Origin of the sequence: Marinobacterium mangrovicola (assembly GCF_004339595.1) — a bacterium.
GTDB classification, from domain to species: domain Bacteria; phylum Pseudomonadota; class Gammaproteobacteria; order Pseudomonadales; family Balneatricaceae; genus Marinobacterium_D; species Marinobacterium_D mangrovicola.
In genome coordinates, this window is the sequence record NZ_SMFU01000007.1 from 1,600,106 (window position 1) to 1,657,776 (window position 57,671).

A 57,671-nucleotide genomic window follows, 5' to 3' on the forward strand; every position below is an offset into this window, starting at 1 on the left:
GCGCCTTCAGCAAGGTTTGTAAGGAAGCAGCCGTTCTCGATACTCCTTACCTGTTCCCTTCCGCGCCGGTGGCCTGGCAAGTCCTTGATGGCCAGTTCGGCAAGGATCTCTCACAGCACTGCCTGGACAAAACCGGCCTGCGCACCCTGGCCTACGGTGAAACCGGCTTCCGTAATTTCACCAACTCCAAACGCCCGATCAGTGAGCCTGCAGACCTTGATGGCTTGAAAATTCGAGTCATGACCGTGCCTCTGTTTGTTGAGATGGTTAAATCCATGGGTGGTGAACCGACCCCTATCGCCTGGCCTGAAGTTCCGTCCGCTCTGTCTACCGGCGTCGTCGACGGCCAGGAAAACCCTGTCAGCGTAATCGCCGCTAACAAGTTCTATGAGCTGCAGAAATACATCACGCTCGATAACCATATCTACGGCACCGACTTCCTGGTCATCAACGAAGCGGTATATCAGGGTCTGGACGAGAAAGATCGCGCACTGGTCAAACGTGCTGCCATGATCGCAGGTACCGTCGGCCGCGCTATCCAGCAGGTCAACTCCGCCAAAGGCCTCGGCGAACTGGCTGAAAACGGCATGGAGATCACCTCCCTGACCGCCGAACAGCAGGCCAAATTCCAGGCCGCCGCCCAGCCGGCCGTGGTTGAATGGCTCAAAACCGAAATCGAACCGGAGTGGGTCGATAAAGCCCTGGACGCGGTAAAAGCAGCTTCTGCTGAATAATCGCTCACAACGATACGGGCGCTGAACGGAGGCTTCCGCGCCCGCCTCCCTAAAGCTTATCCCCGGCTAGCCCCTATGAAATCTCTGTTTAAAAAAATTCTGGCGTTTGCCACTGGCGGCTCTCTGGCTGTCGTTTTTGGCGTCGTGCTCGTCAGCAGCCTGTCACGCTACCTGCTTAACTCTCCCATCCAGTGGAGCGAAGAAGTGGCTAAATACGCGATGATCTATGGCACCATGTTTGGCACCGTGCTGTGTTACATGGAAGACATCCATATTAAATTCGGCTTCCTGAAACAGGGCCTCCCCACCCTTGTCACACGCATCCTCAATCTTGTACTGGATCTGATCACCCTGGGTACCGGCGTGGTACTCGCCTGGTCCGGCTATCTGTTCGTAATGAAGCGTGGCGGCATCGATGCCCCTGGCACCGGATTGCCGATGAGCGTCTTTCAGTCCGCAATGGTTGTTGGCGGCGTATGTCTGGTGATTGCAGCACTGTTCCAGATTCCGTCTCATTTCAAAGCGAAGCGTTACGAGGCGGAGGTCTAATATGGTCGGTTTTATCGTACTTATCGCCCTGCTACTCATAGGTAGCCCGATCGCTTTTGCGATTCTTCTGGCTGTGCTGACCCACCTGGCCGACACGCCGTTTCCGATCAGCCTGATCAGCCAGCGTATTTTTGCCGGGCTGGATTCGTTTGCGATTCTGGCAATTCCGCTTTTCGTTCTTGCCGGGGAGCTGATGAACGAAAGCGGCATCACCAGCCGCATCATCACCTTCGCCAAGGCCTGCGTGGGCCACATGCGCGCGGGACTTGCTCAGGTCAATATCTGGGCTTCGGTTATATTTGCCGGCCTCTCTGGTTCCGCGGTTGCCGACACATCAGCACTGGGACGCATCTTTATTCCTGAGATGGAAAAGCGCGGCTACCCCCGCGACTTCGCCGCAGCACTGACGGCCGCATCCTCCGTTATCGGCCCGATGATTCCGCCAAGCATTCCAGTCATCATCTACGCTCTGATCACCACCGGTGTATCTGTGCCGGCACTTTTCCTGGCGGGCGTTGCACCCGGCCTGCTGTTGGCGATTGGACTTTCTATCTACGTGCGCACCTTTGCCGGCCATTACGAAGAACAGCATGAGCCGGTGCCCTGGAAAGACCGTTTTCGCGCCCTGATCGATGCCTGGGTTCCTTTGTTTATGCCGATTTTCATCGTCGGCTCCATTCTGACTGGTATCGTCACTCCGACCGAAGCAGCGGCTCTTGCCGGTGGTTATGCACTACTGGCCGGCATGTTCATTCTGAAAAGCCTGAAGGTGAGTCAGCTGCCACGCATTTTCCTCAATGCGATGCGTGATTCGTCGGTGATCCTGATCATTATCGCCGTGGTGTCCCTGGCCAACTGGATGCTCACCTTCTCCCAGGTACCGCAGAAAGTCAGCGAAATGGTGCTGGCAGAGATCTCCAATCCGCTGGTCTTCCTGCTGATGGTGAATGTTATCCTGCTGGTGGTTGGCCTGTTCCTGGAAGGGATTGCAGCAATGCTGATCCTGTTACCGATCCTGCACCCGATCGCCATGAGCTTCGGCATCGATCCGGTTCACTTCGGCATCGTCGTCATCTTCAACCTGATGATCGGACTGATTACTCCGCCCATGGGGATCTGCCTGTTCGTATCCAACTCCATCGCCAACGTAGGCATCGGCGCTATCTCTCGCCGTATCCTGCCGTTCTTCGCGGTTGAGCTGTTAGTATTGGCGATCATCACTTTTATTCCTCAGACCGTGACATTCCTGCCACGCCTGTTCGGATTCTAAGCCTGGAGAGCGAACATTGAGCAAACTGATCTATGTATTGAACGGGCCAAATCTCAATCTGCTGGGCAAGCGCCAGCCGGAAATCTATGGCTCGGAAACGCTCGCGGATGTGGCTGCGCGAATGCAGGACAAAGCTGACAAGCTGGATATTGAACTTGAGTTTTTCCAGAGCAATCACGAAGGTGCCCTGGTTGATAAGATCCACGAGGCACGAGAAAATGCAGCCGGGATCATCATCAACCCGGCCGCTTACAGCCATACGTCTGTGGCGATTCTGGACGCACTAAACACCTTCGAGAATCCGGTAGTTGAAGTTCACATCTCCAACATCCACAAACGTGAGGCGTTCCGCCATCACTCCTATGTATCAACCCGCGCAGAAGGCGTGATTGCAGGTTTAGGTACGCTCGGTTACGTACTGGCTCTGGATTACTTCGCGGACTAAGCTGCTCAGCCTAAGCTACTAAACAATAAACCCCGTGCCGACACAAAGCCGACACGGGGTTTATTTATCTCGGGCGTCTATCGGTTAATTACAACCGCGTCCCGCCAGTCGCAAACTACAATCACCGCCTAGAGTCACACCTCTGTTTTCGCTCATTCAGGAAGAACAGGTCAGGCAGATCGCAGCAGCCCATTCGGGAGGCTCACTGTGGTAGCGATCAAGATCCTGATGAACAGTCCCCGGCTCTCTCAGCAATCCGACGAGCTCATTGAGAGGCTTGTAATCCCCCGCATGCGCTTCCCGAATCACCTCTTCGGCCATATAGTTACGCAAAATATAACGTGGATTGACCGCTTTCATCTGCGCCTGCCGGATGGGAGTGCTGGCGACCTCTTTGGCTAAACGCTGCTGATAAACCTCCAGCCAATGCGCCAAATGCTCCGAATCTTTGGCAAGGGAGGTCAGCCTGGTGAGCCCTGCTTCATCCCCCTCTTCCAACTCCGATAGCAGGTAAAAGAAGCGTGTCAGATCAAGCCGCTGCGCTGCCGCCAACTTTTTAAGATCTGCAATTAAATCCGCATCTCCCTCCGCCTCTAGCTGCAAACCCAGTCGCGCGCGCATTCTTTTCTGCTCATGGAAACGGAAACGCCCCATAAATTTAGTCAGCGCCTGCTCCAACTCTTTTTGCGGCACCAGCGGGACCAACGCCTGAGCGAAAGCACTCATATTCCAGAGCACGATCTCGGGCTGCTTTCTAAACGCGTAGCGTGCCTCGTGATCATTCTTATTGGCCACATGGTCAGGGTCATAACCATCCAGGAAGGTATAGGGACCATAATCGAATGTCTCTCCAAGAATCGACATATTGTCAGTATTAAGCACCCCATGAACAAAGCCGTAGCACTGCCAAAGCGCTACCAGTTCTGCCGTACGCTCCTGCACCTCCAGAAACATCGCCAGGTAGGGATTATCAGCCTGTTTACAGTCGGGGTAAAAACGATCCAGGCAGTAGTCGGCCAGCTGTTTGAGCTCATCGTACTGGCGGGTATAGAAGAAGTACTCAAAGTGACCAAAACGAATATGACAGGGAGTTACCCGAACCAACAAGGCACAGGGTTCCATACCGTTACGCTGGGTAAACTGCTCGCTGGCAATCAGACACAGCGCGCGGGTTGTAGGAATACCCAGCCCGGCCATCGCCTCCCCCGCCAAATACTCACGAACAGATGAGCGCAATACGGCGCGGCCATCACCGAAACGGGAAAATGCAGTACGCCCCGCCCCCTTAACATGAATATCAAAACGCTCGCCGCTATCGTTAACCACCTCCCCCAACAAGAGGCCACGCCCATCCCCCAAATCCGGATTGTAGAAACCGAACTGATGCCCGGTATACTTCATCGCCAGGGGCTCAGCACCCGGTATCTCTTGCTCACCGTTGAAGAACGGCACCAACTCACGCGGATCCAGGTCGCAGGGATCAAGACCAAGCATCGCGGCAACTTGAGGGTTAAAGCCCGCCAGATGCGCCCCTTTCAGCGGCGAGGGCTCACGACGCTGGTACCAGCGCTCTGGCAGACGAACATAAGTATTGTCAAAATTCAGACGCTCAAGCCCTGCACACCGCGCTTTCATATCCATCAAAAATCTCCCGTTTACACCTCATAATACCCTAGCATTTTGATAGGTTAATTTCAGCACAAAATACTATCTCCTCGGCTCAGGAGACAACCCGTAGAGCGACATGAAGCTAGCCACCACTCATTTGTATTAAAACCGACCACGCGCGATCGTATTTGCAATCTATAGACCAAAGCAGAGGGATTAGCGGCAATATCAGCCAAGGGGGCTTCATATTAGGAAGAACAGCGAAGGAGTCAGGCAAACAGATACATTCGCACAACCGACGAACAGGGTAACAGGAATAGAAATAGCGGAAGCGCGAATTTCAGCAGAAATGATTAGGCAGGGATTTATCCCCCTGACAGAGCCGCTGATATTTTAAGCAGATAACGCAAAAAAGGCTCCCGAAGGAGCCTTTTCTAAGATCAATCTCTTTAAGAAGAGATTAGAAGCTTACGTTGTAACCAACAACGAAGGTGCGAGCAGCGCCAAGACGCTTCTCTACGTCAGCATCAGAGAACTGAGCTTTAACAGAAGCTTTGTTGCTCAGCTTGTGAGAAACGTATACGCCCCACTCGTCAGCATCAACGTCAGCGCTGGAGTTAACGTCTTCTTCAGTGTAATCGTAGTAGGTTACGCCGAAGGTAGTGTTTTCCAGAGCGTATTCAGCACCCAGAGCCCAAGTTTCGGTGTCAGCCTGTGCGAATGCCAGGTTACCAGCCCAAGCGCCGTCGATGTAGTTTTCGGTTTCAGCGTAAGAACCAGTAACGGTGAAGTTACCGAAAGCGTAGCTCAGAGCAACAGCTGCGAATTCCATGTCGTCCATGGTAGAACCCGGGCCGCCCAGTACGTCGCCGTCACCAGCCATTTCCCAGTAAGATACAGCAGCGGTGAAACCGCCAGCAGCGTAGTCAGCACCAACTACGTAACCGTCCAGATCTTCACGGTCGTCCTGGTTGTCGTGCGCGCCGTTACCAGAAGCGCCATCAGCAGCCAGACCAGCGTAAGCGCTGAAGCCACCGAAAGACGGAGTGATGTAAGCTACAGAGCTACCCAGACGGTCCGGGCTCTTGACGAAGTAGTCGGTAGAAACAGACTCGGAGTAAACGTCAAGAATTTCAGTAGATTCAGACGGGTTGGTGAAACGACCGCCGATAACGGTACCGAAACCACCGGTCAGACCAGCGTTGGCTTTACGAACAGTAACGCCAGCACCATCGTTTACAACGCTAGACGGGTTGTATTCGAGTTCGATCTGGTAGAAAGAAGAAACGCCGTCGATGTAGGTTTCGTCGGAGCCTTTAACACCCATACGAGCGTCGTCAACCTGGATCTCAGCGTCCTGGTCTTCAGCGAAGATACCTTCGATTTCGACGTTACCGTACAGAGTAGCGTCAGCCTGTGCTACGACCGGAGCGGTCATCGCGCCAGCTACAGCCAGAGCAATCAGTGACTTTTTCATCAAATTTCCCCTTCAGTAATTCAACTTACTAGTAGTGAATTCTAGTTTTCATCGGCACACCGGAGTGCCACCTACGAAAATACTATAATTCATGATTATTTCAAACCAGTGAATGAACTTTTTTGATCTAAGCCATTCATCTGGTTTTTAACGCTTTTTTCACAGATTTGGACACTTAAGCCTGTTGACCGTATGCCTCTTTGAACATCTGTAAATACTTAAATACCGAAGCCACCTAAAAAGCAACTCCGGCACCTAAATTTTTGGCATTACACCACAGGCCCTGAATCGGTGCAACCCTTTGTTCTGCATGATTCATAGGGTTTTTTCCCCAGAAAACCAAGCCTATTTCGCCAGTTCTTTGAGCCTTTTTTCCAGCCTTTTTTCTGAAACGCTGAAACGGGTACCAAGCTGTTGTGCGAACAGGGACACACGATATTCCTCGATCCACCAACGAAACTCCAGTAGATCGGCACTCAGCTGATCACGGGCACGGGCCTCATCCAGCAGTTTTTCATAGCGCTGGCTCATCTGCTGCAACTGCTCAGACTGCACGATCTGCTGCCTCAGTTCCCGTTGATACTTTTCAAGCCTGATCTCGACGGCCTCCAGGTAACGGGGATACTGTGCCAGCCAGGTGTCCGGGGTATCGGACAGATAACCCGTATGCATCAAAGATGCGACCTGAGCTTTAATATCATTGAGGATTACAACAGCCCTGAGATCGATACGACCGTTCAACGCTTTATCGATACGATGTAGGCGTTGATGGCATTCCAGCGCGAAGGCACAAAGCGTATCGGCATTTTCCGCCAGATTTCCTTTCACCTGCTCACAAGCGGAATTAAAGACAGCCTCCGAGCGAATAACCTCCCCCTCTTCGAGCCCGCTAGCCCTCAAAGCCGCTTTTAAAAGCAATTGGTCTTCAAACTGTTTCTGGTTAAAACGCTTGCCGCTTTGTAACAGTATCTTATCTATCGACGGTAGCTTGCGGCGCACATATTTGGCCGTTTCGGGCATCGCCAGCAGAAACAGCCGCGCCTGGGCACGGATTGTCGAATGGCGGGCATCATCGGCTGAGCTGAATAATTTGAGACTGACACTCGAACCACTGTCCTCGAGCCCCGGATAAGCCTCAATCTTGATCCCGCCTGCCTGGCGGACTCGAACAGACTCTTCCAGCTTGCCGAAGCTCCACCGGGTCAGCCCCTCCTCGCCCCAGGTATTGTCGCTACCCGCCTGCATCGCCGCTTCCGCCTGATCGGCGAAACGCTGATTAAGCCTGTCCCAATCGCGACTCTCGCCTACCTTTTTGCCTTCCGCGTCGGCAAGACTGATATTGACCCTCTGGTGCCGTTCAAGGGAGGCCTGGCGCAACAGTTCAGGCGAGACTTTATGCCCGGTCATTCTGAGTAACTGGTGACTCAGCGCCTCGTAAAGATCGCCCTCACCAAATACCGCTGACTCACAAAATGCCTTTGCATAGTCAGGCACAGGCACAAAGTGCTTGCGCTCCTGTTTCGGCAGGCCTTTGAGTATTGAGGTGACTTTTTCCTCAAGCATGCCCGGCACAAGCCAATCCAGGCGTTTCAACGGTAGTAGCTTCAGCAGCGGGAGCGGGCAGTTCAGGGTGACGCCGTCGCGATCGGACGCAGGATCGAAGAGATACTCCAGAGACAGATCGACGCCTTCCACTTTTATGGCGTCTGGATAAGCATTGGCACTGACATGTTCAGCAGACCGCTGGAGGATATCCTCCTCTGTCATTTTCAATGCATCAGGCCGTTCCTTGGCGATCTTTTTGTACCACTTCTCAAAACTGGCACCGTTGACGATATGATCGCCACCGAGCTCCGCAAAACGCTCGGCATAAAACTGGTAGAGCGACTCTTCGTCGACCAGCAGGTCACGGCGGCGTGATTTCGACTCCAGGGTTTCCACACTATCGAGCAGTGCTCGATTTTGGTGGAAGAAATCGGCTCGGGTCTGAAACTCTCCCTCGACCAGCGCACTGCGCAGAAAGATTTCATGGGCTGCCAGCGGATCGATACGGCCATAATTGACCTTGCGCTTGGGAACGATGATCAAACCAAACAGGGTGACCTGCTCGGTAGCCACAACCTGTGCCCGTTTTTTCTCCCAATGGGGTTCAGACCAGCTGCGTTTAACCAGATGAGAAGCGGGCGCTTCGATCCATTCCGGTTCAATCTTCGCCACCTGGTGGGCGTAAAGCTTGCTGGTTTCGAGCAACTCTGCGGCGATCACCCATTTAGGGCTTTTCTTGAACAGTCCCGAACCCGGGAATATACGAAAGCGCCGATTTCGCGCGCCCAGGTATTCGCCCTTCTCCACCAGATTACCGATATGACTGAGCAACCCCGCCAGCAGTGAGCGATGAATAGGCGCATACTCGGCAGCTTCTGTATTTTCGCGCAGCTTCAGCTCTTTAATACTCAGATGCAGCTGACGATGCACATCACGCCACTCACGCATCCGCATGAACGAGATGAAATTCTTCTGGCACCAGTTGCGCAGCTGATTTTGACTTAGCGCCTCACGCTGCTCTTCATAGAGATTCCAGAGATTGAGCAACGTTATAAAGTCTGAGTGCTCATCGCTGTACTGCTTATGTTTCTCATCCGCCGCCTGGCGCTTATCGTGAGGCCTTTCTCTCGGATCCTGCACACTCAACGCACTGGCGATAATCATCACCTCTTTAAGGGCGTCGTACTGGCCCGCCTCGATCACCATCCGGGCAATACGTGGATCCACGGGCAGCCGCGCCAGCTTTCGGCCTATATCGGTAAGACGCCGCTTAGCATCAACGGCACCCAGTTCTTCGAGGAGTTTAAAACCGTCATTAACAAAGCGTGAGTCCGGCGGATCCACAAAGGGAAAATCGCTGATATCGCCCAGCTTTAGCTGCAGCATCTGCAGGATGACCGCCGCCAGGTTAGTGCGGCGTATTTCCGCATCGGTGAATTCCGGGCGGTTGTTGAAGTCGTCTTCAGAATAGAGACGAATACAGGTACCCGGCGCCACACGACCACAACGACCCGCACGCTGGTTGGCACTGGCCTGGGAGATCGCTTCCACCGGCAGGCGCTGCACTTTGGAGCGATAACTGTAGCGCGAGATTCGCGCCACTCCCGGATCGATCACGTAACGGATACCCGGCACGGTCAGGGAGGTTTCCGCTACGTTAGTGGAGAGCACGATCCGCCGCCCCGCCGAGCGCGCTCCATGAAAGACCCGGTTTTGCTCTTTCAGTGACAACCGGGCGTACAGGGGTATCACCTCGGTATCGCGCAACTGGGCCTTGCGCAGCAGGTCTGCGGTTTCACGGATTTCACGTTCACCGGGGAGAAAAACAAGGATATCGCCCGGGCCCGCTTCCTTTTTCTGGCGGTCGATCTGGGTCAGCTCATCGACGGCAGCGAGAATTCCCTGCTGCAGATCCAGCGCTTTTTCATCCTCGCCCTCCATCTCATGCAGCGGACGATAGAGAGTATCCACCGGATAGGTACGCCCGGAGACTTCTATGACCGGCGCGTTATCGAAATGTTTGGAGAAACGTTCCAGATCGATGGTGGCCGAGGTAATGATCACCTTGAGCGTGGGTCGCCTTGGCAAAATCCGTTTAATGTAGCCAAGCAGAAAATCGATATTGAGGCTGCGCTCATGCGCCTCATCGATAATCAGCACCTCGTACTGCTCGAGATAACGATCGTGTTGAGTCTCCGCCAGCAGAATACCGTCGGTCATCAATTTGACCTGGGTGGACTCAGAGACCTGATCGTGAAAACGCACCTGGAAACCGACCCTTTCACCCAGCTGCGTATTCATCTCTTCCGCGATACGAGCCGCCACGTTGCGCGCAGCCAGTCGACGCGGCTGGGTATGACCGATCATCCCTTCGCAACCCAAACCAAGTTCCAGGCAGATTTTCGGGATCTGGGTGGTTTTGCCTGAACCCGTTTCACCGGCGATAACCACAACCTGATTATCGCGGATCACCTCCAGCAGCTCTTCGCGGCGCGCCGATACCGGCAGATCAGGATAATTAATCTGCGTGGAGAGTGAGCGTTTAAACGCCACCGCGGCTCGCGAAGCCTCCACCGCCTCCGCCAGGTTATTAAGCTGCTCTGCGACGTTCTCTTTGCGCGCCAGCTCGTCAAGCCGACGACGCAGGCGAAAACGATCGGCAATTCGGCATTGAGTAATCAGAGTACGGAGTTCAGCGATAGCGGATGTCAAAACGCGTCGACCTTAGAGTAGAGTAACAAAGGCGGGATTCTAGCCCAGCCGCCCCGCCTGTTGCGAGTCAGGCCGCTGATCCAGCCCCAGCTCATGGATGGCCTCTTCACGCAGGGTACGTCGCATGACCTTGCCGATAGAGTTTCGTGGCAGGTCATGGCGAAACTCGACACTGCGCGGCACCTTGTAGGAGGTCAGCCGTTCACGACAGTATTCTCGCACGCCACGGGTGGTCAGTCGGGGGTTATTGGAAACAACGTAGAGTTTGATAAATTCGCCCTTCTCCTCATCCGGCAGCCCGATCACTGCGCACTCAAGAATATCGGGATGGGCGCTGATCAGATTTTCCAGCTCACTGGGATAGACCTTGAAGCCGGATACATTGATCATCTCCTTGCGCCGATCGATGATATGGATCTCACCAACATCGTCGATCTGACCTATATCACCGGTGGCCAGCCAGCCATCCGCGTGACGCTGTTCGTCAGCATTATCCGATCCCCAATACCCCTGCATCAGCTGCGGGCCGCGTACCTGAATCTCGCCACTTTCACCGCTGGGCAAGGCCGCCCCTTGATCATCGACAACACGCACATCGGTACCGGCCAGGGGAGCACCGGCACTGCCTATCCTCTCCATTCCCGGACGCGCCACACTCACCACTGGCGAACACTCGGTCAGACCATAACCTTCGGTAACCGCACACCCCGTCACCTCCTGCCAGCGCCGGGCGGCGGATTCGGTCAATGCCATACCGCCAGAAATGGTCAACTTTAAAGAACTGAAGTCGAGCTGGCTAAACTCCGGCTTCTGGCACAACGCAATAAAGAGAGGATTGATCCCGGCAAAACAGCTCGGTTTAACCCGTTCAAACGCCTTAGCCAGCCCCTTGGCATCATGCGGATCCGGAATTAGCTCAACGTAATTGCCCTGGGAGAACATCAGCATCACCAGGACAAAGGAGTAAATATGGTACATCGGCAGCGGCTGTAACAGCGTCAACCCGGCACCAGAATCTACCTCCTGAAGCCGCTGCCTGAGCTGTTCGATATTGGCTAATAACGAGGCGTGGGTCAGCATCGCGCCCTTGGCCGGCCCTGTCGTGCCGCCGGTGTATTGCAGCAGCGCGAGCTCCGCTGCGTCGGGCGGAACCCAGTGACGTCCGGTCTCAGGCTTCAACACTTCCGTCAACGGTGTTCCGCCGCGCATTCGACGCCCTCCTCGGCGACGGTAATGCGCACAGGCATTCAGGCCCCAGCGGCGCCAACCGGTATGCAGGTCGCCGATCTGCGTCGTCAGTACGTATTCGATTACAGTCTCGTCGAGCACTCGCGAGGCGGGCCCGGAGAGCGGCTCATATACCAGCAGTGCTCTGGCGCCACTATCCTGAAGCTGGCGCTTCAGTTCCTCTTCGCCATAGAGGGGGTTGGTATTAACCACGACCAAACCAGCACGCAAGGCTCCGAACAGCGCTACGGGATACTGAATACAGTTGGGAAGTTGAATCGCCAGGCGGTCGCCCGGCCTCAGGTCGGTACAGTGCTGCAACCAGGCAGCAAAGCGGCGTGATAGCACATCGACTTCGGTGTACGTGAGACTCTTCCCAAGATGACCAAAGGCGGGACGATCTCCCTGACGCTTGGCCAGCTCGCTGACCAGACCATCCAGGGTCTGACTCATTTTTGAGCCTGCTCAGCGCATCTCCGCCACTCCACCTCACCGTCCATGAAGACTATCATTTCACCGGTATTCAGCGACTCCCAACACTCATTATCGGTGAGCGGCTCCGTGGCGATCACGGTAACCACATCATTGGGTGTGGTTTCAGCGCCAAAATCCACCGTCATATCACTATCTTTGAGCCTTGCCTCACCAAAGGGGGCTCGCCGGGTGATCCAGGACAGCTTGGTCGTGCAGTAGCAAAACAGGTGCGACGATTCGCTGAGCAGCATGTTGTATACACCGAGCCCACGCAGCTTTTCACAGCACTGATGAATCAGCGCGGCAAGCTCGGTCTCATCGCCTGGGGGGCCGTCGGGAAACTCATGGCGAATCTGATCAAGAATCCAGCAAAAGGCGTATTCACTGTCGGTAGTACCCACCGGATGGTAATAACTGAGCGGCCAGTCAAAAATCTCTTTTTCCAGCTGGCCGTTATGGGCATAACACCAGACCCTCCCCCAGAGCTCACGACTGAAGGGATGGGTATTGGCAAGACTGACAGCACCTACGTTCGCCTGGCGAATATGACTGATCACCACCCGGCTTTTAATAGGGTAGGAGACCAGCAGCTCAGCGATACGTGAGTCAGCACTGGGCAGGGGATCATGAAAGGCTCTCAGCCCATGGCCTTCGTAAAAAGCGATTCCCCAACCATCGCTGTGAGGGCCGATGCCGCCGCCCCGGGGTACGAGACCGGCAAAACTGAAACAGATATCGGTGGGTACATTGGCGCTCATGCCAAGCAGTTCACACATGTTCCGCTTGTCTCCTGATCTTCTTCTATTTGCGGGACAGAGTAATACGATCCGGCAGCGAGTCGATCAGATTGTCGTCCGGGTCGAAGTAGTCACCCGACTCAACCTCAGACTCAAACTCCATATCAACGCCGCGGTCGACCTCGGTCTCTACATAGGTCGACTCCAACTTACGGGCCTGGGATTCCCAGGTCAGACGGTTCTCGCCAGGGAGTCGCCGCTCACCGATGAAGGTGGCATCTGGATCTATCGACAGGGTAGTACAGAACACGTTTGCACAGACATGGCCACCACGTTCTATATGCAGAGAGTCGCAGATCAGCTCACCTTCGAGTACACCGCTGACATTGACGGCATGAGCGCGGATACGGCCGCAGATACGCCCCGCCTTACCGATGGAAATATCATCGCTGGAATCGATACTGCCCTCGAACTCGCCATCCACATGCATCTTGCCGGAGATACTCGTTTCTCCATGAAAGCGGTTACCCTGGGCGATGATGGTTACTGCGGAGCGGTTTGATTTAGCGGATACATTGCGCTTAATGATTCCCACGGAACATCCTCAACTTCTGTAAATATCGACTCAAAGTTGCTAAGACCCCACTTCATGAACGGCTCGGGATCTATCGCCGTGTAGAGATAACGCACCTCGTAATGCAGGTGCGGACCGGTGGAACGTCCGCTGTTTCCGCTCAGACCGATTTTCTGGCCCTTGTGTACGAAAGCCTTGGGTTTAACCAACACCTTATCAAGATGTGCGTAGTAGGTTTTAAAACCCAGGTTATGAGTCAGGCGCACCATGTAGCCGTAACCGCTACTTTTGGTAAACCCGGCAAATTCGACAACGCCATCCGCCGTTGCGTAAACCGGTGTCCCGGTCTGAGCCTTGAAATCGATACCGCTGTGCATCACCCGTTTCTTCAGAACCGGGTGGTAGCGCATACCGAATTCATCGTTGATTCTTTCACTCTGAATCGGCACGCCATTGGGCACGCCGTAAAGCATGAACAAACGCTCCTTGGCAGCCGCCTTGGCCACCTCGGCGCGTTCCGCTGGCGACACTTCAGGCTCGCTGTCCAGAATCCCTAGCATTGACTCGAGATTGCCCAGTTCGGTTCCCATCACCTGGTTACGGGCGGCAAGCTGATCGCGCTCAGTGGACAGTTGCGACAGGGCGTCACCCAGCGAATCCAGTTCACTGCGATAGAGCTGCTGGGTTCCCAGCATCAGGTCGTACTGATCCGCCAGCTGCTGGTGGCTGTCCTCGAGATCAAGCAGATCGTCGGTGGTCTTTACCAACAGCAGGTTGGAAACAAAAAAACTCAGCGCAGCCATGAGCAGAAAACCTGCCACCAGATACTTCGCTAACTGATTAAGCGTATACTGCCGTGATCCATGCACGGTCGTCAGCGTAACTACTAACTTTCGCCGCAAAACGTACACCCGCGAGTAGAGAGAAAATCGCGCTAATATAACGCCTTGCTGTCGCGATGTCATAATAGCGTCACTACATGTACGATTTTTGGATCGCTTTCGCAAAGCAACACCGACTTTTCGCAGGGAACGCGGGCGGACATCAAGGCTCTAACCCACAGGTTACTGGACGGGTTTAACAGGCCCTGCTTATTACAGGGAAAGACAATGCTACCACTGCCACTTTACTTCTCTGACGAGTTCCGCCTGATGAGCGTGAACCAACTGCTGCAGGGCGTGTATCGGTCAGCACTGATCGATGAAGCCCGGCTGAGCGGAGAACTGAAATCTCTGGGGCTAACACTGACTGGCGACAGCTCTAACTCTGCAGACGCCAGACAACCCCCTCCCCTGTTTGTTATGCCGTTCGCCTCAGCCCGAGTACACACCTGGGATCAGGCCAACCATCAGTTCAATCTTTATCTGCGCCAGATAGAGCAGATCGGATCCCGACAACCCGACACCGCGGTAAGACAGCTTCAGATCAACCCGCTCAACCTTTATCCAAACTGCTCACTGAGCCCCGACCAGCGCACTCGCGACAGCCTGGTCAAAAAACTCCTGGCGCTATTGCAGCTGGCTGCAGCGGAAAATATCAGCCTGCTTCTGCAGCAACCCACAGAGCAGCAGCTTGAATGCTGGCTGGCCCTGCTTAGCGATCTGATCCAAAACCCCGCCGCTCAGGGCAGTATCGGCATGGGACTGAGCGCCACGTCAAAGCGCCTGCTACCCACCCTTGGCTACCTGGAGAGCATCGGCAACCAGTTTCAGCGCAGGATCGAAGTACAGATTCTCGACCAGCCGTTTAATAACGACCAGCGCAGTTACGCCCGCCACGAAACGCCGATGCTGACCCTCGCCAGCGCGGTCCGACTCAACCTGGCCGCAGCCTGCGCCTTTCTCGAAAGCGCAAACAACCAACACCTGCGCCCCGAGCTGGTCATCAGCGATCGCCGACTGCAGCCGGTGATAAGCCTCATCTGCCAGGATAAAGGCTGGCCCTGCAGCCTCTGCGATCCACCACCGCTGCCGAAGCCAAAATCAGATCTCGGTTTCGGTGACCGCCCCTGTTCACTGCGCGGCATACAGATTATCGAACAGCGCCTTAAACAGACGACCGAAGCCCTGGCCCAGCAACAACCCAAGGCAGTCCCAGTGATTGGTGGCGAATCGCCGACAGGCCAGGCGGAACGGGTGCGCTTCCTCCCCTCCGACATTCATACTCCGGTGGGTAGCCAGATAGAGATTCGTGAAACGGATGCCAAACAGGCCTTCAAGGTCTGCAGCGAAAGCCAGGCCCTCGATGGTCAACTTTCCAGCTACGCGCGACGCACCCTGCTGGAAGCCTTTGCCGCCAGGGTACTCCAGCAGCAGTTTGAACTGGCCAGCCTTTGCGCTCGCGAGACAGGCAAGCCAATAAACGATTGTCTTTACGAAATCGAGGATGCAATCGTACTGCTGGATCAGCACCTGCAACTCGCCAGCAGCCTGCTTTCCCCCCAGGAGGTCCATGCAAGCGGCGATATCGTTTGTGAGCTGGCCCCCCTGCCACTCGGCACGCTGCTGGGCTTTACTCCCTGGAGCCAGCCAATACTTCAGTTTGTTGCTATGACCAGCGCCGCCCTGCTCTCGGGCAACAGTCTGCTGATCAAACCAGCCGCCCAGGCATCGCTCACGGCTCACTGGCTTTTCCACCAGATGCTAGCCTGCGGCGTCCCCCCAGAATATTTCGCACTTCTGCCCGGCTCGCTGGATGAAGTGGGTTCTTATTTGCTGGAAGATTACCGCCTGGATGGGGTCCTGTTCTGCGGCAGTGCCCTGGCAGCTGCGGAGATTCAGCACCAGCTCACCAAACGTGCAGGCGCACCGCTGATTCCGGTAATCAGCGATACCGGCGGCCGCCATGCAGCCATTATCGATAGCGACCAGTCGGTCAATGATCTATTGCCAAGACTGCTGCGCGGTGCGTTCTCCCATGCGGGACAGCATCACGGCTCGCTGCGAATTCTCTACGTCGAATCGAGTCTGGCCGATGAGCTGACAAAGACCCTGAGCCAGGCGATCAATCAGCTGCGCATAGGCTCGCCGGAAAGCCGCGAAACCGATATCGGCCCGCTGGTTAACCGCAAACAGATGGATAGTGCGTACCTGCATATTGAACGTTTTCAGGCGGCCGACCGTTTGCTGGCGCAGGCCGAACTGGGTAGCGAACATGATGAAGGCTATTTTGTGCCCCCAACCCTGCTAAGGCTCTATACGCTGGATGAGCTTCAGGAACAGATAGAAGCACCCATTCTTCATCTGGTCCGGTTTGATCGGGAGGAACTGAATTCGAAACTGGATGAGATCAACCGTTCCGGCACAGGGATGGCGCTTTCGCTGTTCTCAAACGACAGCACACTGATTGAGCAGGTTAAACGTTACAGCCGCGCCAGCGAGTTGAATATCAACCCGCCGACACTCTGCCCCAATAGCATGGAATGCCCAGGTTCAGGGCTGGGATTGTCAGGTACAGCCGCCCGACCCGGCACCGCCGATTACCTTCGCGCACTGGTGCGTTATCAGCGGCTGTCCGAGCCAGGTGAGGCGATCAACCTGAGCTGACCTTGCTGGCTGCCGCTATGCGGAAACAGGGCTGATAATCCTCGAAGTCGATCTTCATACGGCGCTGCTCGATAAACGCGGTCAGCAGCTGATCGAGCGAGGCCATCAACGCCGGCTCGCCATGCAGCTCAAACGGCCCGAACTCTTCAATGGCGCGGATACCCGGTTCCTTAACATTACCAGCGACGATGCCGGACAGGGCGCAGCGCAGCTGGCTCGCCAGTTCGTAATCAGGCTGGTTACGTGACAGATTCAGTGATGCCATGTTGGCGTGGGTTGGCTCAAAGGTCTGTTGCAGATCCAACGGGATATGCAGCTGCCAGTTGTAGTGGAAAGACTCTCCCACCTTACGGCGATGAGCGGTCACCTCAAGCAAGGCTTCTTTCGCCCGGGAAGCCACACCGTGAGGATCGTCGATAATAATTTCGTATTTACTCCGCGCCCGCTCGCCCAAAGTTTCAGCGATAAAGCGATCCACGGTATCGAAGTACTCCTCACTGCCAGCCGGCCCGGTAAAGATCAACGGGAACGGAATGGCGTCATTCTCTTCACGCAGCAGAATACTGAGCATGTAGAGAATCTCTTCTGCCGTGCCTGCACCACCGGGGAAAACGATAATGCCGTGTCCAAGCCGCACAAAGGCCTCAAGCCGCTTTTCGATGTCTGGCATGATCACCAGCTCATTGACGATCGGGTTGGGGGACTCCGCCGCGATAATACCGGGTTCGGTGATACCGATATAACGAGGATCCGCCTTGCGCTGCTTGGCATGGGCAATAGCGGCCCCCTTCATGGGCCCTTTCATCGCGCCCGGACCACAGCCGGTACAGATCTGCAGCCGACGCAGACCGAGCTCATAGCCCACCTTTTTGGTGTACTCATATTCGGGTCGACTGATCGAATGACCGCCCCAACACACCATCACATTAGGTTTCACATGGGGCCTAAACGCATTGGCGTGCCGCAGCGTGTGGAATACGAGATTGGTCGCAACGGTGGACGGCGCCAGATCGTCACAACAGTCTTTGAATTCGTCCTGGACGTAAAGAAGATCGCGAACAACGGCAAACAGATGCTCGCGTATACCCTGAATCAACTCACCATCAACAAAGGCGGACGCGGGCGCGTTGATCAGATCTAGCTGAACCCCCCGATGTTTCTGGCTGATCTGAATATCGAACTTACGATAGCGCTCCAGCACCATACGGGTGCTGTCCATTTCGCTGCCGCAGTTGAGCACCGCGAGTGCACATTGACGCAGCAGCCGGTAGAGGCCGCCCTGAGATTTATCCTGAAGTTTCGCCACCTCGTAAGGGGAAAGCATATCGAGACTTTCCAGCGGGGTGACGCTGGCATTTACAAAAGCTTCGGTCATCATAATCGACCTCCCTGCGCGGATGAAATCGCCTGCGGGATTGCCGCAAGCGACAGGATCAATATGAACCCTTTGCTGCCCTTTGGCTACTAGCACGATAAAAAACAGCCACTTGGGAGTCTTTGTAACAGACAACGATTGTAAACGCCGATCCGTTGAATTAGTTTTGAGAACAGATCCCTCCGCAGAAGGAAGCGCCGATGACTGCGTCCAAGCTGTATATCCTCGACACCAACGTTCTCCTGCACGACCCCAAGTGTCTCTACGAATTCAAGGAACAGGACATCACCATCCCGATGACAGTTCTGGAAGAACTGGACGACATCAAGGATCGCAAGAAAAACGTGGCCGCCGAAGCCCGCCACGCCATACGCGCCATAGACGACATCATCAGCACGGCTAAGGATGCCGGCCAGATCACCAAAGGGGTTCAGATCAAGCTGGAAGGAAAAGACCGGGTCATCAAACTCGGCCGCCTCTCCATCTTCCCGGACCACGAACTAACAACCCGACAGGGTTTTCTTCCGGACGAACGCAACAAAGACAACAAGATCATTAACTGTGCCCTGCATCTACAGGCCACCTTCCCGCATCGACAGGTCATTCTTGTCACCAAAGATATCAATATGCGCCTCAAGGCCCTGGGCGCAGGACTGCAAAGAGTCGAAGACTACCGCACCGATCAGCTGGTTTCCGATATCGATCTGCTGCCGGCGGGCCACCAGCACCTTGAAAAGCCATTTTGGGAAGGTGTCGAGCAGGTCGACAGCTTTCAGGAAAACGGCCACACCTTCCACAGAGTGGACCGCAGCGTACTGCCCGACACCTATCCGAACGAATATATCTACGATGACAGCAAGGACTTTGCTGCGCGCACCGTAGAAGTCACAGACGAGAAGGTCACCCTGCAGGACCTGGGCTATGAGCGCCTGATGCAGCAGAGCTGCTGGGGTATTCAGCCGATCAATATACAGCAGGCGTTTGCCATGAACGCACTGCTGGATCCCGATGTGGACCTGAGCATTCTGCTCGGCGCCGCAGGCTCGGGCAAAACACTGGTAGCGCTGGCCTGTGCGCTGGAAATGGTGATTGAGGATCGGCGTTACAACAAGATCATCGTTACCCGCTCGACCCCGCCGGTCGCCGAAGATATCGGCTTCCTGCCCGGCACCGAAGAGGAGAAGATGACGCCCTGGCTCAGCTCGATCAACGATAACCTGGAAGCGATGCACGAGCATGATGAGCGCCCACAGAGCAGCGTGAAATACGCTATCGAGAAGGCAAACATCCAGTTCAAGTCCTTGAACTTCATTCGCGGACGCAGCATCCAGAACGCCATCGTTCTGATCGATGAATCCCAGAACCTGACGCCCCAGCAGCTGAAAACCATCCTCACCCGCTGCGGCAAGAACACCAAGATGGTCTGCCTGGGTAACCTGGCGCAGATCGACTCCAACTACCTGACGGCACTGACTTCAGGTCTGACCTATATCGTGGAACGCTTCCGCGACTTCAATGGTTCGGCCAGCATCCACTTCGAAGGCATCTTCCGCTCTCGCCTGGCGGAATACGCCGAAGAACAGCTCTAGACCCTCACACACTGAGCCGAAACGTCGTCCCGCGGCGTTTCGGCCTTACAAAATAGACTAACAGACGAAAGTCTTAATCCCGTCAAACCCCGCGCCGTACGCGACCTGCAGACAAGAAACACTGAGTTTCATGGGGTTACCGCATGTTTCACAGGTTTTTTTTGCCATACGAATCCCTATAATGCAGCGCAACAACCGTGAAACTAAAACTATAAGCCTCATACGCCGTATCCGACGCACATAGACAGGCCACAGGATACCGCAGTAGGTAACTTGCTCCAGGGTCCCAAAATAACGGCGACCCACCCTGACTGATCCGCAGGCTAACGCCCAGCCCAACCCGGGCGATCAGATCCGGGGGACGACACCTGATCTTCGAACTCTTGTTCGAGCACGGAGCCAAAAGCCCTTTTCAGGTGCGTAACGAATCCCATTGTTTATTATCAATTGGCGTATTCCTATGACTACAAAATCTGTCGACGTACTGCTTGTCGGTGCAGGTGCCATGAGTACCACCCTCGGGATGTTGCTCAAACAGCTCGATCCCAGCATTAAAATCTGCATGGTCGAACGACTCGACTACGTGGCCCACGAAAGCTCAGACGGCTGGAACAACGCCGGCACAGGACACGCCGCCTACTGCGAGCTGAACTACACGCCGAAAAAAGCCGATGGCAGCATCGATACCACCAAGGCGTTCAAGATCAACTCCGAGTTCGAAACCAGCCTGCAGTTCTGGTCACACCTGGTTGAACAGAGCGTCCTGCCCTCCCCCAAACAGTTCATCAACCCGACACCGCACATCAGCTTTGTCTGGGGTGAAGAGAACGTCGAATTCCTGCGCCAGCGACATGCCACCCTGTCGGCCACTGCCGCGTTCTGCGACATGGAATTCAGCGAAGATCCTGAAGTACTGCGCGAATGGATGCCGCTGGTGATGCAGAACCGTGACCCGGCAGACAAGGTCGCCGCAACCCGTGTTCGTTACGGCACCGACGTTAACTTCGGTGAGCTGGCCCGCTCCATGGCCAAACATCTTGGCACCCAGGCCGATTTCGACCTGCTGCTAAGCCGCATCGTCCACGACCTGGACAAGCAAACCGATGGCAGCTGGAACGTGACCGTCAAGAACACCGAAACCGGTGCCAAAGAGGTGATCAACAGCCAGTTCGTCTTCCTCGGCGCAGGTGGTGGCGCTCTGCCACTGCTGCAAAAATCCGGCATCAAGGAAGGCAAGGGCTACGGCGGCTTCCCGGTCAGCGGCCAGTGGCTGGTCTGCAAGAAACCGGAGATCGTAGAGAAGCACCTCGCCAAGGTATATGGCAAGGCTCCGATCGGCGCACCGCCGATGTCGGTCCCCCACCTGGATACCCGTATCATCGATGGTCAGCGCGCACTGCTGTTCGGACCATTTGCAGGCTTCACCACCAAGTTCCTGAAGCAGGGCTCCCTGCTTGACCTGCCCAAAAGCATCCGCACCGGTAACATCAAGCCGATGCTCTCGGTGGCGATGAAAAACATGGACCTGACCCGCTACCTGATCAGCGAAGTGATGCAGTCACACGGCGCTCGCGTCGAAGCACTGCGCAACTTTTTCCCGGATGCCCGCGACGAAGACTGGACCCTGGCCCACGCCGGCCAGCGTGTGCAGATCATCAAGAAAGATGAAAAGCTCGGCGGCAAACTGGAGTTCGGTACCGAGGTCATCACCGCAGAAGACGGCTCTATGGCCGCCCTGCTCGGCGCATCGCCCGGTGCATCAACCGCAGTCCCCACCATGATCAGCATTGTCGAGCGCTGCTATATACAGCACCGCGGCAAAAGCGATTGGAAAGCGCGTATCAAGAGCATGATCCCCTCCTACGGAGAGTCACTCAACGATAACCCCGAACTGCTGCGCAGCGTTCGTGAGCGCACCCTGGGCACTCTCGAGCTGCTCGATCGCGAAACGGTCACTGCCTGATACACGCTCCTGACCGCACCGCTCCAGCCTTCCGCCGCTCCTCACTGGCGGCGGAAGGCTTCCAGCGTTATGCTTTGCCGCAACGCTTAAAAGAGACCGGATAACACCGTGGTCAGAAATCTCATCATACGCCTGCTGACACTGCTGATTCGCGGCTACCAATACCTGATCAGCCCGTTTCTCGGCAGCAACTGCCGCTTTTACCCAACCTGTTCCAGTTATGCCATCGAAGCGATTCGAAGCCATGGCCCGCTCTACGGCAGCTGGCTGGCACTGAAACGCATCCTGCGCTGTCACCCGCTTTCTGAAGGCGGTATCGACCCGGTTCCGCCCCGCCAGAGCTGTTGCAAACACCCGGAGCACCATTGATACTGCCCTGAAGGTCAGTAACCGGGAGCTCTACCGATGTTCTCACCGATTAGCGTTCTGCTGGCGGTACTCAGCTACATGGCACTGATCTTCGCCCTCGCACAGTGGGTGGAGCATCGCATTTCCGTCGGCCGCAGCCGCTTCAACTCCCCCTGGGTATATGCACTTTCCCAGGCCGTATTTTTCACCTCCTGGACCTTTTTTGGCAGCGTCGGCTTCGCCGTCGAATACGGGCTTCAATTTTTCGGCATCTACATCGGCGCCATGCTCGGCATGGCCCTCTCCGGCTTTACCTTTATGCGCATGGTGCGAGCCAAAGAGGCGTTTCGCATCACCAGCATCGCCGACTTTCTATCAATTCGTTACCGCCATTCGCAAAAAATCGCTTCACTGGTCACACTGATAGCGCTCATCGGCCTAATCCCCTACATCGCCCTGCAACTGAAAGCAATTATCGACAGCCTCAGCGTCATCACCAGCAACGCCCAGAGAGAAACCGACTGGAACCTGGCCGGCACGCTGGTCACCGGACTGATGGTCATTTTCACCATTGTATTCGGTGTGCGTCGCCTGGACCCTACCGAAAGACACCAGGGCATCGTCGCCGCGCTCGTCGCTGAATGCATCGTCAAACTGCTGGCCTTCATCGCCATCGGCCTGTTCGTCGCTTACATCCTGTTCGACGGACCCACCGATATCGCTTACCAACTGCGGGAGCAGAACCTGGATCACCTGCTCAGCCTGACACACAGCCCCAACCCCGGCATCAGCTGGTTCACACTGATACTGCTCGGCTTTGCCGCCATCCACTGCCTGCCACGCCAGTTCCACGTCGCCGTAGTAGAAAACAGCAGCAAACACCACCTGCGCATATTGCCCTGGAGCTTCCCGCTGTATACGGTGCTGATCAGCATGTTCGTAGTCCCGATAGCCGCTGCGGGCCTGCTCCTCGGATTGCCGGGCGACAGCGGCGACCAGTTCATGCTGCTGCTTCCACAGCTGGCAGACAGCCCGACATTTACGCTGATCGCCTTCCTCGGCGGCTATGCTGCAGCCACAGGTATGATTCTGATCACCACCATGGCCTTGGCCACCATGGCTTCGAATCATCTGGTGCTGCCACTTTGCGAGAAGATAAGGACGCTCAGCTCCCTGCGAAGCTATCTGCTGCAGATTCGCTGGGTACTTGTACTCGCGATTCTTTCTCTTGCCTACGCTACCGCGCGGGCACTGAGCGATTCCTACATTCTGGTTTCCATCGGCCTGATCTCTTTCGCCGCCGTGCTGCAGTTTGTACCGGCCATGCTACTGGGCATGTTCTGGCGCCGCGGCAGCAGCCTGGGCGCGTTCTGGGGTCTGATGACCGGCTTTGCCGTGTGGTTCTACACCCTGCTGGTGCCCGCTTTTATCGAAGAGGGGTGGATCAGCAACCAATTAATGCTGCACGGCCCCTTTGGCATCCAGGACCTTCGTCCCGAGCAGCTGCTTGGCCTGGGTGACCTTAGTCCACTCAGCCATAGCGTTTTTTGGTCACTGGGGCTCAATCTGGTGGTATATATCCTGCTAAGCCTCGCACTGAAAGCCAGCAAAAAGGAGCGCCGCCTAGCCCGCGAACTGTTCAATTGCATGCGCGGTAACCCGCTGTTGAACCGCGCGCGCCCCACCGGTCTGGATCCCTATATCAGCTTCGGCCCGAAACTTGAGGAAGCGCGCCAAATCCTCAATCGCTATCTGCCGGACGGCAAGGTCGAAAGCAGCCTCAGCCAGCTAACCGACGACCTTCAGGTGAGCGGAAAACATCAGATCACCGTGATCGAACTGATGGAGTTTCACCGCATGCTGGAACATTTTCTGTCGGGTTCTATTGGTGCGGCGGCAGCCCATGGAGCGATCAGCGACGAGATCCACTACACCGACCGGGAGTCCACCGATCTCAAAGCGCTCTACAGCCATCTGGTCAGCGAGATACGCCCGACAATGGCCCCCGATCAGGAGAACGACAGCGACGGCTATAGCCTGCTCGTTGAGCTCCAGCAACAGGTCGAGGCGTTACAGCGACAAAAAGATCAGCAGCAGGAAAAGTTTGACCAGATGGAGAAACGACTGGAGACCCAGTATGAAAAGAACTTCAACCTGAGAATCAGTGAACAGCGCCTGAAACAGGAGAACGAGGTGCTTAGAGAGCAATTACGGAAAATGGAAACGGATAGCTGACAGGCCGGTGCGCCTATATCCTGGGGATAGCGGGCGCACCGGTTTTACAGACTCAGTCGGTAGATTCCGCCTGATTGGTATGCACCTGCACCTGCGGGTACGGGATAGTGATACCGGCCTCATCGAAACGAAGTTTGACCTGCTCGGTCACATCCCAGAGAACCGCCCAGTAATCGGCAGTCTTGACCCAGGGACGCACGTTGAAGTTAACACTGCTGTCAGCCAGCGCCGCAACAACGACAACGGGCGCAGGATCAGCAAGCACACGCTCATCAGACGTGACGATATCCATCAGAATATCTTTCGCCTTGCGCAGATCGTCGTCATAGCTGATACCAAATACCATATCCACGCGACGGGTATCACGGGCGGAGTAGTTGGTAATGACGCCGGAGTAAATCGAACCGTTAGGAATGATCACCTCGCGGTTATCACCGGTCCGCATAACGGTATTGAAGATGGCAATATGCTCACAGATACCTGCGATACCCGCCACCTCAACGAAGTCACCTTCACGAAACGGACGGAACAGAATCAACAGCACACCGGCGGCAAAGTTTTTCAGCGAGTCCTGCAGCGCCAGACCGACAGCCAAACCAGCAGCACCGACCAGAGCAATCAGTGAGGTGGTATCCACACCCAACTGCCCCAGAGCCGCCACAATAATAAACAGCAACAACAGCACGCTGATAATCGACGAGATAAAGTTGATCAGCATCTCGTCAAGCTTGGCGCGACGCATGAGACGGCCGCTAAGGTTAACCAGACGCTTGGCTATCCAGCGTCCGACAAAGAAAATCGCAAGCGCAAAGGCGATGTTCAACGCCCAGGGCACCACGTAAAGATCCCAGAAGCTTTCCATTTAAAAGATCCTCGATTCCTTATTCATGCCCATGACAGGCACATCTCTATGAGGGATACGGGCGGAGCCCGCTCAACAGGTGAAGAATGAAAGGGCGATGCACCAAAGTCAATCAAACTAAGGAGTTAACACAACCTGAGAAAGCCCCAACTGTGGTAAACTCATCGCTTTTCGACACTCGGTGAACTTCACTCGCCGAAAGTAGTCGAATATTCCCAATTCACCCTGCAACACCGTCGGACAGCTGTATGAAAAAAGTGTTACTCGTCGCTCTACTCTCCGGTCTTTCAAGCTATGCAGCCGCTGAATCTGCGCACATCGCAGACGACGTCTATGTGTTCATGAACAGTGGACCGAGCAACCAGTACCGCATTAACGGACGTGTAAACAGCGGTGAGGCGATCGAAACCCTGGATCGTCGTAATGACTACGTACAGATCCGCACCGAAAGCGGTCGCGTAGGCTGGGTCCCTGAGAACTTTGTCGCCGAGGGTCCCAGCGACCTGATTCGCATGCCGGAGCTCGAGTCCGAGCTAAAAGAATCGAAGCAGCGGATCAGCGCCCAGCAGCAACGAATCGACGTGCTTGAGCAGGCCGCAGAATCCCGCGCCAACGAAAGCGAACAGAGCAAGGCTCGCGTGGTCGAGCTGGAGCGGGAAATTTCCTCGCTGAAAACACAGATCACCAATATGGACCAATCCAACCTGATGCGCTGGCTCACTCACGGCGGTCTGGTTGCACTGGGCGGCGTAATTCTCGGCTTACTGGTTCCCTACCTGCCAAAACGCCGTAAACCGCGTAATGACTGGTTCTAGGCATTAGGTCTGCGACTGGGTGTCAGCCTGATAGCAACAGACAATCGTTACCATTAATGATGACCATTGTTCATCAGGCACTGGCAGGGGTTTAATAGCGTTATCAAATTTTCACAGCTTAGGGAGCTTTTCATGGAACGCATTACTATCTTCGGTCGCCCAGGTTGCGGCTTTTGTGTCCGCGCTAAACAGCTTTGCGAAACCCAGAATCTGGATCATCGTTACATCGATATCCACGCCGAAGGTATCACCAAGGCCGACCTGGAAAAGACCGTCGGCAAGCCAGTTGAAACCGTACCGCAAATTTTTTGTGGTCAGAAACACATAGGCGGTTATACTGAATTTGCGGCATTTATCTCAGAAGCGCAGTCCTCAGCCCAATAATAGCGGGACGCGTCACGCATACCCCGACCAGAGAGGAGATTCTCGATGCTGACAACACTGTTTATTCTTGCAGCAGTCATGATTGCCAGTGCCGGCTGGTACGTTCTTCAGGAGCAGTCCAAACCCGCCCCAATCCGTATCCGCATTGAAGACGATCGTCCTCGCCGTCGTCGCCGCTGATCGAACCAACTTTCCCCTTCAGCTCTGAATCACGGGCCGGTGGCTACACCGGTTCGGTTCAGGCTTTTTATCGCCTGAACACACCCGCTTCAGGCAGGCGATTCTGCGATCCTATCTATTAGCTTGTTTAAGAAAGCTTGTTACCGAAAGAGCGCCGAAGATTGCTCTGAAGATAAGCCTGGCGCGGGAAAGATCAACGCCCGGCTGTGCGGAGAGTGAGCATGAGTAACTAAAACTAATGGCCGCCAGACTCGGAACTGGCCGCTAGCGCCTCTTCCACCGAACTGGGTTTGAACTCCCCAAACCCCTCTTCTTCGGTCCACAGTTCCAGCCCCTGCTCGATACGCACCACACCATCGAAACGCTTCTTCAGGTAGGGAACTGCTTCTTCAAGGGTATCGATATCGCACAGCATCACGCCGCCGCGACCATTACTGGTGGTAAACAGATAGCTTTTCACTGCCCTTCTCCCGCATCAATCCAGTGTGTTCCAGCCAACTCGGACAGAACCTTATCCAGCTCTTCCGCCGGCTTGGGGCGACAGATCAGATAACCCTGAACCTCATCACAACCCAGCTGACGCAGCATATCCAACTGTTCACGGGTTTCCACCCCTTCGGCAACAACATTGAGGCCGAGCGCCTGACTCATGGCGATCATGGCACTGACCAGCTGGCGGTCTCGCTCCGCCTCGTTGATATTGTTGACGAAACTCCGGTCTATCTTGAGCTGATCCAGCGACATGGTACGGATATAACTCAGACTGGAGTAACCGGTGCCGAAGTCATCGATTGAGACCTTAACGCCGCACTCACGCAACTCATGCAGCGCCTGCGCCGTCTCCTCCGCGCTATGCAGGAAACAGGTTTCAGTGAGTTCCACGCACAGCAGCGCGGCGTCCAGCGTGTATTTTTCCAGCAGCTGCTTGACCCGGGCAACCAGCCCTTCGCGCTGAAACTGCCGGGCAGAGAGGTTAACCGCCACGGGCAGCCGGCGCCCCGCAAGCTGCCAACGGCGCGCCTGACCGATCGCTGTTTCCAGCACCCAGTCGCCAATTTCATGAATCAGGCCACTGTCTTCCGCCAGGGGCACAAACTGATCGGGCGGCACCGTACCGAGCTCGGCATTCTGCCAGCGCAGCAACGCTTCGACGCCGACCACCTCACCGGTCTTCAAAGACAGTTTGGGTTGGTAGGCAAGATGCATCTCGCTATTCGGCAACGCCTGCTGCAGGTGAGCTCCTATCAGATAACGCGACTGCCGCCGCTGGTGCATCTCGCTGGAAAAATAGGACCAGCTGTTGCGCCCCAGATCCTTGGAGTTATGCATGGCTGCATCTGCCGCCCGTAACAGCTCTTCCACTGACTCACCATCGGTGGGGTAGATAGCCACACCGATACTGGCGGTAATGCGCAGCTCACTGGAGCCAACCAGGACCGGAGTCGAAATCACCCGCGCCAGATGCTCTACCCGACAGGTCAGACTTTCTTCGCTGACATCACTGAGAATCAGCGAAAACTCATCACCCGCAGGCCTTGCCGCCGTATCACCAGAACCTAGAGTGCCCTCGATGCGTTTCGCCAGGGTGCGAATCACATCATCACCGGCATCATGCCCAAAACGATCATTGACCCGCTTGAACATATCCAGATCCACCGCCAGTACGGCGATGCGTTTAGTATTTTCCTGGGCATAGTGCAGTGCCATACCCAACCGGTCAGAAAACAGCTTACGGTTAGCCAGACGCGTCAGGTCATCGAACTGCGCCATCCGACGTATCTTGTCTTCGGACCTTTTGGTTTCCGTCAGATCGTGGAAGATGGCGGCGTACTGGGTGACCTGCCCCTTATCATCGGAGATCGCCGTAATACTGAGCCACTCCGGGAAAACAGTACCGCTGCGGGTGCGGTTCCAGATCTCGCCCTGCCACTCACCATCGCGCTTAAGCTTGGCCCACATATCCTGATAGAACTGACGATCATGCCGACCTGAACTGAGGATATTGGGGTTACGCCCAATCACCTCATGGGCCTCATAGCCGGTAATGGCACTGAACGCCGGGTTCACACTCTGAATCGCGCCATTACTGTCGGTTACCACAACGCCTTCCATCGATGCGTTAATAACGCGCTCGATCAGGCGCAGGTTATGCTGGGATTGCTGCAGCGCATGGTTGCGATTGGCAAGCAACTCTCGCAGCCGCGCCACATAGTCCCGCTCAACACTGCGCAGGATGTCAGAATACGAGAGCACCCGGGTGACACGGCCCTGAGTGTCGGTTAGCCCCAGGTGCCGAAAACCATGACGACGAAAGATCTTCCGGGCGATAAACAGGCTGATCGACTCATCAATGGTTACCAGCTCACTGAGCGCAAACTCGCAAAGCGGTCGATCCAGCGCGGCGCCGGACGCGAGCAGACCGATAATGTCGGTTTCTGTGATGATATATTGCCGACCACCGGAACGAACTACGGCGGCGCTTTTCTCCTCGGCACGGATACGCTGAATCGCATCCCGCATGTACAACTTGTCGTCGAGAAAGAGTGAGCGGACAGGCGCTATATCCACCACGCTACGGAGAAAGAGATCATGCTCTATGCCCTGGCTGTTAACGATATCGCTCTCGCTGACGATACCCAACAAGCCGCCATTGTCATCTGTGACCACCGCGTGCTGAAGCCGGCGTGTCATCATTTCGACACCCACTTCATCTATGCTGTCGTCGGCCTTGACCAGCAGCAGCTGCCCGGACATCACCTCATCAAGGGACACATTGGCTGGATCAGTCCCACGCACGCAACAGCTCATCGCCTGTCGGCGTGTCAAAATCCCAACAGGCTTGTTACCGTTGCAAACAAGCACGGAGCCTATGCGTCGGTGGGACATGGATTTCAGCGCACTATCGAGTGATTCCTCGGGCGAGCAGCAGACCACATCTGTCTGGCAGATTCTGGATACGGCTCGTTCATGGCTGAATTTTACTTCGGTGTTCATCGATACAGCGAGGTCACTCTGCGGCGTAAAGGGCATACATTAAGGCAGGGATTGTACCAGTTCGATGTACCCGAGATATAGCTATCCAGCTCTCTCCCGAGAAAAACAGCGACACTTTTGATCTTTGTTAAGAGCCGCCAACAGGCGCCCAAAATGCTGTATTATTCCTAGCACTGGAAACCCGCGTCTGGAGCAGACACACCCATGCATCATCCCCTCAGTACGCTAACCTCGCTGGTCGAGCAGATCGCGCGTACCCAAGACCCCACGGCAATGATGTCCACCATCGTGCAGCGACTCAGTGAGCTGCTCAATGTGGAAGTCTGCAGCATCTATCTGTGCACTCCAGAACGCGATTCATTGATCCTCGCGGCGACTCAGGGGCTTTCCCCAACCGCCGTTGGCCATGTGCAACTGGCGGTCAACGAAGGCCTGGTGGGTAACATCGCCGGCAGTCTGAGCGCGGTCAACCTGGCTGACGCGCCATCCGATGACCGTTTCGTCTATATCCCTGAAACCCACGAGATGCCCTACCACCGCTTCCTCGGTGTCCCGCTTCTGCACCTGCGTAAACTGGTAGGCGTGCTCGTCATTCAGGGTCACCAGCGCGAACCGTTCAGCGAAGAAGATGAAGCCTTCCTGATTACTGTCGCCTCACAGCTCGGCAGCACCCTCTACCAGCTGCATCGCGATGGTGAGTGGATGTCCGACGTTCAGGATGCATCCCCCTTCCGCCGCTACCGCGGCGTCAAAGGCGCTCCCGGCGTAGGATGCGGGCGCCTCTGGCTGGTTCATCCGCAGCTCTCCCTGAGCGATATCAAGCCGTCGATGACCAGCAACCCGGCGCAGCAGAAAAGCGACTTTATTGACGCATTGGACTCCGTCAAGGAGGAGCTGGAATCCGGCTCAGGACGCCTCGGTAAACATCTGCCCTCAGATGTGAGCGCCCTGTTCCATGTTTACAAACTGATGCTGCAAAGCCCCGAACTGAGCGATGGCGTCAAAAGCCTGATCAGCGAAGGCGCCTCGGCGGAATGGGCACTTAAGCAGACCATCGACACCATGGCCTCCATGTTCGAGAAGTCGGACGACCCTTACATGAAGGCGCGCAGTGAAGATATCTACAATATCGGTCAGCGCATCCTCAACCAGCTGCTGGAACGAGATCAGCAGGTACTTGAAGCCCCGGATGAGCCGCTGATACTTGGCGGCGAGCTGATCAGCATTGCCGACCTGGCCGCTTTCCCGCAGGAGCGTATTCAAGGCCTGGTCTGCACCTCGGGATCGACACTTTCGCACACCGCCATCGTTGCAAACGCTCTGGGCATTCCAGCCGTCATGGGCGTTGAAGGGGTCGAGCTGGAACAGAACCGCGGCGCCAAGGTGATTGTCGACGGTAACCGCGCCGAATGCATTATCAATCCGCCCCAGGCACTACTGGGTGAATACAAGCGAATGATCGACCAGGAGAACCGCGTAATGCGGGACCTGGAACGCTTGCGCAACATGCCCGCGGAAACGCTGGATAACGTCCAGATACAGCTGCTGACCAACACCGGTCTGCTGGCAGATGCCACTCCAGGCCTGGAGCGCGGCGCCCAGGGCGTCGGCCTGTACCGTTCGGAAATTCCGTTCATGGTACATGACAGCTTCCCTACCGAGCAGGAGCAGTACCGCATCTACCGCAATGTGCTTAAAGCTTATTCGCCTTTGCCGGTATCGATGCGCACCCTGGATATTGGCGGTGACAAACAGCTGCCCTATTTTGAGATCAACGAAAGCAACCCGTATCTTGGCTGGCGCGGCATCCGGTTTACGCTCGATAACACCCAGCTGCTGGTGACTCAGGTGCGAGCCATGCTGCGCGCTCATGCGGAGTGCGGCAACCTGAAAGTTCTGGTGCCGATGATCAGCCGTGTGGATGAGATCATCGCCGTCCGCGAGATACTTGAGAAAGCCTCTGAAGCACTTAAACGCGATGGTATTGAGGTACCGAGACCTCAGGTCGGCATGATGATCGAGGTGCCCTCGGCGATGCTGCTGCTGCCGAAGCTTGCGCCACATATCGATTTTGTTTCCGTGGGCTCCAACGACCTCACCCAGTATCTGCTGGCAGTGGATCGTAACAACCCGCGTGTATCCAACCTGTTCGACAACATGCACCCGGCCATGCTGGTCGCCCTGGAACAGATACTCGACACCTGCCGACGCCTGGGTCTTCCCGCCTCGCTCTGCGGCGAAATGGCATCAGACCCGGTCGCGGTGCTAATGCTGATTGCGATCGGCTATGACACACTAAGCCTGAGCGCCTACAACATCCCGAAGATCAAACTGCTGATCCGCTCCGTGCGCCGCGCGGACCTGCTACCACTGCTGGACAAAGCCCGCGACTGCACCGATGAAAGTCAGATACGCGCACTTTTCGAACCCGTACTGGTAAATCTGGGATGGTCTGCCGATGGTCGCCAGCCGCCGCAGGACTCGAGCGCCGCCTGACACCAGCCCAGCGAAAAAGCGAGCGCTGCCCGCCTGCCGCCCTGGAGCTGGAGGCGGCAAACGAAGAGCGATCAGCCAGAAAAGAAAAAGGGTCGCTACAAGCGACCCTTAAAGATGAAAATATGAAGAAAATTTGTGTGGGCTGTGTATCCGTCAACCCGGCGTCGTAAAAAGTGACGCCTGTAAAGTCCTGACCGCCTGATGACAGCTCTGCTCCGGTACAGATACTATCGATACGGACGTTCAGTTAACCAAAACCGACATGAACCGAAGCTGAACAGTTTCCTTAACAAGATTAAGCTAACTATTATCTTCGGTTCAGCTCAGCCCCTCAGGGGTCGAACGCGAACTAAAGCGTGCTAGAATAGCTACAAAGTTTCCCCCAGCATAAACCCGTTTGCGGAACAGGTTGTTATGAGATTAAACGAGCTTCTGGTTCAGGTGATCGAGCCCTCGCGAGTCCAACGCCACATCATCGTCGATGCGTTGCGCCAGCTGGGTATAGAGCAGATCGAAACTTTCGATTCAGCAGCACCCGCTCTAAGCCGCATGGGAATCATGAAACCGGATATCGTGATGTCTTCCATGCACCTGCCGGATATTACCGGCACCGAGCTGGTGACCCGAATGCGCCAGCAACCGGAGCTTTCCGAGATCACTTTTCTGTTGGTTTCCTCAGAAACACACTACCGATACCTGGAGCCAATCCGCCAGGCCGGCGCCATTGCCATTCTGCCAAAACCGTTCAGCCGCAATGATCTGATGCGTGCACTACAAAGCACCATGCACTACATCGGCGACAAAATGCGGGAAGAGGAAGATGAGTTTTTCGAGGATATGAGTGTACTGGTCGTAGACGACAGCGGCATGTCGCGTAAATTCGTACACCAGATTCTCAAATCTGCCGGCATCGAAAATGTGGTCGAGGCCAAGGACGGCGCCGAAGCGCTGAAATATCTGGAAGAGCGCATGTTTGACCTGATCATTTCAGACTACAACATGCCCAATATCGACGGTCTTGAGCTGGTCGAACATATCCGCAACTACAGCTCCCAGCCGACCGTACCGGTGATGATGATCACCTCAGAACAGAACGAAAACCGCCTGGCGGCGATCCAGAACGCTGGCGTTTCGGCACTCTGCTCCAAACCGCTATCCTACGACATGATGAAGCAGCTGATTCAGCAGCTGGTGGCTGACCGCGACCTTTGACAGCCACCACACACATCAGGGGCTGATCAAGCCCCTTTCCCATCGCCCTTTACTTCGCCGTCACCGTCCAGCAAACACTCTGGGTTAAAGCCCATAATCAACGCCCCCCAATGGCGACCATTCAGATAAAGCGGAATGGAAAGATCATTGAGCACCTCACCGGTATCGCGAACAAACGTCTGCAGCAGGAACGGAGAGGTATGACTGGCACGTCGTTTCTCCGCGCGATTACCGGCAAAAATCCGCATATGACGGCTTTTCAGATTATCAACGGCAAAATCGCCGGTCATCGGGTTGGATACCTTGGTGTGATGGGCCGCAGCGTAACCATTGGTATCCACCGCGATGGCATAGATAAACTCGGGACGCTCCTCAATGAAGCGATCGAACAGCGCCCGCATCACCGGTTCGTAAGCGCCGCTGTATTTAGTCTCAAACTTCTCCGGCTTCTGACCATCATTCAGTCGGCGGTAGTTGCGATCAAACAGATCAAGCCCTTTGCCCTGAAGTGTCTGCAGCGCCTCTTCGGTGCGCTTCGCCCACTCGGCCCCGGTCAGCAACATATCCTCAAAGCCGCCAAAGCCGATAATGAAGCTTGAAAGCAGCTCCTGGGTCTCCTCTGTGGAGAGCTCGAGCTGCCGAGAGTACTCCCTCGATTCACCCATTTCTGACTTGATCGCCGTGGACAGATCGGTAATCTGCGCCACGTGCTCGTGCGATTCCTTGTTGGTGTAAGAGAGCTCATCGATAGCACTGCTGATACCGGCCAGTTGAGCATTGACGACATCAAAATCATTCACCAGTTTCTGGAATTGGGTACTGGTGTCGCCAATAAAGGCTTCAGTCTCTTCAATCCCCCGAAGGATGTCATCCGCACTCTTGCGAGTATCACCGACCAGTTTCGCCATCTGGCCGATATTACTCTCAATCTCAGTGGTCGCCTGACTCACCTTTTGCGACAGGTTGCGCACCTCATCCGCCACCACCGAGAAGCCCCGCCCCGCATCCCCGGCGCGCGCTGCCTCGATGGACGCATTCAGTGCCAGCAGGTTGGTCTGCTCCGAAAACTCCTGCACCATACCCAGGATATGAGTGATGTTCTTTGAGTTCTCCTGCAGCTGCTCCACCGTTCCCTGGAAGCGGGTCACCAGCTCACGCGTCGAAGCCACCTGCTGGGAGACGCGCTGCAGCTCCTCATTGGATGAGCGCACCTCCTCCATATTAGTGCTGTTCTGTTCATTGATATTGAGCGTGGTGCCGGCGATCTCATCAATCGCCTGGGTCGCTTCACTGGAGGACTGAAATACCTGCTGCGCCTGGGATTCCTGGATTTCGGCGGAATCATGCGCCTGAAGAATCACTTTCTGTAACCGGGTGGCGCTCACAGACACATTGACAGAACGACGCCGGGTTTCAGCAATAATCCGCTTCAGGTTGGCAGAGAACTCGTTATAGGCCTGCGCCATTTCCGAGATCTCATCAAAGGTATAAGCAGGCAGTGTGGCCGAGATATCGCCGCCGCGGTCCTTGATCCCATGCAACACACGTGTGATTGCACTGACCGGCCGCAGGAACAGGTGGCGCATAAAAAAGATGGTGCCAACTCCGGCAACCAACGCAAATGCAACGGTCACCAGCGCAAAGAGAGAAAAGTCATCCAGAATCGCGTTTAACGCCGCTGCTTCTGCCCCCAGGGCATTCAGCTCTGAACGCACCTCTCCAACATAGTGCATACCCAGCAGCACCATGGCGAGATGCGGTAGCAGCAGGAACACCACGTTCCCGACGATCTTCTTAGTGAGGGAGTTAAAAAATCTACGCTCTATCGCGGCATACAGACCCATAACCCAGCGCAACCTTTTTATTGTTATAGAGTGTTGTTTATGAATTACTTATTTAAAAACTGTATCGATTAACATACTGCTTACTTCAGACCCAGCTCACAACACGTCTAAAGTCGTAGTCACCATATCAAATAGGGGTAGGTTTCCGTCAGCAGGCGGCGTGATTCACGGTATTCCGGGCAGTGAGCCGACACCAGGCGCCAGAATGCACTGCTGTGATTCATCTCCTTAAGATGACACAGCTCATGAACAAGAATATATCGCTGCAGAGCCGGATCCAGATGCAAAATCCGCCAATTCAGCGTAATCACGCCCCGGGTATCACACTGACCCCATTTGCGCCGGTAGTTCTTGATCCGGACCGCGGAAGGCTTAAGACCAAGCTCCCTGCCCAGCGCCTGACACAGGGGCACAAGCCTTTGCTCGGCCTGTTGCGCCATCCATTGCTGCAACTGCTCACGCACCGCTTCAGATTCCGCCCGACGCACCCTGGCTGACAAACGAACCTCAATACGGTAATCATCAACCTCGACGCTGGACTGTCGCCCACGGGACCACTGCAGTTCGAGCTCCCTGCCGTTTACAAAAAAACGCCCACCCTGGCGGATATCTATGCCACGCTGCTCCAGCGCCTGGGTTTGACGCTGCAGACGCGGCAACACCCAATCGACCTTGCTACGAACCCAGTCATCGATCCAGCACTCATCCGCCAGCGCTGGCACACGCACTTCAACCCGCCCTTTATCGATCATTAACGAGGCGGTTCGGCGTTTACGGCTACGGACGATTCGGTAGTCAAATGGCAGTTCGGTTTCGCTGTTCACGTCAGGCGTTTTTCCTTGGCCCTGCTGCTTTTCAGGGCACGGTAACAGGCCGCTATCGCTGCAAGCAATGCTTTCCTTGCATCCGGCCGGCCTGCATAGCGAACTGCTTCGTCGCACTTGGCCAGCGCACGCAATTCTCCCGCCATCGCTGGAAAGTGTGTCGACATGCGCTGGCTGAACGCCTGGATCGTCTCGTTACTCGCGCGTGGATGGCCGCGTTTTTGAAAATCGGCCAATAAACGCGCTAACGCCCGTTCCAGCGGATCGCGAGAGCGCTTGCGGCCACCCAGCTGAAGCCAGGCCACAACCCCCATCACCAACACAAACGGTATAAAGAACAGCAATCCCAGGCGAGCCAGATTGACCTCTCCGAGCAAACCTTTTAGCAATTCCATCTGCTGACCTTGGTAGTTCAGAACCCAGCGGTGCCAGCTAAAATTAAGCGCATCCAACTGGCGCTGGAAATCTGCCATCCAGCCACTTCCAAACCGGAGGCGCGCCATTGGAGTATCGGACAGAAATGCAGGATCATCGGCAAACAGACGATCGGCCTGCTGACTAACCCTTTCCGGAGCCACCGCAGCCGTGGGATCGACTCGAATCCAGCCCCTGCCCTGCTGCCAATATTCAACCCAGGCGTGAGCATCATACTGGCGCACGGTAAGGTAGGCCTCATCTTCATTCCACTGCCCGCCCTGATAGCCGGCCACAACCCGCGACGGCACGCCGGCGGCGCGCAACAGGAAGGTCAGAGCGCCCGCGAAATGTCCACAGAACCCCTGCCGGGAATCGAAAAGAAACCCATCCACGCGATAACCGGACAGCGCCGGTGGCGATAGCGTGTAGGAAAACTCGCGGTTAAATAGCGTGAAAGCACGGCGCACGAAGGTATCCGCATCACCACCGGTTTCCCGCCACCAGCGCTCGGCGAGCTCCCGGCTGCGCGGGTCGCTGTTTTCGCCGGGCAGTTGCAGGTATGCCTGACGGTCATATTCGGGCAGATCGGGCTGCAGCCGGTAATCCAACAGCGCGCTACTCTTATAGCTTATTCGCCGATCCACCGGCCTGTATCTTAACGGTGCATTACCTTTGGTCAGAAAGCTTCCAGACGGCGCGGCTGAAGGCTGATCCAGGGCAACCAGCCAGGGGTTGTTTGAGGGCTCATAGACAACCTCGTAAGCCAGGGGCTCGGAATCGCCAACCAGATCCACTTCCGCAAGCCGGAACTGCTCCCTGCGTGGCAGCCTTGTCCAGGTACGGCCATCGTAATGCCCATAGACCATGGAGCGCCAATAGCGCTGCTGGGGGGCGGGAACAGGACCCTCAAAAGTGGCTCGGAACGCAAGCTCATTGGAACGCGTCAATTGAGAGATATCACCGGGAGCCATCCGGTCCGAGAGCCCGGAACGGGCAGCGTTCTGATTCAGAGGCACCGACCAGAGCGGCCCTATACGCGGAAAAATGATAAACAACACCAGCATGAGCGGCAGTGCAAAGCCCACCAGCCGGAGCGATCTTTTCAGCGGTCTCAGCCAATCGTTGCGCAACGGATCCTGGTAGATACTATTCAGCGCGGCGACGATCAGTACCGTAGTCATTAACGAATACAGCGCCATCAGGATCGACTGATGGAATAGATACGCAGTGCCGGATACAAACAGCGAGACATAGAGCAGCACCAATGCATCGCGCCGGTGATAGATCTCTATCATCTTCAAAGCCAGGCCAGCGATCAGCAGCGCCACCGTTGCCCGCACCCCGGTTTCCCGGGTAAAGGTGAGCAGTAGCCCGCCGATAACCGCCATCACCAGCACCAGCTTCACACTCCAGTGCGGTAGTGACCAGCGACCACTATGAATCATCAGGCGAGTCGCCGGCGTTATGATGCACAACCCGATCAGCCAGAACGGCATCCAGGAAAGGTGCGGCACCAGGGTGGCGAAAAAGGCGGCCAGTTGCCAGATAACAGCGGCGCGGCTCAGTTGTTTCATATCCGTATCATTCCTGGCTCTCGCGCCCGAACAGTGCCAACGCTTTAAGCACGCGCTGACGATGCGATTCACCGCTTCCCGGTGCCAGAATCAGTCCAGGCAAGCGCAGGCCATAAGGTTGCTCGCGTTGATGAAACTCCAGCGCCCAGAAACAGATGCCGGACAACTTCTCCTCCACACTGCCGTTATGCCAGGTTACCCAGTCCAGCCAGATCTCTTCGCTGGCGGTACCCGCGTACTGCTTGAGGTGCAGACCCTGACCACGGGCATAAACCTTCCAGGCCACCTGATGCAGCGATCCACCCTTCTCATATCGCGCCAGCCCCTGAAAATCCTCTGGCCCACGGGACTTCACACCCGACACCTCGGCACCGCCGTCACCTCCCGCCGGCGGCGGAGACGCACAGGAAACAGGTCGTGGGTAAACCAGGGTTTTCAGTCCGGTATCGATCCAGGTCCAGGCGCGAAACAGCCCCAGGGGGAAACGGGTTTCCACCAGCAGCGGCCCGGGATCTAACCAGCCTCGCTCTGGCGCATCGCAGGCCAGCTCCACCTGAGTCATCCGCTCTTCCGTTAGATCAAGCATCTGCGAGACACCACCGTCCCAGCAAAGACACAGCTGCTCATAATCGCGCTTGGGCGCCGCCGTCAGTTGCAACGTAAACCCGGCTTTGTCGCCACGAAAACAGGGGCGACCTGCGAGCGCGCTCACCTGCAGTCCGGCCAGATTACCGTAGGTGTGAATGATCGAGATGACAAAGATACTGACCAGCAGAAACGTCAGCGCATAGGCCAGGTTATTCTCGTAGTTGATTCCGAGCAGAAGCAGCAGCACAAGCACAACACAAAAACCGGCACCCGCCCCGGTGGGCAGAATATAGATACGGTTTTGTGTCAGCGTGACCGTACGACGGCGCGGAAACCTCGACAAGCTCCAAGCACGTAGACGCCGGGCAAGAGAAACAGCGGGTTTACGATCACCCCAGAACATCGACCTGCGCCAGCAGTTCATTAACCAGACGTGCACCGGCGTGACTGCCGACCTCTTCAGCGGGACGGATACGATGACCAATCACCGGCTCCAGCACCTGCTGAATATCCTCGGGTACCAGATGGGTTCGTCCATCCAGCCAGGCCCAGGTTCTGGCACTGCGCAGCAGAGCCAGGCCACCCCGCGGCGAGACGCCGTAACTGAACAATTCAGAGTCACGGGTAAACTGAATCAGCCTCTGCAGATAGTCGATGACACTGCTCGATGCATGCACCTGGCTGCAGCGCTCCTGAATATCCAGCAGATCATTTGGCGTCAGACTGCGCGGCAGGTCATCCAGCATTGCGCGTGTATCACCACCCAACAACAGCTGCCGTTCCACCTCCGGCGCTGGATATCCAAGCGAGATACGCATCAGGAAGCGGTCAAGCTGGGATTCTGGCAGCGGAAAGGTACCAAACTGAGTCACAGGGTTCTGGGTAGCGATGACAAAGAAGGGTTTGGGCAGTCGGTAACTGTGGCCGTCAGCCGTAACCTGCCCTTCCTCCATCGCTTCCAGTAGCGCACTTTGGGTTTTGGGCGTGGTCCGGTTGATCTCGTCCGCCAGCAGTAGCTGACAGAAAACCGGACCGGCATGGAAACGAAACTCCCCGTTAGCGGGCTCAAAAACCGAAACACCGATAATGTCGGCGGGCAGCATATCGGAGGTAAACTGTACCCGCTGATCCTCGAGCCCAAGCACCCTGGCCAGACCGTGCGCCAGCGTGGTTTTACCCATGCCCGGCAGGTCTTCAATCAGAAGGTGTCCTTGCGATAGAAGACAGGTCAACGCCAGCCTTATCTGCTGCTGCTTGCCCAGAAGAACTTTTTCCAGCGAGCGGGATGCATCTTCAACACCCCTTAACAACGAGTCGGTCAATCAACCTCCCTGTAATTCCAATTAACCTGTCAATTAACACAGTGCGCCCAAGCTTGTCGTAATCCTTGCCCTCAGGCAACTTTTGATGAGCACTCGAGTATCCGCGCTGCCAATTCATTGGCACTGCGCCAGGCACCTTCAACATCGCCACCGCTAAGCCAGTCGCCGCAGGCACCGATACCGAGATGCTCATCCCAGAGAGACAGCTCCTGACCGCTGCTTACCGCCGCCCTGGCGTAGGCCCAACGGTGGACACGACTGAAAACCGGCTGAATTCTTTCACCACCCAGCTCAGCAAAAGCCTCGGTCAGTTGCTCTGCCACCCAGGAAGGCTCTTCATCGCGGTGCTCAAGGCTCCACTGCTGAGAGGCCTGGATGACCCAGTTTTCCCCTTCACGCCCCGGCTTACTGCTGTCTCTCACCACCCGCTGCAGCAGCGGATGCTCACCCTCAACCCAATCGACGCCTTCGAGGCGCGACGGACGCGTCGGTAACGACAACAGCAGGCTCCAGACCGGATGCATCTCCACCTTTTCGGCACGCTGCCTGAATCGCTGCACGGCATCCAACAGCGGCGCTGCCTGAGGAGCCGGCGTGGTCACAACCACCGCGTCAAAATAACCCAAGGGCTCGCCTTCGCTATCACGCAGCAGTACACCATCCCGATCCGGCCAGACCACGCCAACACGAACCTCTGTGCGCAGTTCCACCGAGCCGGTGAGATTACGTGTCAGAGAACTGGAACGCGGATAACCTACCCAGCCCTGATGAATACCCTGCGAGCGCAATGCAAAATCAGCGATCACGGGAGCCCACTCTTTGGCACCCTGCGCCTGCAGCCAGGACTCAAACGCCGAACTGCCCGGCTCGATCAGGGCCGTGCCCAAATCGGCACTACCCTGCCCTAAACGTGTCGAGGCCAAACGCCCTCCGGTACCACGACTCTTCTCAAACACTACGACTTCTACACCTGCGCCACTCAGAAGCTCTCCGAGTCTCATACCGGCAATACCGCTGCCGATGATCGCTACTCTTTCTACTGTCATTTGTACTCCCTGTTGTCACTCTGAACCCGCAAAATCACCAGCGAGCTCCTTTACTTATTGTTTTTCAGCCAGCGCCTTTTCGATATCGGCCTGCAAGCGCCCGCTATCCGGTGAGGTCATACTGGAATAGGTATCGATAATCTTGCCATCGCGGCCGATAAGGTATTTGTAAAAATTCCACTTCGGTGATGTCCCGCTGACCGCCACCAGATTCTTCCAGAAAGGGTCAGCGTCCGCACCTTTAACCCGACTCTTGGAGAACATCGGAAATTCAACACCATAGGTTGTACGACAGAAGTCCTGAATCTGATCTTCGGTGCCTGGCTCCTGGCCGCCAAAATCGTTGGAGGGGAAACCAAGCACAGCAAACCCCTGATCCTTGTACTCAGCATACAGGGCTTCGAGCCCATCGTACTGTTTGGTAAAGGCGCATCGACTCGCTGTATTGACCACCAACAAAACCTGGCCGGAATATTCGCTGGAAAGATTCACCTCGGTATCATCCGCCAGCTTGCGCTGATCAAAATCCAGCAGATCCATAGCCTCTTGCGCCTGACCGGCTACCGCAAAGCCCAGCAGCAGCGATAGCCAACCCCATCGTTTCAACATGCTCAACCCCTCCTCAGGAACCCCAGTTTCGAAAGATCGGTTTTGGCAGACGAACAGAATGCCCTCAAAGCCACCTTGGGACCTGCTCACAGCTACTTGTACCCACTTACTCTTAACATACCTTATTACGACATTTTGTCCCCCTACCGGTTTCAATCAAATTGCAGCCGCCAGGTAAGCGATTTCAGGCGCGATACGGTTGCGTTATCCCGGACCTCTCCGTTAGCATGTGCGGTTCGATTAACCCCGATCCCGGGAGCACTGCATAACCCTCAGTCATCCCCGCGTTCAATGTCCCTGCCAGCAGCAAGTAGACGCTGGCGGAGAGGCATCGCTCCAGAAGGTTGTCTGTGCGGTAACGCACCTCTGAACGACAGGAGAAAACAGATGCAGATTGCAGCGAACGCCGTTGTATCCATCCACTACACGCTGACCAACGCCGCTGGCGACAAACTGGACAGCTCTGAAGGGCAGGAGCCGCTGGCTTACCTGCACGGCGCCAGCAATATCATTCCGGGCCTGGAAAACGCCCTGGTCGGCAAAGCCGTCGGCGACAAGCTGAGCGTTACCGTTGAGCCGGAAGAAGGCTACGGCGAAGTGCGCGAAGAGCTGGTTCAGGAAGTAGACCGCTCCAACTTCGAAGGCATCGACGTGGTTGAGCCGGGCATGCAGTTCATGGCTCAGACTCCCTGGGGTCAGCAGCCGGTAACCGTTGTTAAGGTTGAAGGCGACAATGTCACTCTGGATGGCAACCACCCGCTGGCGGGCCAGACCCTGAGCTTCGACGTAGAAGTTGTTGAAGTACGTGAAGCTACCGAGGAAGAACTCTCCCACGGTCACGTGCACGGCGAAGGCGGTCACGAGCACTAATCGCCTCGCACTAAAGTGAAAAGCCCGCTCTCTGCAGCGGGTTTTTTTATGCCTGAGGCCCCCTACCCAGCCCGCAAACGAACCAACGCGACCACCAAATCATCCCCTTTGAACGCGTTCCACGACACTTTCAATCAATCGTTTGATCGGATACTAAGCTTCACTGAACTGAAACCCGAATCCACTCGACTCGGTAATAATACTGGGCTACTTTAAATAAACACCTGTAAATCAAGCGGGTACTGCCCCCCCCCCACACATACAACAAGAAGAAGTCAGGAAGCCAACTCAAAACAACACACAACGAGAGAACTTGCCCGGCGGCACTCAGCCAAAAAGCCGGGACATGAACCTCAGTGAGTGACCCACCCCAACAAATGATTCGCCAGACTGATTGATTGCCACGAAGGAGAGCAGCTCTCATGAAGACCCCAAGCAAGCGCCGTAATGCAACATTGGCCCGCGCGCTCACGCTGACACTGCTTAGCGCATCCGCGTTTGTGCAGGCCGCCGATAAACCGAACGTACTCGCCATCATGGTTGATGACGTAGCCCAAACCAGCATCGCCGCCTACAGCCACGGCATGCAATACCCCACTCCGAACATCGACCGCATCGCCGATGAAGGCGCACTGTTTACCGACCACTACGCACAACCCAGCTGTACCGCCGGTCGCGCCGCCTTCCTGATGGGTCAGATGCCGATCCGCACGGGCCTGACCACCGTTGGCCAGCCGGGGAACCCGCTGGGTATTCAGAAGGAAGACCCCACCCTGGCGGAAGTTCTCAAGGAAGAGGGCTACATGACCGCTCAGTTCGGTAAAAACCACCTGGGCGATCTGGATCAGCATTTGCCAACCGTGCACGGCTTTGATGAGTTCTTCGGCAATCTCTACCATCTGAACGTGTCGGAAGAGCCGGAACAGGCGGACTACCCAACGGATCCAGAGTTCGTTAAGCAATTCGGCCCCCGCGGCGTTATCGAGTCTTTTGCCACCGAAGATGGCGGCCAGACCGTCAAGGATACCGGTCCGCTCACTACCGAGCGCATGAAAACCTTCGATGAAGAGGTTCTGGCTCGCTCACTGGACTTCATGGAGCGCGCCGTTGAAGCCGACAAGCCGTTCTTTATCTGGCACGCGCCCAGCCGTATGCACGTTTATACCCACCTGAAAGAGGAAAGCCGCAACCTGGCAACGCCGATCAGCTCCGCCGAAGACCTTTTCGGTAGCGGCCTGATGGAGCATGACGGCCATGTGGGACAACTGCTCGACAAGCTGGACGATCTCGGCGTTGCCGACAACACCATCGTGATCTACACCACCGACAACGGCCCCGAAAGCAGCAGCTGGCCGCATGCCGGCGTGACCCAGTTCCGCGGTGAGAAGATGACCACCTGGGAAGGCGGTGTACGTGTGCCCTTCCTGGTTCGCTGGCCCGGGCACATCCCGGCTGGCCTGGAGCTGAACGGCATCTCTTCACATGAAGACGTATTGCCGACCATCGCCGCAGCGGCAGGTCGACCCAATGTCTCCGAGGAGCTCAAAGAGAGCCACAAGGTGCTGATCGACGGTTACAACAACCTGGATTACTGGGAAGGCAAGGCTGAAAAATCCGCCCGTAAATCTTTCTTCTACTACTACGAAACCACCCTCGCTGCGGTGCGCGTAGGCCCCTGGAAGCTGCACTTCTCCAGCAAGCCGGGTGGCAAGTACTATGAAGATATGGTCAGTCACACCATGCCGAAGCTGTTCAACCTGCGCAAAGACCCCTACGAGCAGTATGACGGCGATATCGGCTTCCAGCAGGTGATGCGTAAAAGCTGGGTGCTGCAGCCGATTATCGCGCTGCTGAATGAGCACGTAGCGACCTTCGCCGAGTACCCGCCGCGCCAGGAAGCGGCATCACTGGATGTGAACAAAGCGATCGAAGCTGCCAAGGCCGCCGCCGCCACTCGCTAAGATCCTTTAAACACCAGCCACTAAAAAGCCCGCTTCATACGATGCGGGCTTTTTGTTTACAGCGTTGGTTAACGCAATTAACTCTGTCTATCGTCAGAAGTGGCTTCGATGCGATGGATACTCAGATCAGCACCGTTGAATTCCTCTTCCTCACTGAGCCTGAGTCCGACCACAGATTTCACCAGGCCGTAAATTATCGAAGCACCGATCACCGCAACAGCGATACCCGCCAGACTGCCAATCAGCTGGGACATGAGGGACACGCCACCCAGCCCACCCAGGGATTCACTACCGAAAATACCCGCAGCGATACCTCCCCAGATACCGCAAAGACCGTGCAGGGGCCAGACACCCAGCACATCATCGATCTTCCAGCGGTTCTGCAGCAGAGTGAAGACCCAGACGAAGAGACCTCCGGCGACACCACCAATCACCAGCGCCCCGATCGGATGCACCAGATCGGAACCGGCACAAATCGCCACCAGACCGGCCAGCGGTCCGTTATGAATAAAGCCAGGATCGTTCTTGCCGAGGATAGTGGCGACCACAATACCGCCGACCATCGCCATCAGGCTGTTAACTGCTACCAGGCCAGAGATACTGTCCAGTGTCTGTGCCGACATGACGTTAAAGCCGAACCAGCCGATACAGAGTATCCAGGCACCCAGCGCAAGAAACGGGATATTGGACGGTGGAAATGCCACCAGCCGGTCACCACGATAACGGCCACGGCGAATACCGAGCAGCAATACGGCCACCAGCGCGATCCAGCCACCTACCGCATGAACCACGACTGAGCCTGCAAAATCATGGAACGGCGCGCCAAAGCTGACTTCGAGCCAGGCCTGAAAACCGTAGTTGCCGTTCCAGATCATCCCCTCATAAAACGGATACACCAGACCCACCGACAGTGCAGAACAGGTCAGCAGCGGCCAGAAGCGGGCTCGCTCTGCTATACCGCCAGAAACGATCGCCGGAATCGCCGCCGCAAAGGTCATCAGAAAGAAGAACTTAACCAGATCATAGCCGCTGCCCTGGGCCAGCGTTGCCGCATCGGTAAAGAAGGTAACTCCGTAGGCGACCCAGTAGCCGACAAAGAAATAGGCCAACGCCGAAAAGCCGAAGTCGGTCATGATCTTGACCAGCGCATTGACCTGGTTCTTGCGGCGCACCGTGCCTACTTCAAGAAACGCAAAACCCGCATGCATGGCAAACACCATGATCGCGCCTATAAGAATAAAGAGGGTGTTAGCGCCCTGAGTGAGCGCTTCTACCGCGCTGTTGATCGTATCCACAGTCTCTCCTGCCTAATATTTCGCACAATTACGGGGCATTTTATATTTTTAGCACTTTAATAGAGCATTAATTGGGTTATGAATTTGGCATCGTTTCAGTATCGAATTCCACACTTCGTCCACAAGCAGCAAGGCTTCCGGAAAGACAAGGAACGGCACTGTTTTAATGCAAGCTGGATAAGTGCGCACCAATATAAGCAATATTTGAGCCACATATTAGTGCATGACAGGCAATCCAGACCACTGCGCCCGCACCATAAACTAGCTGGTGATATCAGGATTGGGCGCTTAGCCGGAAAAGATCAGAAGTGAAGTGGTGAATCAGTCAAATAGAATCAGGCAAATAGGGTCCCGAGGCGCTCAAACACCCAAAAGCTAGCCAGACAACCTATGGCGTAGGCGGTGGCAACCGGCGCGCGCTCGGGCAAAGTAACGCTTTTGTGCAGCAGCCAGACCAGCGCCATTATCGCAGCAATAAACATGATCTGACCGGACTCCACGCCCAGGTTGAAGAACAGCAACGCCAGCGGGATATCGGTCTGCGGAAGACCGATATCGCCCAACGCACCGGCAAAGCCAAAACCGTGCAGTAGACCAAAAGCGAAGGCGATCACCCAGGGCCAGCGGGTAGCAAGGCTCGTCTGCCCTCGGCGCAGCCGCACCGCTTCCACTGCGACCAGCAAAATGCTGAAAGCGATCATCGTTTCAACAGGTGGCGGCGGCAGAGATACCAGGCCGAACGTGGCCAACACCAGCGTAATTGAATGCGCCAGGGTAAAAGCGGTGATGGTTTTAAGTAGCATCGACCAACCCCGTACGATCAGCATCAGTGCGGCCACAAACATCAGGTGGTCAATACCACCCAGGATATGCTCGACGCCAAGTGTAATGTAGGTTTTCGCGACCTGCAGGCTCGATGGCGTCTGCGGCACCTGTACCTGCGGATCTTTCGGGTTCATCACGAAGCTGTAGTGCACTCCATCTTCCAGGGCAATATTCACCAGCACATCAACCGTGGTATTTCTCAGATTGGGAACCCTGACCACGGAACCCGGCAACCCCTGCTCACCGGCCAGGCGATAGCGGTAAACGGCGAAACCATCGAGCAACGCTTCTTCCCCTGCACGTTTCAGGGTAAATGCCGGATCAAACTCCGGCTGAATATTGAGCGCCATACTCCCCTTGACCGGCACCTTCCAGAGCACATCATAGAGGCCGGTTGATATCTCGTTAATCTGCAAGAAAGCAGGCCTGATTTCATGCGCTCCAGCGGGCGATACCAGCGCGATGCAACAGGCAATGAATGCAAACAGATATCTGAGCCTCATCATGATTGCGGAAACTCATTCAGAATAGCGTCCGGAACATCCTCAGCACTGAAACGCACTTCGTATTTCCCGATCAGCTCATCAAACACCTGCTCCTGCGCTTCCAATACGGCGTAATACTCGTATTGCCGTGCAACGAAATCCCGCACCGACTCGAAGGAAGGCAGATGCTCAGGCTGATTCTGCTCCAGGTAGACCAGGTGCCAACCAAGTCCAGAACGAACAGGGCCGGCCCACTCCCCGACTGGCAGACTTGCCAGAGCCTTGCTGAAACCACCGCCAAAGGCATTCTCGATCGCCGTCTCAGAATCGAGCTCCCATTCAAAAGGTAGCGAAGAAGAGTTCAGACTGGCCGCCACCTCGGCATTCGCGCGCAGGCTGGCGAGTGTCTGCTTGAGCTGCTCCTCAGAGGTATCAGGCGCGAACAGCAACTGCTTGAACGCGTATGCCTGCGGCAGGGTGAAAAAGGCTTCGCGCTCATGGAAGTAGGCGCGCAGACGTTCATCGGTGGGCGGCTGCATCAGCGTAGAAAGATCGTTCGCCACCGCTTCCATTTTCTGTGCCAGGCGCTTCTTCACGATCTGATCGTTGTGATCAAGGTTCATCCGCAGCGCTTCCCGGTAGAAAACTTCCTGCCGCAGATAACGATCGATAATCGCCGCCACATCTTCTGTGTTCGGGTCTCTGCGCCATTGGGCTTTCCAGAGCGTCTTAAGGTGATCGAGCTCAGCCTGATCGATCAGGATCACCTCGCTATCAGTCTCAACCTGCGCCTCTGGCGTTACCCAAGAGTAAGCACCGAAGACCAAACCACCTACTAGCAGAAAGTGAAGCAGCGGTTCCCTGACGATCGCTTTCCATGCGTTTCCTGTCATAACTTCAGTTGACCTCATGCCAGATGGGCGAGCCCCAGGCACGCTCAACGATCTCCCGCTTAACCTCGTCGGGATATTTCACACCTTCACGCAGCTCATCGTAGAGAGTCCAGCGTGCGGTGGGCAGCTGCAGAACACGAACGTAGTAATAGGCCTGCTGTGCGGGATCGAAATCCGGATCGGTCCAGACGCCCATCAGTTCAGGATCACCTTTTTCAGTGTTGAACTCACCGGTTGACAGGTTGATCGGCGCATCAATAGGTTCAACGCTGCCATCCGCCTTGAGTCGATCACCCGAAGCCACGGCGTTATAGACTTTGTCTTTCATCTCGCCGTTTTCATACCAGCCCTTGATGATCTGAATGCGGTCCAGGTTCGGGCCGATCGGGTCTTTAAGCGCCCACACCAGAATCTGCGGTGCTTCTTCTCCGGTGTAATCACTGCCCATCGGCACGCCGTTGGCGTAGCCATCGATCACCAGGGTTTCATAGCTGTCGTAGCTACCGGCAAATCCCTGACCGGCGAAGGCGCGGACCTTCATACGCGGGCCGCTGGTGGCGAAGGTTTCCTTGGCGAGCATGGCATCCCAGATCGCACCACGGGTGTTAGAGGTCGCCCAGACACCGGTCAGTGCCCCGGGGTTGGCGTCGGCGATCAGCATTTCTCCTTCCAGCATGGAGGTGGCACGCACCGCCGCAGTCTGGTCGGCATAGCCGTGGCTACCTACCTTGTAGTTATCCTCTTCGACATTGCTCGGCGTACCGTTATGGTTATCTGTACCGCCAACGAAGCCGTATTTGAACGGGTTCACGCCGATCTCGGCATTATATTTGATGCCTCGTCCCAGGCCGTAGCGGACGAAGTTCTCCTTCACGTAGCCACGGCCGCTGAATCTCTGAATCGAAACCGCATTCTCAAAATCGGCAAACTCGTCATTGGGCCAGAAGTTAGGCACCACCTCGGAGTTACCTTTTACCTGCATCATCTCGATCAGGGGTTCCATGCTGGCGCGAGTCTCGGCGTATTCCTTACCGATCGGCACACCGGTCAGGCTGGCCTCAGCAAACAGCAGCCCCTTGGACTCGTTTGAGTTGTGCGGTATCGCAAACACCTTTTTGCCATCGTCACGATGGGTCTGCATCCAGGCCCAGAGCTGTTCGGGATCCGAACCATCACTGGATGAAAACGGTATATCGGGCAGGTTGGTATCGCGGAACAGGATATTGCGGTGCTGGTTAGACCCACCCGGGGCTGAGGTCCACTCATAGGCATGAATGGTGGTGAACTTACCGGGTTCGTAATGCTTCTGCGTCGCTTCGTAGTTCTGTTTCCAGGTCGACTTGATCGCCTCGATACCCTGGAAAAATTCTGGATGCGGATCGCCCCCTCCCGCCAAAGGCGCCAACACGTATTTGTTGTAAAGGCCCAGTGCCGTTTCCAGATCCGGGGCCTCACGAAAAGCTACAGCGACGTCATCGTCATACCCCGCCACTCCCTCATTCATGAGACTGTAGGACTCACCGAGGAACTCGGAATGATCGGTGACTGCAGCAAAATCCAGCGGACGCTTTATCCTGTGCAGACTGCCGTTAACCATGATCTCCTCACCCTTGGCAAAGCGATAGGCATCATCGGGCGTAAGGCGGTTACCGGCAATGAAAGCATCCATGGACACTCCAGTGTGCACATGGGTTTCACCGAAATAGGCTTCTTTAAGAGGATTTTGAGGAGCATCAGCTTCGGAGGCTGACCAAACGGGGGTAATGACTGAAGCGAGAGCAACAAAAGCGGAGTAACGGGCGATATTTGAAAGTCGCATGGCATCCATCTCCAGAACGAATTAAGCTCATATTAGATGAATACGATAATTTATCCATGAAAAATAAGTGACTTTGTCCTACTCACCATTCCGCAGCTCAAAGCCAAAAAAGGCTTATCTGCATCTGCACACAAGCCTTTTTTTAAACGTCTCGCTTTTGCCTAGCCGTGGCGAATTTCAAACACGCAGTGGATACGCGGATTGCGCTTGAAATCCGGGTCCAGCGTCGCCGGTGTGATATCGCGGATGGCGAACGCATCCAGCGCTTCATAATCAAGACTGAAGCGGCGGTAGTTGTTGGAGAAGATCAGCAGGCCACCAGGGCGCAGCAGCTCCATGGCATCCTTGATCAGACGCACATGATCACGCTGCACATCCAGCACATCCTGCATCCGCTTGGAGTTGGAGAAGGTGGGCGGATCCATAAAGATCAGATCGAAACGCTCCTTACGCGGCCGCGACAGCCACTTGAAGCAGTCCTCCTGAATCAGAACATGCTTGGCAGGATCCGCACTATTCAGGGCCAGGTTCTGCCGCGCCCACTCCACGTAGGTCGACGACATATCAACGCTGGTGGTGCTCTTGGCGCCACCCACCAGGGCGTGAACGCTGGCCGATGCGGTGTAGCAAAACAGGTTCAGCATATCCTTACCCTGGGCCTGCTGCTGAATCATGCGCCGCACCGGGCGATGATCAAGGAACAGCCCGGAATCGAGATAATCATGCAGGTTTACACGCAGCTTGCAGCCATGCTCCTCAACCGTAAAGAAGTGACCGATCTCGTCGTGGCGGTTGTACTGATCCGTACCTGACTGACGCTTACGCTGCTTCAGCACCACCTGATCCGGGGTCAGCTCAAATACCTGCTGCACCACCTTCATCACATCCTGCAGACGCTCAAACGCCTTCACCTTATCAACGCTGGCGGGCGGCGCGTATTCCTGCACCATCACCATGGAATCGTAGCAGTCCACCGCCACCGAATATTCGGGAATATCGGCGTCGTAGGCGCGAAAACAGGTGATCCCCTCTTTCTTGCGCCAGCGCGCCATCTGCTTGAGGTTCTTGCGCAGACGGTTTTCGAACATCTGCGCCTGATCGGACAGCTTGTGGGCTTCAGTCTCGACAGCCTCTTCACGCTGATGCACCTGGAACATCAGAAGCTGGCTCGGGATAGCACCGTTGAACATACGGTACTGCTTGTCCGCGCGCAGTTTCATCACCTTGCACAGCTCAGGATTACCGGTGAAAACACCAACTCGCCAGTTAACAAAGTGTGCCCGCAACAGCTGACCGAACAAGCGATAGAGGAACATCAGCTCAGACTCTTCACCGAGACGCTCACCGTAAGGCGGGTTGGTAATCACCAGACCCGGCTCGACTCCCTGAGGCTGCTTGAGGCCTGCGAGCTCCTGCTGACGGAAGCTGATAAAGCGATCCACACCCGCCTGGCGGGCATTATGCTTCGCCTTGTTGAGCACCTTGTCATCGGCATCAAAACCAAACGCCCGGACAGAGCAGCCTTCAAGACCGGCGGCACGACGCTGCTCGGCCTCGGCGACGAGCTGCTGCCAGAGCGCGGACTGATGACCGGGCCAGTAACTGAAGCCAAACTGCTTGCGCAGCAGGCCAGGCGCGGTATCGGTAGCCATCAACAGCGCTTCGACCAATAAGGTACCGGAACCACACATGGGATCGAGCACAGGCGTGCCCTCGCCCATCTCCGACCAGCCGGCACGGATCAACACCGCTGCTGCCAGGTTCTCCTTCATCGGTGCTTCACCCGCCTGCTGACGGTAACCGCGGCGATGCAGGCTATCACCGGACAAATCCAGCGCCACACTGGCCTTGCCTTTAGCCAGGTGTACGTTCACCCGCAGATCCGGCCCGTTGCGCTCTACCGAGGGACGCTTGCCGGTGGCAGCACGCACCTGGTCGACCACCGCATCCTTGACCTTGAGCGCGCCAAAATGAGTGTTATTAATCGAGTTACTCTTACCGCTGAAGTCCACACAGAAAGTGCCTGAGGGACGCAGGTGCTCAAGCCAGTCGATCTGCTGCACCAGAGTGTAAAGCTGGTCGGCGGTCTCTACCTCAGCCTCGCAGAGCTGCAGCAGAACGCGGTTTGCCAGGCGCGACCAGAGACAAATGCGGTACGCGATATCAAGCTCGCCTTCGGCATATACACCAGCAACCGTTTGCTTGACGCTTTCGGCGCCCAAGGCAGACAGTTCCTGCTCCAGCAACTGTTCAATTCCTTTGGGGCAGGTAACGAAAAATCTCATTTCAGACAGGGCTCCAGCGTAGGCAATTCAGCTTAGATTCAGTTTTTTGGCCAGGTGAAATATTTTCACGGCACGGAACTAAATTTCAGACAGGTTACAAGTTTTTGAATTTAAAGTTATTTTGCAACTGCGTCATAAGTCCCGCTATCAGAAATTTATTACAAATAGGTATTTTAAATTACACCTGAATGTGACGTTCGGGATATGAATGAGTTCGAGGCGACAGCGGTTAGTCGTCTCAAGCGTCAAGCGCGGCGGTATTCCCCGCCGCGCCACTTCGAAGAATAGAACAATGCGAGGCGCAATATGAAAAAACAGAAACGGGATCGTACCTCAACTCTGTTCAACCGCGGTTTTCAGGCCGGTCTCTGTGGCAAGTCCCAGAACGAGTGTCCGGTTCAAGCAACGGAGCTCAGAAGCCACTGGATGAGTGGTTGGCGTGAAGGACGCGAGGCACACTGGAGCGGAATGTCCGGCGTTTCTGCAATACAGGCAAATCCATCATTTCATTAACCGATTAACAGCTAACGACGCTTTATTACCGCCGGTGCGTTAAACCCCACCCTATCGTTCCGGCTCCGATGCTGTTCAGCGCCCTGCGCTGTTCAGCATCGCGATCTCCCGAACAGCATCACGAATCAGCGACGGGCCACGATAGATAAAACCGGTATAGATCTGTACCAGGCTTGCACCCGCTTCGATCTTCTCAGCCGCATCAAACCCTTCGCAGATACCACCGACACCGATGATTGGCAGGGCACCGCCCAACTCTTTAGACAGGGTTCTGATCGCCTGGTTAGAGAATTGACGCACCGGCTCACCACTCAGTCCGCCAGCTTCTTGCGCCAGCGGTGAGCTCTCAACACCGTCACGGGAAAGCGTGGTATTGGTCGCGATAACCGCATCCATCTCGTAAGTTTTCAGCGAGCCGGCCACCAGGCCGAACTCTTCTTCGCTCATATCCGGTGCAATTTTCACCGCGATCGGCACATAGCGACCATGCACACGCGCCAGTCGCGCCTGCTCAGTCTTCAGCGCATCCAGCAGACTATTCAGCGATTCACCGAACTGCAGGGTACGCAACCCCGGCGTATTCGGTGAGGAAACATTCACTGTGATATAGCTGGCACGGTCGTACACCTTACGCAGGCACAACAAATAATCGTCGTTGGCCTTATTGTTCGGCGTGTCCTTGTTCTTGCCGATGTTGATGCCGAGCACGCCCTTGTAGCGACTCCTATCCAGGTTCGCCAGCAACTGATCGACGCCGTCATTGTTGAAGCCCATACGATTGATAATCGCACGCTGCTCCGGCAGACGGAAAAGACGTGGCTTGGGGTTACCCGGCTGCGCTCTCGGCGTGACCGTTCCCACCTCAATAAAGCCAAAACCGAGTGCTGCCAGACCATCAACAGCGGAGCCGTTTTTGTCGAGCCCTGCGGCCAGGCCTACCGGATTAGGAAACCTGATGCCCATGACTTCTACGGGATTGGAGTGATCCGCTGACCGGAGCATACGATCAAGCCCCAGTGACGAGCACAGCGACAAGCTGCCAAGAGCCAGATCATGAGCCTTTTCGGCGTCCAGTTTAAACATCAGTGCGCGAGCCAGGTCGTAGAGCATGGTTCCTCATCAGGCACAAAAAAATGATTGGGCATTATAACGGTCTACCGCCGACTTGACACCTCAACCGTCACTCCTTCATCCACAGAGCAGCCGGGAGAATGTCGCTTGCTAAGCGGTATAGATCAGAGACGGGAAATATCCTGCAGACGACCCTCCGGCGAATAACGGATACGGAAGCTGCCGCGAATCCCCTCACGGGTCACAAAACGGGTGAGCGAAGCGGCGGGGAAACGCACCCTGCGACCATCTCGGGCCCGGGCAACGACATCGCGCACCTCTCCGCGATACATCCGTTCAAACTCTTTGTCACTTATATTCAGATCAACAATCAGTTCATTCATTGCTGTTTTTGGCTCATCAACAGGCACTAATACGGCGTCTGCTCTTTCATACAGTTGCTATGCATTTTACCTTAACTGATAATGAATTAGAGGTGATGAGTCCAAACCTGTCCGGATTAGTTAATGCATCGATTGCTAGCTGCGCTGTTACTGCTGGGAACCGCGACAACCGCATTTGCGGAGGCCGAAGCGACGCTGGACCGGACCGACATCACAGCGCTGGACAACCTGACACTGACACTTGAGGTCGACGACCAGGTTGATAACCGCCCGGACTTCTCTCCGCTGCATCGTGATTTCCGAATTTTAGGCAGTAAACGCACGCTAATCGCCAGCCACAGCAGTTCAGGGCGAGAAGTCAGTACGCGCTGGCAGATCACCCTGCGCCCGCGCAGCACCGGCACACTGGAGATCCCCAGACTTTTATTAGCCAACCAGCAGACCCAACCGATCGCGATCAGGGTGGCTGAAGTCAGCCCCGCCATGGCCGGACAGCCTGGCGCCTCTACCTTTTTTGACAGTAGCCTGGACAGCCGTGATGTCTATCTTAACGGTCAGCTGCTCTACACCGCCCGGATCTACCACCGCGACCCGCTGCCGCAGAATGCTCGCCTTATCGCACCGTCAGCCGGCAACAGCGAGGTCCATGAACTGGGCGAACGTCAGCATTACAGCGGTGAATTTCGCGGCTCCAGCTACCAGATCACCGAACAGCAGTATGCGATCTTTCCATCGGAAACCGGTCCTCTGATTATCGATGGGCCGCGGCTGCAGCTGCCGCGCACCGCAGAGCGAGATCTGATGGAGCTGCAGGGGGAAACGCTGGAGGTAGAAGTACTGGAACCCGCCCACCGCAGCACTCAGGGCACCTGGCTGCCAGCGCAGAATCTCAGCCTTGAAGAGAGCTGGAGCCCACCGCAAAACCTTCGACCCGGCGGACGCTTTACCCGGGAATTAACACTAACGGTGACCGGCATGCCGGCCGGAAGCCTGCCACAACTGGTCTCTACTGACAGTGACGACTCCTACATCGAAATTCAGAATGTAAGCCTGACCGAGTCCGCCTCGCAGTTTGGCCTGGTGAGCACCCGCAAGGAAACCGTCAGCATTGAGCCCCTGGGCAGCGGTGATTTCAGTCTCCCGCCCATCGATCTTCACTGGTGGGATGTGGGCCTGGACCGGGCCAGGCATGCCGCCCTTCCCGCCCGCCGCTTTCATGTTGAAGCGCCACCACTGGTCGACTCTGCCGCTGCAGGTCTGGGATCGCTCAACGCAAATCCATTGAGCGGCCCTCGTCTTTACCTCCTGATCGGGCTGTTAACCCTGCTCAGCATCATCAGTTCACTGGGCTGGCTTTACACCTGGTCAAAGCTGAAGAAACACCAGGCCGACAACAGCGCCGAGGAGAAAGAGGAAGAGATCCGCCGCCAGCGCAAGCTGCTGCTGGCCAACGACCGGGCTGAGCGCAATACCTTTCAGGCGCTGGCGATCGCCTGCCAGCAGAACAACGCCTCACTGGCCAAGGCGCGGCTGACCGAATGGGCGCAGAACTTCTGGCCCGAGCGCCATATCGACAGCCTGGAAGATATCGGTGATGCTGCACGCAACCAGACCCTCGATTACCTGATCCTGGACCTGGAACAGCAGCTGCATGACGACGCCAGCTTCTGGCAGGGCGACCTGCTGATGCAGGCGATCGATGCCCTGCGTCGGCGGCGCCAACACCACCAGGAAGCACCTGCTCAAGCCAGCGACGCATCATTCCTGCAGGCCTCCTGACACCCAGAATTGGATTCTTGTGCCATGAACGACCGCTATCGCCAACACAACCGATTGATGCATACGATAGGACTTGGTGGCGTCGACAAGGTGGAAAACGCCCGCGCTCAGCGCTGGGGCAAACGCCTGGAATGGCCCATGCTGGCCCTGGTGTTCTGGATCATTCTGGACTGGTATCTGAAAGCCAAGGGCATGGGGTCACCCCAGCTGACCCTGCTGACTGACTGGTTTACCTGGGCCTGCTTCACCACCGAGATGGCCATTATGCTGTCTCTGGTCGACGACCGGCGAAGACACCTGCGCCGAAACTGGCTTAACCTGGTGATCATTGTGACCGGCATTCCGGTACTGATGGGAGCAGACTTTTTCTATACAGGCATGCTCAGGGGTCTGAGACTGCTTATCATGGTCAGCATCCTGCTGAAAATATCCCAGGATCTGCGGCTGATACTGGCACGCCACCAGCTTGGCAAAACCATGGGTATCGCTTTCCTGTTTCTGGTGCTGTCCGGCTTCCTGATATCCGGTATCGACCCGGCGTTCAATGGTCCACTGGATGGTATCTGGTGGGCCTGGGTCACCATGACCACTGTGGGCTATGGCGACCTTGTACCCTCTACCACCGAGGGGCGCTTGTTCGGCATGGTGCTGATCTTGCTGGGCCTGGGTCTTTTTTCCATGCTGACCGCCAGTTTCTCGGTGTTTTTCATCGAGCGCGACGAGCAGGAGATGGTCGAGAAGGAGGATCAGAACATCAAGCGGATCAACCAGCTTGAGGCCCGACTGGACCGTATCGAACATCACCTGGCCCGCGCCGTTACCACTCTGGAACGTCTGGAGGCGCTGGAGGCAAGGGAGCGAGCTCCCAAAAGCGAGCCTCCCGCTAAGCCTTCAAAACCTGAGTAAGCGCTGGCTTCAGGTCGGTGTAGCGAAAGCTGTAGCCACTCTGCATCAACTTGGTCGGCACGACGCGCTGCCCCTTCACCACCAGATCCGCCGCCTCACCCATCATCAGCTGCATCACCGGCGTCGGCACCCTGAAAATACAGGGCCGCCCCAGCACCGAGGCCAGGGTTTTGCTGAAGCTTTCGTTAGTCTCGGGCCTGGGTGCGGTCAGGTTGAACGGACCTTCCAGGGTTTCGTGATCAACCAGGTGCAGAATGGCGGCCACCTCATCATCGATATGAATCCAGGACATCCACTGCCGACCACTGCCTATGGGGCCGCCGAGACCAAAACGAAAAGGTGGCAGCATTTTGCTCAGCGCACCGCCCTTGCCTAACACCACACCGGTGCGGATTAAACAGACCCGCACACCCTGCTCTTTTGCCTTGAGCGCTTCCGCCTCCCAATCGGCGCAGAGCTGATGGGCAAAGTCGACCTTCGGAGCGGCCTCCTCATCCAGCTCCAGATCGCCCTGGCTGCCGTAAAAACCTATCGCAGACCCGCTCACCAAAACCTTGGGCCGAGCCTCGAGGCCAGCCATCCAGCGCACTAACTGCTCTGTGGTGTTAAGGCGACTCTCGCGCAGAAGCGCCTTGCGCTTATCGCTCCAGCGCTTGTCAGCGATAGGCGCGCCGGCCAGATTAACCACCGCATCCACCGGGCCGGAGATCTGATCCAGCTCGGCATAAAGACCCACCCTGGCATCCAGTTCAGCGGATTCCGGCCGCCTGCTGAGTACCACCACATCGTCACCCCGTGCCAGCAGTGCCGCCACAAGACGACGCCCAATAAATCCGGTACCGCCGGTGATCAGGACTCGCATGATTATTCTCCCCTGTGGGTTTCCGGTATATTGCTACGTTCGACCGTATACCCTTGGTTCACCGTACAGGACGTTGAAAAGCCATCTGCATTGCCAATTCGCTCCGAAGACGCTTTTCAACCCCTGCTAACTAGGAGATTAGCACAGCAT

At 55.9% G+C, this 57,671-nt stretch carries 46 protein-coding genes (2 of these 46 running past the window's edge); 20 read left to right on the forward strand and 26 right to left on the reverse strand.

The features are described from left to right. The 4 genes from CLV83_RS08215 to aroQ all read left to right on the forward strand — a co-directional run. Nucleotides 1-734, forward strand: the 3' portion of a protein-coding gene (locus CLV83_RS08215; protein ID WP_132290040.1) for a DctP family TRAP transporter solute-binding subunit. Its footprint begins 292 nt before the window's first position; the window shows 734 of its 1,026 coding nt (coding positions 293-1,026); its start codon lies beyond the left edge, outside the window; the stop codon is at nucleotides 732-734. 75 nt (nucleotides 735-809) lie between these two features. After that, the gene (locus CLV83_RS08220; protein ID WP_132290043.1) at nucleotides 810-1,283 is read left to right on the forward strand and encodes a TRAP transporter small permease; all 474 of its coding nucleotides are present in this window, start codon (nucleotides 810-812) and stop codon (nucleotides 1,281-1,283) included. Nucleotide 1,284: 1 nt separating this feature from the next. After that, the gene (locus CLV83_RS08225; protein WP_132290046.1) at nucleotides 1,285-2,553 is read left to right on the forward strand and encodes a TRAP transporter large permease; all 1,269 of its coding nucleotides are present in this window, start codon (nucleotides 1,285-1,287) and stop codon (nucleotides 2,551-2,553) included. A 16-nt stretch (nucleotides 2,554-2,569) separates the two neighbouring features. Continuing rightward, nucleotides 2,570-2,998, forward strand: a complete 429-nt coding sequence (gene aroQ, locus CLV83_RS08230; RefSeq protein WP_132290049.1) for a type II 3-dehydroquinate dehydratase — start codon at nucleotides 2,570-2,572, stop codon at nucleotides 2,996-2,998. Nucleotides 2,999-3,154: 156 nt separating this feature from the next. Here the strand turns inward: aroQ and CLV83_RS08235 are convergent, their stop codons facing one another. From CLV83_RS08235 to CLV83_RS08265, 7 genes are all read right to left on the reverse strand, one after another. Beyond that, nucleotides 3,155-4,639, reverse strand: a complete 1,485-nt coding sequence (locus CLV83_RS08235) for a protein adenylyltransferase SelO (RefSeq protein ID WP_243642316.1) — start codon at nucleotides 4,637-4,639, stop codon at nucleotides 3,155-3,157. Between the two features lie 427 nt (nucleotides 4,640-5,066). Continuing rightward, on the reverse strand, nucleotides 5,067-6,083 hold the full coding sequence (locus CLV83_RS08240; RefSeq protein ID WP_132290052.1) for a porin: 1,017 nt from the start codon (nucleotides 6,081-6,083) through the stop codon (nucleotides 5,067-5,069). A 345-nt stretch (nucleotides 6,084-6,428) separates the two neighbouring features. Further along, nucleotides 6,429-10,340: an ATP-dependent RNA helicase HrpA gene (gene hrpA / locus CLV83_RS08245; RefSeq protein WP_132290055.1), complete on the reverse strand. Its 3,912-nt coding sequence runs from the start codon at nucleotides 10,338-10,340 to the stop codon at nucleotides 6,429-6,431. Between the two features lie 39 nt (nucleotides 10,341-10,379). Next, nucleotides 10,380-12,020 (reverse strand): AMP-binding protein, encoded by a 1,641-nt coding sequence (locus CLV83_RS08250; protein WP_132290058.1) that lies wholly within the window; start codon nucleotides 12,018-12,020, stop codon nucleotides 10,380-10,382. Further along, on the reverse strand, nucleotides 12,017-12,817 hold the full coding sequence (locus CLV83_RS08255; RefSeq protein ID WP_132290061.1) for a class II glutamine amidotransferase: 801 nt from the start codon (nucleotides 12,815-12,817) through the stop codon (nucleotides 12,017-12,019). The genes CLV83_RS08250 and CLV83_RS08255 overlap by 4 nt, the downstream gene beginning before the upstream one ends. Nucleotides 12,818-12,842: 25 nt before the next feature. Then, nucleotides 12,843-13,373: a bactofilin family protein gene (locus CLV83_RS08260; RefSeq protein WP_132290064.1), complete on the reverse strand. Its 531-nt coding sequence runs from the start codon at nucleotides 13,371-13,373 to the stop codon at nucleotides 12,843-12,845. Then, the gene (locus CLV83_RS08265) at nucleotides 13,322-14,155 is read right to left on the reverse strand and encodes a M23 family metallopeptidase (protein WP_243642317.1); all 834 of its coding nucleotides are present in this window, start codon (nucleotides 14,153-14,155) and stop codon (nucleotides 13,322-13,324) included. Before CLV83_RS08265 ends, CLV83_RS08260 begins: the two co-directional genes overlap by 52 nt. A 306-nt stretch (nucleotides 14,156-14,461) precedes the next feature. Between CLV83_RS08265 and CLV83_RS08270 the strand changes: the two genes are divergently transcribed. Continuing rightward, nucleotides 14,462-16,897 (forward strand): aldehyde dehydrogenase family protein, encoded by a 2,436-nt coding sequence (locus CLV83_RS08270; protein ID WP_132290070.1) that lies wholly within the window; start codon nucleotides 14,462-14,464, stop codon nucleotides 16,895-16,897. Here the strand turns inward: CLV83_RS08270 and ppnN are convergent. Beyond that, entirely contained in the window at nucleotides 16,884-18,275 is a 1,392-nt protein-coding gene (gene ppnN, locus CLV83_RS08275) for a nucleotide 5'-monophosphate nucleosidase PpnN (RefSeq protein ID WP_132290073.1), read from the reverse strand. The two genes, CLV83_RS08270 and ppnN, sit on opposite strands and share 14 nt — an antisense overlap. 197 nt (nucleotides 18,276-18,472) lie before the next feature. Between ppnN and CLV83_RS08280 the strand changes: the two genes are divergently transcribed. From CLV83_RS08280 to CLV83_RS08295, 4 genes are all read left to right on the forward strand, one after another. Next, entirely contained in the window at nucleotides 18,473-19,861 is a 1,389-nt protein-coding gene (locus CLV83_RS08280) for a PhoH family protein (protein ID WP_132290076.1), read from the forward strand. A 460-nt stretch (nucleotides 19,862-20,321) separates the two neighbouring features. Then, nucleotides 20,322-21,824: a malate dehydrogenase (quinone) gene (gene mqo / locus CLV83_RS08285; protein WP_132290079.1), complete on the forward strand. Its 1,503-nt coding sequence runs from the start codon at nucleotides 20,322-20,324 to the stop codon at nucleotides 21,822-21,824. Nucleotides 21,825-21,932: 108 nt separating this feature from the next. Next, entirely contained in the window at nucleotides 21,933-22,193 is a 261-nt protein-coding gene (yidD, locus tag CLV83_RS08290) for a membrane protein insertion efficiency factor YidD (RefSeq protein ID WP_243642318.1), read from the forward strand. A gap of 36 nt (nucleotides 22,194-22,229) precedes the next feature. Beyond that, a complete protein-coding gene (locus tag CLV83_RS08295) occupies nucleotides 22,230-24,407 on the forward strand; it encodes a sodium:solute symporter family transporter (protein WP_132290082.1) in 2,178 nt (725 codons plus the stop codon). Between the two features lie 52 nt (nucleotides 24,408-24,459). On the opposite strand, the gene CLV83_RS08300 is transcribed toward CLV83_RS08295, so the two are convergent. Continuing rightward, nucleotides 24,460-25,269, reverse strand: coding sequence for a mechanosensitive ion channel family protein (locus tag CLV83_RS08300; RefSeq protein WP_132290085.1), 810 nt, complete (start codon nucleotides 25,267-25,269; stop codon nucleotides 24,460-24,462). A 248-nt stretch (nucleotides 25,270-25,517) separates the two neighbouring features. On the opposite strand from CLV83_RS08300, the gene CLV83_RS08305 reads away from it, so the two are divergent. From CLV83_RS08305 to CLV83_RS22845, 3 genes are all read left to right on the forward strand, one after another. Next, entirely contained in the window at nucleotides 25,518-26,084 is a 567-nt protein-coding gene (locus CLV83_RS08305; RefSeq protein WP_132290088.1) for a TIGR04211 family SH3 domain-containing protein, read from the forward strand. 132 nt (nucleotides 26,085-26,216) lie between these two features. Then, nucleotides 26,217-26,468, forward strand: a complete 252-nt coding sequence (locus tag CLV83_RS08310; RefSeq protein ID WP_132290091.1) for a GrxA family glutaredoxin — start codon at nucleotides 26,217-26,219, stop codon at nucleotides 26,466-26,468. Nucleotides 26,469-26,513: 45 nt separating this feature from the next. Then, on the forward strand, nucleotides 26,514-26,648 hold the full coding sequence (locus CLV83_RS22845; RefSeq protein ID WP_279387518.1) for a hypothetical protein: 135 nt from the start codon (nucleotides 26,514-26,516) through the stop codon (nucleotides 26,646-26,648). 235 nt (nucleotides 26,649-26,883) lie between these two features. Here CLV83_RS22845 and CLV83_RS08315 read toward each other — a convergent pair whose 3' ends face one another. Together CLV83_RS08315 and CLV83_RS08320 are read right to left on the reverse strand one after the other, a co-directional pair. Beyond that, nucleotides 26,884-27,108 carry a hypothetical protein gene (locus CLV83_RS08315; RefSeq protein ID WP_132290094.1) on the reverse strand — a complete coding sequence of 75 codons (225 nt, stop codon included), beginning with the start codon at nucleotides 27,106-27,108 and terminating at the stop codon, nucleotides 26,884-26,886. Further along, the gene (locus CLV83_RS08320; RefSeq protein ID WP_132290097.1) at nucleotides 27,105-29,642 is read right to left on the reverse strand and encodes an EAL domain-containing protein; all 2,538 of its coding nucleotides are present in this window, start codon (nucleotides 29,640-29,642) and stop codon (nucleotides 27,105-27,107) included. The genes CLV83_RS08315 and CLV83_RS08320 overlap by 4 nt, the downstream gene beginning before the upstream one ends. 204 nt (nucleotides 29,643-29,846) lie before the next feature. Between CLV83_RS08320 and ptsP the strand changes: the two genes are divergently transcribed. Then, nucleotides 29,847-32,138 (forward strand): phosphoenolpyruvate--protein phosphotransferase, encoded by a 2,292-nt coding sequence (gene ptsP / locus CLV83_RS08325; RefSeq protein ID WP_132290100.1) that lies wholly within the window; start codon nucleotides 29,847-29,849, stop codon nucleotides 32,136-32,138. Between the two features lie 414 nt (nucleotides 32,139-32,552). Beyond that, on the forward strand, nucleotides 32,553-33,350 hold the full coding sequence (locus tag CLV83_RS08330) for a response regulator (RefSeq protein WP_132290103.1): 798 nt from the start codon (nucleotides 32,553-32,555) through the stop codon (nucleotides 33,348-33,350). A 26-nt stretch (nucleotides 33,351-33,376) separates the two neighbouring features. On the opposite strand, the gene CLV83_RS08335 is transcribed toward CLV83_RS08330, so the two are convergent. The 7 genes from CLV83_RS08335 to CLV83_RS08365 all read right to left on the reverse strand — a co-directional run bounded on the left by CLV83_RS08335 (nucleotide 33,377) and on the right by CLV83_RS08365 (nucleotide 41,574). Next, nucleotides 33,377-35,194, reverse strand: coding sequence for a methyl-accepting chemotaxis protein (locus CLV83_RS08335; protein WP_132290106.1), 1,818 nt, complete (start codon nucleotides 35,192-35,194; stop codon nucleotides 33,377-33,379). Between the two features lie 119 nt (nucleotides 35,195-35,313). Further along, a complete protein-coding gene (locus CLV83_RS08340; protein WP_132290109.1) occupies nucleotides 35,314-36,018 on the reverse strand; it encodes a M48 family metallopeptidase in 705 nt (234 codons plus the stop codon). Next, nucleotides 36,015-38,009, reverse strand: a complete 1,995-nt coding sequence (locus CLV83_RS08345) for a transglutaminase TgpA family protein (RefSeq protein WP_132290112.1) — start codon at nucleotides 38,007-38,009, stop codon at nucleotides 36,015-36,017. Before CLV83_RS08345 ends, CLV83_RS08340 begins: the two co-directional genes overlap by 4 nt. Nucleotides 38,010-38,016: 7 nt before the next feature. Next, on the reverse strand, nucleotides 38,017-38,940 hold the full coding sequence (locus tag CLV83_RS08350) for a DUF58 domain-containing protein (RefSeq protein ID WP_243642319.1): 924 nt from the start codon (nucleotides 38,938-38,940) through the stop codon (nucleotides 38,017-38,019). A gap of 46 nt (nucleotides 38,941-38,986) precedes the next feature. Continuing rightward, nucleotides 38,987-39,919 carry an AAA family ATPase gene (locus tag CLV83_RS08355; protein WP_132290118.1) on the reverse strand — a complete coding sequence of 311 codons (933 nt, stop codon included), beginning with the start codon at nucleotides 39,917-39,919 and terminating at the stop codon, nucleotides 38,987-38,989. A 71-nt stretch (nucleotides 39,920-39,990) separates the two neighbouring features. Continuing rightward, a complete protein-coding gene (locus CLV83_RS08360; RefSeq protein WP_132290121.1) occupies nucleotides 39,991-40,965 on the reverse strand; it encodes an NAD(P)/FAD-dependent oxidoreductase in 975 nt (324 codons plus the stop codon). Between the two features lie 54 nt (nucleotides 40,966-41,019). Further along, complete coding sequence (locus CLV83_RS08365; RefSeq protein WP_132290124.1) at nucleotides 41,020-41,574, reverse strand: glutathione peroxidase; 555 nt, start codon at nucleotides 41,572-41,574, stop codon at nucleotides 41,020-41,022. A 387-nt stretch (nucleotides 41,575-41,961) separates the two neighbouring features. Here CLV83_RS08365 and CLV83_RS08370 point away from each other — a divergent pair, with 387 nt between their 5' ends. Both CLV83_RS08370 and CLV83_RS08375 read left to right on the forward strand, forming a co-directional pair. Beyond that, entirely contained in the window at nucleotides 41,962-42,444 is a 483-nt protein-coding gene (locus CLV83_RS08370) for an FKBP-type peptidyl-prolyl cis-trans isomerase (protein ID WP_132290127.1), read from the forward strand. Between the two features lie 422 nt (nucleotides 42,445-42,866). Next, the gene (locus CLV83_RS08375; protein ID WP_132290130.1) at nucleotides 42,867-44,405 is read left to right on the forward strand and encodes an arylsulfatase; all 1,539 of its coding nucleotides are present in this window, start codon (nucleotides 42,867-42,869) and stop codon (nucleotides 44,403-44,405) included. A 77-nt stretch (nucleotides 44,406-44,482) separates the two neighbouring features. On the opposite strand, the gene CLV83_RS08380 is transcribed toward CLV83_RS08375, so the two are convergent. From CLV83_RS08380 to rlmKL, 5 genes are all read right to left on the reverse strand, one after another. Next, nucleotides 44,483-45,700, reverse strand: coding sequence for an ammonium transporter (locus CLV83_RS08380; protein ID WP_132290133.1), 1,218 nt, complete (start codon nucleotides 45,698-45,700; stop codon nucleotides 44,483-44,485). A 335-nt stretch (nucleotides 45,701-46,035) separates the two neighbouring features. Then, complete coding sequence (locus tag CLV83_RS08385; protein ID WP_207894772.1) at nucleotides 46,036-46,941, reverse strand: HupE/UreJ family protein; 906 nt, start codon at nucleotides 46,939-46,941, stop codon at nucleotides 46,036-46,038. Nucleotides 46,942-47,027: 86 nt separating this feature from the next. Continuing rightward, nucleotides 47,028-47,903: a peptidyl-prolyl cis-trans isomerase gene (locus CLV83_RS08390; protein ID WP_165900258.1), complete on the reverse strand. Its 876-nt coding sequence runs from the start codon at nucleotides 47,901-47,903 to the stop codon at nucleotides 47,028-47,030. 4 nt (nucleotides 47,904-47,907) lie between these two features. Further along, nucleotides 47,908-49,731 (reverse strand): DUF3604 domain-containing protein, encoded by a 1,824-nt coding sequence (locus CLV83_RS08395; protein ID WP_132290139.1) that lies wholly within the window; start codon nucleotides 49,729-49,731, stop codon nucleotides 47,908-47,910. Nucleotides 49,732-49,883: 152 nt separating this feature from the next. Beyond that, complete coding sequence (rlmKL, locus tag CLV83_RS08400) at nucleotides 49,884-52,007, reverse strand: bifunctional 23S rRNA (guanine(2069)-N(7))-methyltransferase RlmK/23S rRNA (guanine(2445)-N(2))-methyltransferase RlmL (RefSeq protein WP_132290142.1); 2,124 nt, start codon at nucleotides 52,005-52,007, stop codon at nucleotides 49,884-49,886. Nucleotides 52,008-52,313: 306 nt separating this feature from the next. On the opposite strand from rlmKL, the gene rmf reads away from it, so the two are divergent. After that, complete coding sequence (rmf, locus tag CLV83_RS08405) at nucleotides 52,314-52,520, forward strand: ribosome modulation factor (protein ID WP_132290145.1); 207 nt, start codon at nucleotides 52,314-52,316, stop codon at nucleotides 52,518-52,520. Nucleotides 52,521-52,595: 75 nt separating this feature from the next. On the opposite strand, the gene CLV83_RS08410 is transcribed toward rmf, so the two are convergent. Together CLV83_RS08410 and CLV83_RS08415 are read right to left on the reverse strand one after the other, a co-directional pair. After that, nucleotides 52,596-53,630: a quinone-dependent dihydroorotate dehydrogenase gene (locus CLV83_RS08410; RefSeq protein ID WP_132290148.1), complete on the reverse strand. Its 1,035-nt coding sequence runs from the start codon at nucleotides 53,628-53,630 to the stop codon at nucleotides 52,596-52,598. A 125-nt stretch (nucleotides 53,631-53,755) separates the two neighbouring features. Further along, the gene (locus CLV83_RS08415) at nucleotides 53,756-53,974 is read right to left on the reverse strand and encodes a DUF2835 domain-containing protein (protein ID WP_132290151.1); all 219 of its coding nucleotides are present in this window, start codon (nucleotides 53,972-53,974) and stop codon (nucleotides 53,756-53,758) included. 123 nt (nucleotides 53,975-54,097) lie between these two features. Here CLV83_RS08415 and CLV83_RS08420 point away from each other — a divergent pair, with 123 nt between their 5' ends. Further along, nucleotides 54,098-55,753 (forward strand): BatD family protein, encoded by a 1,656-nt coding sequence (locus CLV83_RS08420; RefSeq protein ID WP_132290154.1) that lies wholly within the window; start codon nucleotides 54,098-54,100, stop codon nucleotides 55,751-55,753. A gap of 24 nt (nucleotides 55,754-55,777) precedes the next feature. After that, nucleotides 55,778-56,659 carry a potassium channel family protein gene (locus CLV83_RS08425; RefSeq protein ID WP_132290157.1) on the forward strand — a complete coding sequence of 294 codons (882 nt, stop codon included), beginning with the start codon at nucleotides 55,778-55,780 and terminating at the stop codon, nucleotides 56,657-56,659. On the opposite strand, the gene CLV83_RS08430 is transcribed toward CLV83_RS08425, so the two are convergent. Beyond that, on the reverse strand, nucleotides 56,637-57,521 hold the full coding sequence (locus CLV83_RS08430; RefSeq protein WP_132290160.1) for a TIGR01777 family oxidoreductase: 885 nt from the start codon (nucleotides 57,519-57,521) through the stop codon (nucleotides 56,637-56,639). The genes CLV83_RS08425 and CLV83_RS08430 overlap by 23 nt on opposite strands. A 148-nt stretch (nucleotides 57,522-57,669) precedes the next feature. Between CLV83_RS08430 and CLV83_RS08435 the strand changes: the two genes are divergently transcribed. Further along, a protein-coding gene (locus CLV83_RS08435; RefSeq protein WP_132290163.1) for a riboflavin synthase subunit alpha crosses the window boundary here: on the forward strand, nucleotides 57,670-57,671 show a 2-nt sliver of it. It continues 613 nt past the right edge of the window; a 2-nt sliver of its 615-nt coding sequence is all that appears in the window; only part of the start codon is in view: it crosses the right edge, with 2 bases visible at nucleotides 57,670-57,671; its stop codon lies beyond the right edge, outside the window.

Coding starts and splice junctions, on each gene's coding strand:
- CLV83_RS08220 (WP_132290043.1), top strand. CDS start 810: ATGAAATCTCTGTTTAAAAAAATTCTGGCGTTTGCCACTGGCGGCTCT.
- CLV83_RS08225 (WP_132290046.1), top strand. CDS start 1,285: ATGGTCGGTTTTATCGTACTTATCGCCCTGCTACTCATAGGTAGCCCG.
- CLV83_RS08235 (WP_243642316.1), bottom strand. CDS start 4,639: ATGGATATGAAAGCGCGGTGTGCAGGGCTTGAGCGTCTGAATTTTGAC.
- CLV83_RS08240 (WP_132290052.1), bottom strand. CDS start 6,083: ATGAAAAAGTCACTGATTGCTCTGGCTGTAGCTGGCGCGATGACCGCT.
- CLV83_RS08250 (WP_132290058.1), bottom strand. CDS start 12,020: ATGAGTCAGACCCTGGATGGTCTGGTCAGCGAGCTGGCCAAGCGTCAG.
- CLV83_RS08255 (WP_132290061.1), bottom strand. CDS start 12,817: ATGTGTGAACTGCTTGGCATGAGCGCCAATGTACCCACCGATATCTGT.
- CLV83_RS08265 (WP_243642317.1), bottom strand. CDS start 14,155: ATGGCTGCGCTGAGTTTTTTTGTTTCCAACCTGCTGTTGGTAAAGACC.
- CLV83_RS08270 (WP_132290070.1), top strand. CDS start 14,462: ATGCTACCACTGCCACTTTACTTCTCTGACGAGTTCCGCCTGATGAGC.
- ppnN (WP_132290073.1), bottom strand. CDS start 18,275: ATGATGACCGAAGCTTTTGTAAATGCCAGCGTCACCCCGCTGGAAAGT.
- CLV83_RS08280 (WP_132290076.1), top strand. CDS start 18,473: ATGACTGCGTCCAAGCTGTATATCCTCGACACCAACGTTCTCCTGCAC.
- mqo (WP_132290079.1), top strand. CDS start 20,322: ATGACTACAAAATCTGTCGACGTACTGCTTGTCGGTGCAGGTGCCATG.
- CLV83_RS08295 (WP_132290082.1), top strand. CDS start 22,230: ATGTTCTCACCGATTAGCGTTCTGCTGGCGGTACTCAGCTACATGGCA.
- CLV83_RS08300 (WP_132290085.1), bottom strand. CDS start 25,269: ATGGAAAGCTTCTGGGATCTTTACGTGGTGCCCTGGGCGTTGAACATC.
- CLV83_RS08305 (WP_132290088.1), top strand. CDS start 25,518: ATGAAAAAAGTGTTACTCGTCGCTCTACTCTCCGGTCTTTCAAGCTAT.
- CLV83_RS08310 (WP_132290091.1), top strand. CDS start 26,217: ATGGAACGCATTACTATCTTCGGTCGCCCAGGTTGCGGCTTTTGTGTC.
- CLV83_RS22845 (WP_279387518.1), top strand. CDS start 26,514: ATGCTGACAACACTGTTTATTCTTGCAGCAGTCATGATTGCCAGTGCC.
- CLV83_RS08320 (WP_132290097.1), bottom strand. CDS start 29,642: ATGAACACCGAAGTAAAATTCAGCCATGAACGAGCCGTATCCAGAATC.
- ptsP (WP_132290100.1), top strand. CDS start 29,847: ATGCATCATCCCCTCAGTACGCTAACCTCGCTGGTCGAGCAGATCGCG.
- CLV83_RS08330 (WP_132290103.1), top strand. CDS start 32,553: ATGAGATTAAACGAGCTTCTGGTTCAGGTGATCGAGCCCTCGCGAGTC.
- CLV83_RS08335 (WP_132290106.1), bottom strand. CDS start 35,194: ATGGGTCTGTATGCCGCGATAGAGCGTAGATTTTTTAACTCCCTCACT.
- CLV83_RS08345 (WP_132290112.1), bottom strand. CDS start 38,009: ATGAAACAACTGAGCCGCGCCGCTGTTATCTGGCAACTGGCCGCCTTT.
- CLV83_RS08360 (WP_132290121.1), bottom strand. CDS start 40,965: ATGACAGTAGAAAGAGTAGCGATCATCGGCAGCGGTATTGCCGGTATG.
- CLV83_RS08365 (WP_132290124.1), bottom strand. CDS start 41,574: ATGTTGAAACGATGGGGTTGGCTATCGCTGCTGCTGGGCTTTGCGGTA.
- CLV83_RS08370 (WP_132290127.1), top strand. CDS start 41,962: ATGCAGATTGCAGCGAACGCCGTTGTATCCATCCACTACACGCTGACC.
- CLV83_RS08375 (WP_132290130.1), top strand. CDS start 42,867: ATGAAGACCCCAAGCAAGCGCCGTAATGCAACATTGGCCCGCGCGCTC.
- CLV83_RS08390 (WP_165900258.1), bottom strand. CDS start 47,903: ATGACAGGAAACGCATGGAAAGCGATCGTCAGGGAACCGCTGCTTCAC.
- CLV83_RS08395 (WP_132290139.1), bottom strand. CDS start 49,731: ATGGATGCCATGCGACTTTCAAATATCGCCCGTTACTCCGCTTTTGTT.
- rlmKL (WP_132290142.1), bottom strand. CDS start 52,007: ATGAGATTTTTCGTTACCTGCCCCAAAGGAATTGAACAGTTGCTGGAG.
- rmf (WP_132290145.1), top strand. CDS start 52,314: ATGAAAAAACAGAAACGGGATCGTACCTCAACTCTGTTCAACCGCGGT.
- CLV83_RS08410 (WP_132290148.1), bottom strand. CDS start 53,630: ATGCTCTACGACCTGGCTCGCGCACTGATGTTTAAACTGGACGCCGAA.
- CLV83_RS08415 (WP_132290151.1), bottom strand. CDS start 53,974: ATGAATGAACTGATTGTTGATCTGAATATAAGTGACAAAGAGTTTGAA.
- CLV83_RS08420 (WP_132290154.1), top strand. CDS start 54,098: ATGCATCGATTGCTAGCTGCGCTGTTACTGCTGGGAACCGCGACAACC.
- CLV83_RS08425 (WP_132290157.1), top strand. CDS start 55,778: ATGAACGACCGCTATCGCCAACACAACCGATTGATGCATACGATAGGA.
- CLV83_RS08430 (WP_132290160.1), bottom strand. CDS start 57,521: ATGCGAGTCCTGATCACCGGCGGTACCGGATTTATTGGGCGTCGTCTT.